The organism is Bradyrhizobium sp. F1.4.3 (assembly GCF_040548375.1).
In the GTDB taxonomy this organism is placed as follows: Bacteria; Pseudomonadota; Alphaproteobacteria; order Rhizobiales; family Xanthobacteraceae; genus Bradyrhizobium.
The window spans coordinates 225776-269775 of sequence record NZ_JBEPRN010000008.1 but is presented as its reverse complement, the minus strand read 5'-3'; the positions used below and the strand labels follow the sequence as shown (position 1 = coordinate 269775).

The window sequence follows — 44000 nt, the reverse complement described above, 5'->3', positions numbered from 1 at the left end:
ACGGATTCGACGATGCGCAGGCTCACGTCGTAATCCTGCGCGATCTTGATCAGCGCCTTGGTGTCCTTCGGGAAGCACGAGCCGCCGAAGCCGGGGCCGGCGTGCAGGAACTTGGTGCCGATGCGATTGTCCAGGCCGATGCCGCGCGCGACCTCCTGCACGTTGGCGCCGACTTTTTCCGAGAGATCGGCGATCTCGTTGATGAAGGTGATCTTGGTCGCGAGGAACGCGTTCGCGGCGTATTTGATCATCTCGGCGGTGCGGCGCTCCGTGAACATCAAGGGCGCCTGGTTCAGCGACAGCGGACGGTAGATATCGCCCATCACCTTGCGGCCGCGCTCGTCGGAGGTGCCGACCACGACGCGATCGGGGAACTTGAAGTCGCGGATCGCCGCGCCCTCGCGCAGGAACTCGGGATTGGAGGCGACCACGACGTCGGCTGACGGATTGGTCTCGCGGATGATGCGCTCGACCTCGTCGCCGGTGCCGACCGGCACGGTCGATTTCGTCACCACGACGGTGAAGCCGGACAGCGACTGCGCGATCTCGCGCGCCGCGGCGTAGACGTAGGAGAGATCGGCATGACCGTCACCGCGGCGCGACGGCGTGCCGACCGCGATGAACACGGCATCCGCATCCGCGACCGGCTTGGACAGGTCGGTGGTGAAATCGAGCCGCTTGGCCTTGACGTTGGTCGCGACCAGCTCGTCCAGCCCGGGCTCGTAGATCGGAATCTCGCCGCGATGAAGGCTAGCAATCTTCTTCTCGTCCTTGTCGACGCAGGTGACGTCGTGACCGAAATCCGCAAAGCAGGCCCCGGACACCAGTCCCACATACCCCGTGCCGATCATCGCGATGCGCATGAAAAACCCTGTTTTGGCTTGGTTAACGAAACCCCAATGCGGGGCGGTTTAGCATTTTCCCGATGGTCGGGAACAGTCCGCACGCAAAAACCGGCACACGAATTGTACCGGTAAAGAAATCGTAAGCCGCAAGGCGCCACACTGCCCCAGGCCCAGACAGAGCCGGGCGGAACACGCTTCGAACAGGGACACCATGACACCATCAGGCACAATCGCCGCGAGCGGGAGCTCCAACGCCCCGGCTACCGCGCGTGTCGACTGGGTCGATTACGCCAAGGGCATCTGCATTGTCATGGTGGTGATGATGCATTCCGTGCTGGGGGTCGAGCTCGCCGCCGGCGAGACCGGTTTCATGCATGTGCTGGTGGCCTTCGCAAAGCCGTTCCGGATGCCGGACTTCTTCCTGATTTCGGGCCTGTTCCTGCCCCTGGTGATCGATCGGGACTGGCGAACCTATCTCGACCGCAAGGTGGTGCATTTCGCTTATTTTTATGTCGTCTGGGTGACAATCCAGTTCGGCTTCAAGGCGCCCGCCTTCGCCGCCGAAACCGGCTGGCACGACGTTGGCCTCTTGTATCTCGAATCCTTCATCGAGCCGTTCGGCACGCTCTGGTTCATCTATCTCCTGCCGGTGTTCTTCGTCGTCACAAAACTGACACGGCGAATCCCCCCGCTCGCAATCTTGATCGTGGCCACCGCGCTGGAGACGGCGCGCATCACGACCGGCTGGACCGCGATCGACGAGTTCTGCGCGCGCGTCGTCTATTTCTATTCGGGCTATCTGTTTGCGCCTTACGTGTTCGCGCTGTCGGACCGCGCCCGCAAGCATCCCGGACTCGCGCTCGCGGCGCTCGCGGCCTGGGCACTGGTCAATGCAAGCGTGGTCGCGTTCGGCGCGAGCGAATGGAAGATCGTGTCGCTCGTGCTCGGCTTTGCCGGTGCCTGCGCCATCATCACGTCAGGCACGCTGCTCGCGCGCGCGCATTGGCTGAACGCCTTGCGCTTCTGCGGCGAGAATTCGATCGTGATCTACCTCGCCTTCTTCCTGCCGATGGCGGCGACGCGGACACTGCTGCTGCGCACCGGCATCATTCCCGACATCGGCATGGTGTCGCTGATCGTCACCATTGTGGGCGTGATTGGAGCACTCGCGATCTGGCAGGCCGTGCTGCGGCTCGGTGGCCATTTCCTGTTCGAGCGGCCGAATGTATTCTGGATCGCGCCGAAGAAGGCGGGCGCGGTGTTGCAGGCGGCGGAGTAATCCGTTCGCTGTCGTCGCCCGGCTTGACCGGACCCAGTATTCCAGAGACGGCGATTATCGACCGATAGGCCGCGGCGTACTGGATTCCCCCAGTCAAGCCGGGGAATGACAGTGGGGATAGCTGCGCCAGCAACCCGAAAATCGCCCATCCAAGGCTGTCAAAGCCCGCAAAAATTCATACATTGCGGCCATGCCCAAAACATCCCCGAAGACCGCCGCCAAAGCCGACACCAAGCCCGCTGCTGACAAGCCTGCTGCCAAACCGGTCGCAGCCAAAGCGGCCGGCAAGGGCGACCACATCTTCCTGGTCGACGGTTCCGGCTACATCTTCCGCGCCTATCACGCGCTGCCGCCGCTGAACCGCAAGTCCGATGGTCTTCAGGTCAATGCCGTGCTCGGCTTCTGCAACATGCTGTGGAAGCTGCTCCGCGACATGCCCGCCGACAACCGGCCGACGCATCTGGCGATCGTGTTCGACAAGTCGGAAGTCACCTTCCGCAACAAGATCTATCCCGAATACAAGGCGCATCGGCCGCCGGCGCCGGACGATCTGATCCCGCAATTCGCGCTGATCCGCGAGGCCGTGCGCGCCTTCGACCTGCCCTGCCTGGAACAGGGCGGCTTCGAGGCCGACGATCTGATCGCGACCTATGCGCGTGAGGCCGGCGAGCGCGGCGCGACGACGACGATCGTCTCGTCAGACAAGGATCTAATGCAGCTCGTCACCGACAAGGTCGTCATGTACGACACCATGAAGGATCGCCGCATCGGCATCCCCGAGGTGATCGAGAAGTTCGGCGTGCCGCCGGAGAAGGTGGTCGAAGTGCAGGCGCTGGCCGGCGATTCCACCGACAACGTGCCGGGCGTGCCCGGCATCGGCATCAAGACCGCGGCGCAACTGATCGTCGAATATGGCGATCTTGAGCAACTCCTGTTCCGCGCCACCGAGATCAAGCAGCCGAAGCGGCGCGAGGCGCTGATCGAGAATGCCGAAAAGGCGCGGATCTCACGGAAACTCGTGTTGCTCGACGACAAGGTCGAGCTGGAGGTGCCGCTCGACGACCTCGCCGTCCACGAGCCCGACGCGCGCAAGCTGGTCGCCTTCCTGAAGGCGATGGAGTTTTCCACGCTGACGCGCCGCGTCGCCGACTATTCGCAGATCGATCCCGCCAATGTCGATGCCGATGTGGCGAACAGCAGCGAGGCACGCGGTGGCGACGGCGCGGCCAAGACAATTTCGTCCGAGACGTCCGGCGATCTCTTCGCCAGCCCTGCCGCAACGGCCAGGGGTGGCGACAAGGGTGACAAGGGCACCAGCCTCAAGGGCGCGCCGATCTCACTTGCCGCCGCGCGCGAGGAGGCTTTGCGAAAGCTCCCCGTCGATCGCGGCAAATATCAGACGATCAAAAATCTCGTCGAGCTCGACGCCTTTGTTGCGCGCATCCATGATGCCGGCCACGTCGCGGTCGAGATCCGCGCCAACTCCATCGATCCGATGCAGGCCAACCTCTGCGGCATCGCGCTGGCGCTGGCGCCGAACGAGGCCTGCTATGTGCCGCTCGCGCACAAACAGTCCGGCGGCGGCGCGGGCCTGTTCGATGCGGGTCTCGCACCGGACCAGGTCAAGCATGCCGATGCGATCGAGGCGCTCCGGCCTGTGCTGGAATCCGCCGGCATCCTCAAGATCGGCTTCGACGTCAAATTCACCGCCGTCATGCTGGCACAGCACGGCATCACCTTGCGCAACACCGATGACGCGCAACTGATCTCCTATGTGCTCGACGCCGGCCGCGGCTCGCATGGACTCGAAGCGCTCGCCGAGCGCTGGTTCGGTCACGCCATGCTGAAGGAGAGTGAGCTGCTCGGCAGCGGCAAGGGCAAGATCACCTTCGACCAGGTGCCGATCGAGAAAGCCACGCCGCTGTCGGCCGAGGGCGCCGATATGATCTTGCGCGCGTGGCGCGTGCTGAAGCCGCGCCTCGTCGCCGAGCACATGACCGCGGTCTATGAGACCCTGGAGCGGCCGCTGGTCGCGGTGCTCGCGCGGATGGAGCGGCGCGGCATCTCGATCGACCGCCAGGTGCTGTCGCGTCTCTCCGGCGACTTCGCCCAGACTGCGGCGCGGGTCGAGGCCGAGATCCAGGAGATCGCCGGCGAGCCGGTCAATGTCGGCAGCCCCAAGCAGATTGGCGACATCCTGTTCGGCAAGATGGGGCTGTCCGGCGGCACCAAGACCAAGACCGGCGCATGGTCGACCACCGCGCAGGTGCTCGACGAGCTCGCCGAGCAGGGCCACGATTTCCCGAAGAAGATTCTGGAGTGGCGCCAGGTCTCCAAGCTGAAATCGACCTACACCGATGCGCTGCCGACCTACGTCAATCCGCAGACCCATCGCGTCCACACGACCTACGCGCTGGCCGCGACCACGACGGGCCGGCTGTCGTCGAACGAACCGAATTTGCAGAACATCCCGGTGCGCACCGAGGACGGCCGCAAAATTCGGCGCGCCTTCATCGCGACGCCCGGGCACAAGCTCGTCTCCGCCGACTATTCGCAGATCGAGCTGCGGCTGCTCGCCGAGATCGCCGACATTCCCGTGCTGAAGCAGGCGTTCAAGGACGGACTCGACATTCACGCCATGACCGCGTCGGAGATGTTCGGCGTGCCGATCAAGGGCATGCCGAGCGAAATCCGCCGCCGTGCGAAAGCGATCAATTTCGGCATCATCTACGGCATCTCGGCGTTTGGTCTCGCCAATCAGCTCGGCATCGCGCGCGAAGAGGCCTCGGCCTATATCAAGAAGTATTTCGAGCGCTTCCCCGGCATCCGCGCCTATATGGACGAGACCCGCGATTTCTGCCGGAGCCACGGCTATGTCACCACGCTGTTTGGCCGCAAGTGCCACTATCCCGACATCAAGGCGTCGAATGCCTCGGTGCGCGCCTTCAACGAGCGTGCCGCGATCAACGCGCGGCTTCAGGGCACCGCCGCCGACATCATCCGTCGCGCCATGACGCGGGTGGAGGACGCACTCGCGGAGAGGAAGCTCTCGGCGCAGATGCTGCTTCAGGTGCATGACGAACTGATCTTCGAGGTGCCGGACGCGGAGGTCGAAGCGACGCTGCCGGTCGTGCAGCACGTCATGCAGGACGCGCCGTTCCCCGCCGTGCTGCTCTCGGTGCCGCTGCATGTGGATGCCCGCGCGGCGACGAACTGGGACGAGGCGCATTGAACTTCTCTTACCCCTCCCCGCTTGCGACTGAGGCCACACACACGGTGTCGTCCCGGCGAAGGCCGGGACCCATAACCACAGGATAGAGTTAGGCGAAGATTGCCCACTACGATCTCGCATCACAACTTCTCGCTGGGGTATGAGTCCCGGCCTTCGCCGGGACGACGTTGGGGGTAAGACGCGGGAATCGAATTGTCCTCCGAGCAATTGCGCGGTGGCTCCGTCGTCCCCCGCATATTAGAACCACCGCATCTCCCGCACCGGTTCACCCATGCCCCACACCTCCGCCTTGCTCGGCTTCGCTCTCGTCTGCCTTGGTCTCGTGCTCACGCCCGGACCGAACATGATCTATCTGATCTCGCGCTCGATCACGCAGGGACCGGCCGCGGGCATCGTCTCGCTCGGCGGTGTGGCGCTCGGCTTCGTGGTCTACATGCTGGCCGCGGCGTTTGGCATCACGGCGCTGCTGCTCGCCATTCCCTTCGCCTATGACGCGTTGCGCTTTGCGGGTGCCGGTTATCTGCTGTGGCTGGCCTGGCAGGCGGTGAAGCCCGGCGGACGCTCGCCGTTCCAGGTCAAGCAGCTTTCGATCGACAGCCCGCGCAAATTGTTCGCGATGGGGCTCGTCACCAATTTGCTCAATCCGAAGATCGCGATGCTCTATCTCGCGCTGCTGCCGCAGTTCATCGATCCGACCGCCGGCAGCGTGCTGATGCAGTCAGTGGTGCTGGGCGCGATCCAGATCGCGCTCAGCGTCAGCGTCAACGCCATGATCGCGCTCGCCGCCGGATCAATCGCGCTGTTCCTGACGAGTCGGCCAAGCTGGATGCTGGTGCAGCGCTGGCTGATGGGTACGGTTCTGGCCGGGCTCGCGGTGCGGATGGCGGTGGAGGCCAAGAAGGTGTGAGCTTTCTTACCCTCCCCTGGAGGGAGGGTAAGAGAAAGATCAATCCAGCTTCGCGTCCATCCCGCGCTTCACCGCCGGGCGCGCCATCAGGGCTTCGTACCAGCGCTTGACGTTGGGAAAATCGGCCAGCTCAACCTTGTGGCGAGGATGGCGCCAGGCCCAGCCCAGGATGGCAAAGTCGGCGACCGAGAGGTCGCCAGCGACGAAATCGCGGCCGTCGAGGCGGCGGTCCAGCACGCCATAGAGCCGGCGCGTCTCCGCCATGTAGCGCTTCAGGCCATAGGCGCGGTCCTGCTCGTTCTCGAGGGCAATGAAATGGTGCACCTGGCCCGGCATCGGCCCGAAGCCGCCCATCTGCCACATCAGCCATTCATAGACGGGGATCCGGCCCGAAAGTGATTTCGGCAGGAATTTGCCGGTCTTTTCGCCCAGATAGAGCAGGATCGCGCCGGACTCGAAGATGCTGACCGGTTTGCCGTCCGGCCCCTCGGGATCGACGATTGCGGGGATCTTGTTGTTCGGGGAGAGCTTGAGGAACCCAGGCGCCATCTGCTCGCCCTTGCTGATGTTCACCGGGATTACCTTGTAGGGCAGCCCCATTTCCTCCAGCGCGACCGAGATTTTGCGGCCGTTCGGCGTGTTCCAGGTGTGCAGCTCGATGGTCATGCCCAGTTTCCTTGCCCTGTTTCCGTCCCCGAGATATCGGGCATCCAACTACTCCAGAAAGTTGCAGCCCTACAACCGGCAGACCGAGATGGCCGATCCCTGTTGACGGGACCCGCCCCCTCTGGAATGTCACCGCCGTGGCGGATAAATTCCGCTTCCGCCAAAAACGCTCCCGAGGGACCGCAGTGTCGAAATCAGCCTCCCGCGCCCGCCTGTTCGAAATCATCCGCCGGCGCTCCTTCGGCCGCGGCGAGGTGACGCTCGCGTCGGGCCGCAAGAGCGATTTCTACTTCAACCTCAAGCCGACCATGCTGGACCCGGAGGGCGCGACGCTGCTTGCCGAGCTCACCTACGAGACGCTGAAGGACGACCAGCTCGATTTCATCGGCGGTCTCGAGATGGGCGCGGTGCCGCTGGCCGGCGCGCTCGCGCAGATCTCCTGGATCAAGGGGCATCCGATCGCAGCATTCTTCGTGCGCAAGAAGCCGAAGGAGCACGGCGCGAAGCTCGCGATCGAGGGCCTCCCCAGGGGCGAGACGCTCGAGGGCAAGCGCGTCGTGATCGTCGAGGACGTCACCACCACGGGCGGCTCGGCCATGAAGGCGGTGGAATCCGTGCGCGAGACCGGCGCCGAGGTGGTGCTGGTGCTGACCATGGTCGACCGCGAGGAAGGCGCCGACGACACCTTCGGCGCGGCAGGCCTGCCGTTCCGCTCGCTGTACAAGGCATCGGAATTCTTGAAGGCCTAAGGCGATGCGGCGACATTCTCCGTCGTCATCGTGGGCGTGACATGGAAGCAACGCCGTCCGTCAAAGCTGTAGCCGGCCTTAAAGAGGTCACTGCCTCGTCTTGAAACCGCCTCGCGGCAACTGCTCATTTACCATCGCGCATTATGGTGAATCGTGTGCCGAGATCTCGAATGGTCCTGGCCGGTTCAGTAGCGTCGGGTGGAGTGAGCATTGCGTACAGAGTTGTCCCATGCGCGGCGGCAGCGTCGTGCGGTGCTTGTAGTCGCCATCCTTGCGGGCCCCATGCTCGCGGCCCCGGCCCCCGTTTCGGCCGAAGGCCTGTTCGACTTCTTCTTCGGCGGAATGCAGCGACCGCAGCCGCAGCAGGGGAACTCCTCGACCGACCCCTTCACCGGCCAGCAAAATCCGGCGAACCAGCAATACGTGCCGCCAACACGCGCGGCGAGCGGCTCAGGCCCGGCCTTTTGCGTGCGCAGTTGCGACGGCAAATATTTTCCGCTGATGCGCGGCACCGCCTCGCCGGCGCAGATGTGTCAGGCCTTCTGTCCTGCCACCGCCACAAAGATCTTCTTCGGCTCCAGTATCGACGGCGCCACTGCCCAGACCGGCGAGCGCTACGCCGACAGCGAGAACGCATTCGCCTATCGCAAGGCGCTGCGCGCGGACTGCACCTGCAATGGCCGCGAGCCGGTCGGGCTTGCCCCGGTCGATCTCGCGCTCGACAGCTCGCTGAAAGCAGGCGACGTCATCGCCACCACCGACGGCCTCGTCGCCTATACCGGCATTCGCCTCGGCAACGACCAGACCGCGGAGTTCATCCCGGTCGCCTCCTTTCCTGGCCTCACCGCGCAGGTCCGCGCGCGTCTCGGCGAGATGAAGGTCGCTCCGGTGCGGGCAGAGACGGTGGCGGCGGATGCGCCGGCATCGGCAGAAACCGTCCGTGAAACATTGCCTGATGTGACCGGGCCGAAGACACAGGCGCAGAAGCCGGCGAAGCGCGCGGGGCTAGATTAATTCGCTCTCGTGTCCCGGACGCGGTGCAGCGCGTAGCGCTGCTCCGCAGAGCCGGGACCCAGTGTCCCACGCGCATGGGCCCCGGCTCTGCAGCGCACCGCCGAAGAAGCGCTGCGCTGCGTCCGGGGCACGAGATCACCGCCCGATAATCACTCCGATCACATTCGGCGCGGCCAGGTATTTCTCCTCGATGGCCGCGCGGGCGGCGGCGCGATTGTCCGCCGTGAGGAGGCCACGCTTCTCGGCCAAGATCATCCAGCAAAAACCCCACCAGTCGGTCAGCATGCCCGCCTCGTCGACGAGGTCGTAGCCCTGTTCGGCCGCGAAGATGCGCGCATGCGCTTCGTCCAGCGTGTCGAGGAACAGATGGTCCTCGGCCGCGAACAGATCGTCGCTGACGTCATCGATGGTGTAGCCCCAGATCGACTGGCACACCGCATTGAACTCGCGGTCGAACTGGTCGTCATCGACAGCGTAACGCCGCGCCGCCTGATGCAGCCGCGACAGCGAGCGCGCGAAATCCGCGATCCGGGTGAGGGCAAATTGATCGAAGGCAATGGTGGACATGTAGTCCTCGCGACGTCTGGCAGACCCCAGATATTGTGTCGGCAACGCACCGAATCACAATGATATATCAAAGACTTGCTAAAGTGTTCTTAATTTGTTCTATTACTGCAAGCGATTGTTTGAAGACGTCGTCCTGGCGAAAGCCAGGACCCATTAGCCCGGTCAGCGTTGCTCTTGCGAGAGCTTGAGCCACCCATGAGCGCAGGCAGCTACTACGTCTATATCCTCGCAAGCCGCCATCACGGGACGCTGTACATCGGCGTCACGAACGACATCCGCGCGCGGCTTGAGTTACACCGGTCGGGTCGAGGCTCCAGGTTCGTGCACAGGTACAAAATCTTCCGCCTCGTGCATGTCGAAACACTCGCGACACCGCAGGAAGCGATCGCGCGCGAGAAGCAATTGAAGTTCTGGAAGCGCGACTGGAAAATCAAGCTGATCGAAGAGGAAAATCCCGACTGGAATGACCGGTCGAGGCTTCTCTGACAGTCGGGGTAATGGGTCCTGGCTTTCGCCAGGACGACACTTTCTTTGTAGCGCGACTTTCCCCTCAATTCGCCGCCGACATCAACCTATCCCCGCACGCATTCGCATAAAACTTGCCGCCGCATTGACGCTTGATGGCGGCGCAGCGGGCGGCGGGGGACGCATTTTGCGGAACGGTAAAGCCGCAGCTCAGCCCATCGGCGCTGCGGCCGGACCTACCGGCGGCGAATGCGGCGCTGGAGGCGGCGATGCAGACGACGAGCAGGACAGAAATGGCGATCTCGATCATCAGTCGCATCAGCAGTTTCATGGGGCATCTCCTCCACACTGATGGCTGAATTGGCGGCCATTCTAGCAGCAAATCCGCGCTTTTCCGTGCTCGTCCGGGTTCCCAAACCGGCCCGTTCCTTGCATAATTTTACGCCAGCGCAGTGCACGGCCGCGCCAGCGATGGTTCCGGTGCAGGAGCAAGACGCGTAGGGTGAGTGGTGTTCTCGCGACCAGGAAGTGACGGCCTTGCAAGATCAATCGTTCCAGCCAAATTTCGCCGCCCTCGACCAACCCATCGATGAACTTGCGCTGGCTGAGATCAAAGGCGCGATCCTGGCGAAGCTGCGCCTTGCCATCGGCAAGGACGCGGGCATGGCGACCAAGCACGACTGGTATCAGGCCGCGGCGCTTACGTTGCGCGACCGCATCGTGCATCGCTGGCTCTCGGCCGAGAAGCGCAGCTACGATGCGGGGCGCAAGCGCGTCTATTATCTCTCGCTCGAATTCCTGATCGGCCGCCTCTTCACCGACGCACTCAACAACATGGGGCTGCTCAAGATCTTCGAGGTCGCGCTCGGCGATCTCGGCGTGTCGCTGCCTGAGTTGCGCAAATGCGAACCGGATGCGGCACTCGGCAATGGCGGTCTCGGGCGCCTCGCCGCCTGCTTCATGGAGAGCATGGCGACGTTGTCGATCCCCGCGATCGGCTACGGCATCCGCTACGATTACGGCCTGTTCCGCCAGATCATCAATCAGGGCTGGCAGCAGGAATATCCCGATGAGTGGCTCGGCTTCGGCAACCCCTGGGAATTGCAGCGGCCCGAGGTGATCTATCACGTCCATTTCGGCGGCGGCGTCGAACATGTCGACGACAAGGGCCGCGACCGCGCGATCTGGCATCCGGGCGAGACCGTGCAGGCGATCGCCTATGACACGCCGATCGTCGGCTGGCGCGGCCAGCACGTCAATGCGCTCCGCCTGTGGTCGGCGCGCTCGCCCGATCCGTTGAAGCTCGACGCCTTCAACAAGGGCGACTATGTCAGCGCCAGCGCCGAGCAGTCGCGCGCGGAAGCGATCTGCAAATTCCTCTATCCGAACGACGAGAGCCCGGCGGGCCGCGAGCTGCGGCTGCGCCAGGAGTATTTCTTCGTCTCCGCTTCGCTTCAGGACCTGGTCAATCGCCACCTTACCTCCGACGGGCAGCTTCGCAGCCTCGCGATGAAGGTCGCAGTGCAGCTCAACGACACCCATCCGAGCCTCGCCGTCACCGAGCTGATGCGCATCCTCGTCGACTTGCACAATTTCCGCTGGGACGAGGCGTGGAAGATCACGGTCGCGACGCTCTCCTACACCAATCACACGCTGCTGCCCGAGGCGCTCGAGACCTGGCCGGTCGAGCTGTTCGAGCGGCTGCTGCCGCGCCATCTCGAGATCATCTACCGCATCAACGTCCAGCATCTCGCGCTGGCCGAAGCGCGGGCGCCCGGCGACATCGACTTCCGCGCATCGGTCTCGCTGATCGACGAGAGGAGCGGCCGCCGCGTGCGCATGGGCCAGCTCGCCTTCGTCGGCTCGCACCGCATCAACGGCGTCTCGGCGATGCATTCCGACCTGATGCGCGAGACCGTGTTCCACGACCTCAACCATCTCTATCCCGGCCGCATCACCAACAAGACCAATGGCATCACCTTTCGCCGCTGGCTGATGCTGGCGAACCCGAAACTCACCGACCTGTTGCGCGAGACCTGCGGCGAGGCCGTGCTCGACGATCCGACCCAGCTCAGCCTGATCGAAGCCCGCGCCAGCGACGTCGAATTCCAGCGCAAATTCCGCGCCGTCAAGCTCCACAACAAGACGGCGCTGGCGCGCCTGATCGGCGAACGGCTCGGCATCAAGGTCGATCCGAACGCGCTGTTCGACGTGCAAATCAAGCGCATCCATGAATACAAGCGCCAGCTCCTGAACGTCATCGAGACGGTCGCGCTGTACCAGTCGATCAAGGACGACCCCAACGGCAACTGGGTGCCGCGGGTGAAGATTTTTGCGGGCAAGGCCGCGGCGAGCTACCGCTACGCCAAGCTGATCATCAAGCTGATCAATGATGTCGCCGAGGTCGTCAACAATGATGCCGCGATCGGCGGCAAGCTGAAAGTCGTCTTCCTACCCGACTACAATGTCAGCCTTGCGGAGGTCATCATTCCCGCGGCCGACCTGTCCGAGCAGATCTCGACCGCCGGCATGGAAGCCTCCGGCACCGGCAACATGAAGCTGGCGCTGAACGGCGCCATCACCATCGGCACGCTCGACGGCGCCAATATCGAAATCCGCGACCATGTCGGCGTGGAGAATATCGCGATCTTCGGCATGGAGGCCGGCGACGTGATGATCCGTCGCAAGCAGGGGCTGGATGCCTCGGACGTGATCCGCAAATCGCCAAAGCTCCAGCGCGCCATCAATTCGATCGGCGCCGGCGAGTTCTCGCCCGGCGATCCCGGACGGTTCGAATCCATCGCGCACGCTTTGCGCTATCTCGACCACTACATGGTCAGCGCAGACTTCGATTCCTATTTCGAGGCACAGCGCAGCATTGACGCGCGCTGGCAGGTGGCACCGGCCTGGACCCGCGCCTCCATCCTCAACGTAGCGCGCATGGCGTGGTTCTCGTCCGATCGCACCATCCGCGAATATGCCGAGGAGATCTGGAACGTGCCGGTCAATCCGATCACGCCGCCGTTCCAGGAGGCAGAAGACCTGCGCGACGCGGCGAGCTGATTTTCCGCAGCGTGAAATCGGCGTTACCTGCGAGGTTATTGCGTCCGGTGCGGACGATCATGATATGATCGTCATCATTCCCAGGAGACGACGCCGGTGAGGCCGACGTCGAAACCTCAAACACCGTCATTCCGAGCGCGGCGAAACAATCCAGACTGTCCCCGCGGAAAGACTCTGGATTGCTTCGCTACGCGCGCAATGACGATGGGCCGGCATCGAGGACCAATAATGCACGCCAAGCTTCCGCACCCGTTCGACGACGCCACCCGCATCACCGCCGGTGACAGCAGTTGGCAGGGGCACACCAGCGACGATTACTGGGCCTTTGTCGGGCCGTTCGGCGGCGCCACCGCCGCGACCATCCTGCGCGCGCTGATCGATCATCCGCAGCGCGCCGGCGATCCGCTGGCGGTGACCGTCAACTACTGCGCACCGATCGCCAAGGGTCCGTTTGACCTGGACGTGCGGCTGGTGAAGGCCAATCGCTCCAGCCAGCATTGGAGCGTCGAACTGTCGCAGGGCGGCGGCGAGGTCGCAACGCTCGTCACCGCCGTGTTTGCCGAACGCCGGCCGTCCTGGGAGCACAGGGTGGCGAAATATCCGGACGCCACGGCATTCGAGCAGACGCTGCCGTTTCCAAAGATCTCGGCATCCTGGGCCAATCAGTATGAATTCCGTTTCGTCGAGGGCGAGATGCGGATCGGCCCGCCGCAGGCCGAGTTCGCCAGCACCTATTCGAAGGTCTGGATCGGCGACCGCGAGCCGCGCAAGCTCGACATGCTGTCGCTGATGTCGATGTCGGACGCCTTCTTCGGCCGCATCTTCCATGCGCGGCGCGAGCTGGTGCCGTTCGGCACGGTATCGCTGACAACCTATTTCCACACCGACGCGGACGAGCTTGCGGCCGAAGACATCACCCGCGTGCTCGCCACCGCCGATTCAAAGATCATGCACAGGAGCTACGCCGACCAGAACGCCGAGCTGTGGTCACCGAACGGGAGACTGCTCGCGACCACGACGCAGATCGCGTATTTCAAGGCGTAAACTTCTCCTCTCCCTCTCCCCGCTCTTCGCGGGGAGAGGCGAAGATCAAAACATCAGATTGTCCTTCACCAGCACCCAGCGGCCGGCCTTGACCTGCTGGACCTGGGTGACGGTGTTGGCGAGGTGGTCGGTCTTGGAAAACTTCGTCGGCGGCGAGTTGAAGATGTCGAGGAACTTGTCGCCTGCCTCAAGCGAGTCCAGCATCTTCTGCCCGGTCAGGTCCTTGCCTGCCTTGTTCGCGTAAAAGGCGAATGTCATGACCGCGTTGTAGCCGATGATCGCCTGCGTGTTGGCGTCGGTGTTGAACATCTTCTTGTAGTTGATAAGCCAGTCGTGGACCTTGCCCTTGGCGGTGTCCTCATAGGGAATTTCGAAGCCCGACGCCGCATAAAGCCCCTCGACGGCCTCCTTGCCGAGCGTCGGCACTTCCAGCACGTTGGTCGGCGTGGCGCCGAGGAAGGTGACGTCCCAGCCGAGCTTCCTGGCTTCCGTCATCGCGCCGATAGTCTCGCGGATCACGGTGCCGAGCACGACGAGGTCGCAGCCATCGGACTTCATCTTTGCGACCTGCGCGCTGAAGTCGGAGGCGCCGCGCTTGTAGCTTGTCACCGAGGCTGCCTGCACCTTCATCGCAGCAAGCTGCTGGTTGAAGCCGTCGAGCACGTTCTTCCCGTACTCGTCATCCTGGTGCATGATGCAGGGCTTCTGGAAACCCTTCCACTCCATCATGTATTTCAGCGCCGCCCGCGTGCTCTCGACGTAGGGCAGCAGGTTGTTGAACTTCAGCCGCTCCTGCGGCTTGGCCGGATCGAACTTGAAGGTGAACTCGGCGGCCGTCAGCGGAAACAGCTGGAGCACACCGGCGTCGAACAGGATGTCCTGCGCGGCGAGCACCGTCGGCGAGCCCATCGGGCCGATCATTGCAAAGATCTTGTCGCGCTCGACCATCTTCTGCGAGGCGAGCACGGCCTTCTTCGGATCGTAGCCGTTGTCCTCCAGGATCATCTTGATCTTGCGCCCCTGGATGCCGCCGGCCGCATTGATCTCCTCGACCGCCATCTTCATGCCGTTGGAGACCGGCACACCCCACACCTTGATCGGGCCCGACAGATCCTGATGGGTGCCGATGACGATCTCGTTGGCCGAGATGCCTTCATTGGTGACCTTGGTTTGCGCTACGGCCGGCAGACAGGTGAGCGCCACCGCACCCACAGCAAGGCCGAACGCTCTCAACGATCTCGACATTGACGTCTCCTCTCCATAAAGGCCCGTGTTGCGCGAAGGGCGGGGCCACGGCTCCTTCGCTTTCTCAAATTGGCAGGCCCGTCACGCCACCGCGCGCTGGCGATACATCGCATCGATTTCCGCGGCGTACCGCTTGTTCACAAAATTGCGCTTCAGCTTCATGGTCGGCGTCAGCTCCTCGTCCTCCGGCGTGAGCTGGCGTTCGATCAGGTAAAACTTCTTGATGGTCTCGACGCGGGCGAAATTGCCGTTGACCTGTTCGATCTCGCGCCAGATCAGGTCCTGGATCTCGGTCGCCCGGCACAGGCTGGCGTAATTGGTGAAGGGGATGTCGTGGTCCTGGGCGAACTTCTCGACGTTCTCCTGGTCGATCATGACGAGGCAGGTGAGATAGGCCCGCTGGTCGCCGATCACGACGGCGTCCGAAATGTAGGGCGAGAACTTGAGCTGGTTCTCGATCTCCGACGGCGTGATGTTCTTGCCGCCGGAGGTGATGATGATGTCCTTCATCCGGTCAGTGATTTTGACGAAGCCTTCGTTGTCGATCGTGCCGACGTCGCCGGTCCGCAGCCAGCCACGCGGGTCGATGGTCTCCGCAGTCTTCTCCGGCTGGTTGAGATAGCCCATGAACAGGAAGTCGCCCTTGATCAGGATCTCGCCCTCGGGCGAGAGCGCGACCTCGCCCCAGGACACGGCCTTGCCGACCGAGCCGAGCTTGATGCGCTCCGCCGGCATCATGGTGGCGACGCCGCAATTCTCGGTCTGGCCGTAGACCTCGTGGATGTCGATGCCGAGCGCAAGATACCAACGAATCAAATCCGGCGCGATCGGCGCTGCACCCGTGAACGCGATGCGGCAGCGGTCGAGCCCGATCATGCGGCGGATGTTGCGGAACGCGAGCCGGTAGGCGAGGCGGTTGGCCAAACGAAGTGAAAGCGGCGGCGTCTTGCCCTCGATCCGGCATTCGACCATGCGGTAGCCGATGCCGATGGCGCGGCGGTAGACCCATTGCTGGAACGGCGTCGCGTCCTTCAGCGCGATAGTGATGGCGGAATAGAATTTTTCCCAGATGCGCGGCACCGCGAGGAACACCGTCGGCTGCACCTCGCGCAGATTGTCCGGCACGGTTTCGGGGCTCTCGGCAAAATTCATCACCGAACCGAGCGCGACCGAGATGTAGTAGCCGCCGATGCGTTCGGCGACGTGGCAGAGCGGCAGGAAGATCAGCCGGTCTTCGTCCTCCCACGCCGGAATGAAATCGTTGGCATGCCGCATCTGGTGCGTGACGCTGCGGTTGGCGTGCATGGCGCCCTTGGGCGGGCCGGTCGTGCCCGACGTATAGACAAGAACGGCAAGATCGCCGGCGCTGCGGCCGTTGATCATGTCCTGCCACAGCGCCTCGCGGCCGACCATGTGGTTGCGGCCGAGCGCGCGGAACTCGTCGAGCGACATCACCATGTCGTCGGAAAAGCCGCTGAGGCCCTCCATGTCGAACACGATGATCCTTCGTAGGCTGGGACAGCGCACGCGGCAGGCGAGGATCTTGTCGAGCTGCTCCTCGTCCTCGGCGAAGATCACACTGGTCCGGGAATCATTGAGGAGATATTCGACCTGGGCCGCGGCATCGGTCGGATAGATTCCGGAGGAGACGCCGCCGGCGCATAATATGCCCATGTCGGCATAGACCCACTCGGGCACGGCGTTGGCGATGATGGAAGCGACGTCGCCCGGCATGAAGCCGGTCGCGTGAAGCGCGTAGGCGATCTCCTTCGAGATCGCCAGCCATTCGCGCCAGCTGGTCGGTTGCCAGATGCCGAATGTCTTCTCGCGGATGGCCGGCCTGTCGCCGCGCGTCTCCGCTGCGCGCAAAAAGCTCCTCGCGATCGTATCGGCGACCGTCAGCACCGCCGGTCGGGCCATGCGCGTCTCCTCCTTGTCGCTTTCCCCTCCGCTGCCTGCCTTACCGGCGGTCTATATTGACGGATGGGCCGGTTCATTTAACGCCAAGTTTTGCTCTAACGCCAAGTTTTCTTCTTTTTCCAGCGCCGCTCGCCTCGCGCGCCCTGTTCCTTGGCGCCAAGGTAGAATTCCTGGATGTCCTGGGAATGCATCAAGCGGTCGCAGCTGTCGTTCATCACGATACGACCGATCTCCAGCACGTAACCGTAGTGCGCCGTCTCCAGCGCCACCCTGGCGTTCTGTTCGACCAGCAGGATCGACATGCCTTGCTCCTCGTTGACGCGGCGGATGATGGTGAAGATCTCCCTCACCAGGATCGGCGACAGGCCGAGCGAGGGCTCGTCGAGCAGTAAGAGCGCCGGCCGGTTCATCAGCGCGCGTCCGATCGCGAGCATCTGCTGCTCGCCACCGGAGAGCTGGCCGGCCGGCTGGTTGATCCGCTCCTTGAGCCGCGGGAAATAACCGTAGACGCGCTCGAGATCCTCCGCGACACCGTCGCGATCGCGGCGCGGATAGGCGCCCATCATCAGGTTCTCGCGTACGGAGAGGAACGGGAACACCTCGCGGCCTTCCGGCACATGGCTGAGGCCCAGCCGTACGATCCTGTCGGCCTCCATGCGCTGGATCGGCTTGCCCATGAATTCGATCGATCCTTTTTGCGGATCGAGAATGCCCGAGATGGTCTTCAGCACCGTGGTCTTGCCGGCGCCGTTGGCGCCCAACAGCGTGACGATGCGGCCGCGCGGCACCTCCAGCGAGATGCCGCGGATCGCCATGATCGGTCCGTAATAGCTCTCGATGTTGGAGAGCTTCAGGATGATGTCTGATGTCGCCGCGGCATCCATCGCATCAGGCTCCCAGATACGCAGCGACGACGTCGGGATGCTGCTGTACATCAGTGGGCGAGCCCATCGCCAGCACGCGGCCGTAGTTCAGCGCGATGACGCGATCGGAGACCCGGTTGACCAGCGACATGTCGTGCTCGACCATCAGCACGGTGACGCCGAGCTCGCTCTTCATGTCGCGGATCCAGAACGACATGTCGTCGGTCTCCTCGACGTTGAGCCCGGAGGATGGCTCGTCGAGCAGGATCAGCTTCGGCTCCGAGCACAGCGCGCGCGCGAGCTCGATCACCTTGCGCACGCCGTAAGGTAGGCCTGAGATCAGCTTGTCGCGGTAGGGCTCGAGATCGAGGAATTCGATAACCTGCTCCACCCGGCGGCGATGCAGCTTCTCGTTGGCCCGCACGCTCGGCAGGAACAAGATCTCCTGCCAGAGCTGCGTGGTCGAATGCCGGTGGCGTCCGACCAGCAAATTCGAGAGCACAGTCGCATTCTCGAACAGCTCGATGTTCTGGAAGGTGCGGGCGATGCCGAGCCTGGCGATATCGTAGGGCGGCTGCTCCGTGATGTCCTGGTCCTCGAAGAAGATACGGCCCGAGGTCGGCCGGTAGATCCGCGAGATCAGGTTGAAGATCGAGCTCTTGCCGGCGCCGTTCGGACCGATGATCGACAGGATTTCGCCCTTCTCCACCGCGAACGACACCGCATCGACGGCCTTGAGGCCTCCGAAATGCAGCGACAGGTTCTCGGCGCGGAAATAGCTCATCGGTTCCGCTCCGACTTCACATAGATCTTCTGCCGCTTGAAGGTGGCGCGCTTGTAGAGCGGAAAGAGCTGGAAGAAGAGTTTTATCTTCAGCCAGCGGCCGTAGAGCCCGAGCGGCTCGAACAGCACGAACAGCACGATGATGATGCCGTAGATCGCGCCCTTCAGCCCGTTGAGCGAGGCGAAAGCCGCGACCTTCGACTGGACGTTGGCGGCACCCTGCGTGCCGGCGCCAAATGTCGCGGCAACGCCGGCGATGATGCCGGGCATGTCGTCCTTCAGGTACGTCAGGAACGGATCGATCATCACGATGAAGATCGCGCCCAGCACGGCGCCGTGCAGGCTGAACGTGCCGCCGATCAGGATCACGATGATGAACTCGATCGAGAGCTGGAGCGTGAACATCTCCGGCGAGATGAAGGAGAGCTTGTGAGCGAACAGCACGCCGGCAAAGCCGGTGATCGCCGCCGAGATCGCAAAGGACTTTACCTTGTAGAGCGCCACATTGACGCCCATGCTGCGTGCCGCCGTCTCACTGTCGCGGATCGCAACGAAGGCGCGCCCGGTCGGCGAGCGCAACAGATTGAGCGTGCCGACGATGGTCAGCACCAGCACGGCGAGGCAGAGGAAATAGAAGGTCGGACTGTCGCGCGAGACTGTAACCCCGAGCAGCGACAGCGCCTTGATCCGCATGCCCTCATTGCCATTGGTGACGCTTTCCCAGCGCGCCAGGATCTCCTCGACGATGAAGGCGAAGGAGATGGTGGCGATGACGAGATAGATGCCCTGGAGCCGCAGCGCTGGAAAGCCGACCAGCGCGCCAATCAGGCCGGTCAGGGCGCCTGCGGCGAGGAAATAGACCGGGAACGGCACACCATATTTCTGGAGGTAGGCTCCCGTGTAGGCCCCGATCGCAAGGAACGCGGCGTGCCCGAGTGAGGCCTGCCCGGTGAAACCGGTCAGGATCAGCAGCGCCACGCCGACGGTCGCATAGATGCAGACGAACACGAGCTGGCTCATCAGATAGCTGGAAAGCACGTAGGGTGCGATCAGCAGCACCGCGAGCAGCAAGCCATAGGAGACGACGTAGCCTGAGTGGGGAAACAGCCTGATGTCGTCCTCATAATCGGTCTTGAACAGGAAGCGCATGGCGTTCAGACCTTCTTGCGGACGTGAAGGCCGAACAGGCCTTCGGGCTTGAGCAGGAGCACGGCTAGCAGCACGACATAGGGCGCGACGTCCTTCCAGCCCTCGGGCAGATAGAAGCCGGCCATGCTCTCGATCACGCCGATCAGCACGCCGCCGACGACCGCGCCGGGAATCGAACCGAAACCGCCGAGCACGGCGGCCGGAAACGCCTTCAGCCCGAGCACGAGGCCGACATTGGAATGGATGAAGGTGATCGGCGCCAGCAGCACGGCGGCGCAGGTCGCGACCGCCGCGCTGATCGCCCAGACGATCGACACCACACGCTTGACCGGGATGCCCATGTAATAGGCCGCCAGCATGTTCTCGGAGCTGGCGCGCATCGCGGTGCCGAGCGTGGTCTTGTTGAAGAAGAGATAGAGCAGCGCGCACAGGATGACGGTCGCCGCGATCACCGACAACTTGTCATGGGCGAGCACCAGCGAGCCGATGCGCAGCACGCCCTGGCTGAAGGGCGTGTCGATCTTGAAATCGTCGGTGCCCCAGATCATGCCGGCAACCGAGCGCAGGAAGTAGCCGAGCCCGATCGTCGCCATGATGATGGAGAATTGCGGATAGCCGAGGATCGGTCGCACCACGATGCGTTCCGCCAGCATGCCGAACAGCGCCATCGCGGCCACCGCACCGGCAAATCCGACCCAGTAGTTCAGGCCCATCATGCCAATGAAGGTGAAGGCGAAGAAGCCGCCCAGCATCATCAGGTCGCCCTGGGCGAAATTGACGACCTCGGTAGCCTTGTAGACGAGCACGAAGCCGAGCGCGATCAGGCCGTAGACGCAGCCGAGCGCAACACCGCTGACCAGCTGCTGAACGAAATCCAGCATCGCCGCGCTTCCTCCCGATGCAACCAGCGGTTCTTGACGACCGCCTTGCCGCATCTTGTGTCCAGCCGCTACGCAGTCGTTTCGCCGCGTTAGCGCCATTTGTCCCGGCGCCAATTCAGCCTGAACCGCCTAGCGCTGTCAACAAACGGTGACTTGCCTTTAGTCCAAGGCGGATGCCGGAATTTGCGGCAGCGCGATTCACCGTGCCGAAACATCTTCGGGTCATGGTCGCGAGCAATGCAAAACCGGATGGTGTGGCCGTCATGAAGCCCGACAGCTCGGCGCTCGAAGTCTTGGGGTTAACGAAGCGTTTTGACCGTTTGGCGGTCGATAGCCTCGATCTCACCATTCACGCTGGTGAATTCTACGCCCTCGTCGGCCCCAACGGCGCCGGCAAGACCACCACCCTGCGCATGGTCGCGGGCCTGCTGCGGCCCGATGCCGGCGGCGTCTCGATCTTCGGCATCGACGCGCTCGAAAATCCCGTCGCCGCCAAGCAGGTGATGGCGTGGGTCTCCGACGAGCCGATGATCTACGACAAGCTGACGCCGCTCGAATATCTCGAATTCGTTGCAGGGCTCTGGGGCATCGCGCCGTCCGTCTCGGAACCGGTCGCGCAGGAGCTGCTGAGCTCGCTCGGGCTCGAACCGCACCGCCACGAGCGCTGCGACGGCTTTTCCAAGGGCATGCGCCAGAAGGTGGCACTCGCCGGCGCGCTGGTGCACGATCCCCGCCTCATCATCCTCGACGAGCCGCTGACCGGGCTCGATGCCGTGTCCGCCCGCCATGTGAAGGGGCTGCTCGCCGAGCGCGTCCGCGCCGGTTGCACCGTCATCATGACCACGCATATTCTGGAGGTCGCCGAGCGCATGGCCGACCGCATCGGCGTAATCGCATCGGGCCGTCTTGTCGCCGAAGGCACGCTCACCGAGCTGCGCCAGCAGAATGGACATGCCGACACCAGTCTGGAAGATCTCTTCATCGCGCTGGTGACGCTCCAGGCCGCCGCATGAGCTCGGCGACTGCGCTCTCCTGGTTTGCCCGCCACGAGCTCCGGCTCGCCTGGCGCGAATGGTTTGCCATGATGACCGGCGGCCGGCGCCGGCGAACGCGCGTCGCCGTGATCGGCCTGCTCTTCTTCGCAGCGCTCCTGCACGTGCCGGCCTGGGCGGTGATAGGCCGCTTCGCCAATCTGCAACTTCCGCTCGACAAATCCTCGCTAATCGTGATCTCGGCGACGATTTTCCTGGCCTGGACGCTGATGCTCTCGCAGGCGATCGAATCGGTGACGCGGGTGTTTTACGCCCGTGCCGATCTCGATCTGATCATGTCCTCGCCGGCGACGCTGGCCAATCTGTTCTCGGTCCGCATCGCCGCAATCGCGCTCACCGTCACGACGATGGCGCTGTTGTTCTCGACGCCTTTCATCGACGTGCTGGTGATCGGCGGCGGCGCGCGGTGGCTCGCCGCCATCGGCGTCGTCGTCGCGATGGGCCTGTCGGCCGCGGCCGTCGCGATTGCCGTCACCATCCTCCTGTTCCGCGTGATCGGCCCGGCACGGACGCGCTTCGTCGCCCAGATCCTGGCCGCAATCATCGGTGCGGGTTTTGTCATCGCGCTCCAGGTCGCGGCGATCATCTCCTATGGCACGCTGTCGCGCTTCACCATCCTGACCTCCGGCACCGTGGCCGCCTACGCACCTGATGCCGACAGCATCTGGTGGTGGCCCGCGCGCGCAACCATGGGTGACAGCGAGGCGCTGCTGCTTCTGTTGGCGCTTGGGCTAGTGCTGCTTGGAAGCGTGATGGCGATGTTCTCGGGCCGCTTCGCCGATACCGCGATCGAAGCCGCCGCCTACGGCGCGTCCGGCCGCCGACGCGCGAAGGAGCGTCCGTTCCGCGGCGGATCGCGGCAGCAGGCGCTGCGGCGCAAGGAATTCATACTCCTATGGCGCGATCCCTGGCTGATCTCGCAGACCCTGATGCAGCTGCTCTATCTGGTGCCGCCGGCACTGCTGCTCTGGCGTAGCTTTGCCGACAGCTCCGCGGCGCTGACGCTGATCACGCCTGTCATCGTGATGGCGGCAGGACAGCTCGCAGGCGGACTCGCCTGGCTGACGATCTCGGGTGAGGATGCGCCCGATCTGGTTGCGACTGCGCCACTGACGCCGTCCAGCGTCATCCGCGCCAAGATCGAGGTGGTGCTGATCGCGATCGCCGTCATCTTCAGCCCGCTGGTCGCGGCGCTGGCCTTCGCCTCGCCGTTCCAGACCGCGATCACCGCAGCCGCAATCATCATCAGCGCGGCTTCCGCCACCGCGATCCAGCTCTGGTTTCGGATTCAGGCCCGGCGCAGCCAATTCCGCCGCCGCCAGACCTCGTCGCGACTTGCGACCTTTGCCGAGGCCTTCTCCTCGATCGGCTGGGCCGCCACCGCCGCGCTGCTGCTCGCGCTCCCGATCGCCGGCCTCATCAGCGGCCTGATCACCGCGGGCCTTATTGCGGTCACCTGGAAGTTCAGCCCAAGGCGCGAATAAAAGGCGGGAGTGAGGGGTGCAACACTGACGCGCTGTTGATCGCGTCCTGTTGGCCACGCGCCGCATTGCACGCTAGACTTTCCCCTGAAGTCATCGGGGACGGATATGTGGCGACTTGTTTCGGCGGCTCTGGCGCTGTTCGGCGCAACTCTCTCGCCTGCCCTCGCCCAGCAGCCGCCGCGCAGCGAATGCCTGGCAATGGCCAATGCTGCGCCCCGCGCCATGCCGGTCGCGTTCCGGCAAGTGGCGGCAACGGCCGAAGTCGAGATCACCTACGCCGGCCATTCCACCTATTTCATCGACACGCCGGGCGGCCTGCGCATCGCGACCGATTATAGCGGCGCCTATCAGGTCGGCCGGCTGCCCGATGTCGTCACCATGAACCGGGCTCACAGCACGCATTACACCTTATTTCCCGACAAGCGGATTCCTCATGTGCTGCATGGCTGGGGCGAGGACGGTAAGCCGGCGGTGGTCTCGGAACGGATCGGCGACACCTTCATCCGCAACGTCACCACCGACATCCGCCGCTATTTCGGCGACGATTCCGGCGCCGACATGATCCGTGACGGCAATTCGATCTTCATCTTCGAGGTCGCGGGGCTCTGCATCGGCCATCTCGGCCATCTCCACCACAAGCTCGACGACAGCCATTTCGCCGAGATCGGCCGGCTCGATATCGTGATGGTGCCGATCGACGGCACCTACACCATGTCGCTCGACGGCGTCTCGGAGATCACCAAGCGGCTGCGCGCCTCGGTGGTGCTGCCGATGCACCGCTTCGCCACCCCGCTCGACGATTTCATGCGCCGGATCGGTCAGCAGTTCGAGATCGACCGGCGCACCGAGCGTTCCTTGCGGATATCACGGGACACGTTGCCGTCGACGCCGACTGTGATCATCCTCGAGGGGGTGTGACCCGGGGCGAGACCGGAACCCACGAGCCTCCGGAGACTTGGTTGCTTCGATTGTCGTTTGGATCGAAGCAATCATGAGCAGAAGGTTCCTGGTCATTGGCTCGTTCGCGGCCATTTACCTGCTGTGGGGTTCCACCTACCTCGCAATCGCATTGGGCCTGAAATCCATTCCGCCATTTGTCCTAATGGCGCTTCGCTCTTTGTGCGGCGGCATCGTCTTGCTCGCCTTCAGCGGGCGAGAGATCGCGAGCGTCTCCTTCCAGACATGGTTGCAGGCGAGCCTGTGCGGATTGTTATTCTTCGTTGGCTGCCATGGCGTGCTCGCCTTTGCCCAGCAATCGGTTCCTTCGGGCGTGGCGGCCATCGTCCTGGCCACCATCCCGTTCTGGATCCTGCTGATCGATCTCATGTTCCCGACCGTCCGGCGCCCGACGTCCATTGCGTTAGTCGCGCTCGTGCCAGGCTTCTTCGGTGTCGGCCTGGTCGCGTGGCAAAACATCAAGCACGCCGGCATCAGCATTCTTCCTGTCATCTGGCTGCTCGCTTCGGCCCTGTCATGGTCGATCGGCACGGTGCTGTCGCGGCGGATGTCGAGCCAGGCGCCGGCGACGCTGCTTTCCGGCATGCAGCTGTCGATCGGCGGCGCCGTATTGTTCACGATCAGTTGGCTGATGGGTGAGTTCGATAGCTTCAGGCCCAACGATGCCTCGATGATTTCGATTGCAGCCGCGCTATGGCTGATCATCTCCGGCAGCGTGATCGGATTCACGGCCTATAACTGGCTGCTGGAGAACGTTTCAACATCGCTGGTGTCGACCTATACTTTCGTCAATCCGGTCATTGCGGTGATGCTCGGCACCGTCCTGCTCGGTGAGTCGTTTTCACGCGCCAGCCTGCTCGGCGCGGGCCTGGTCATCGTATCCGTCATCGCTATTTGGAGAGCCGAACAATCGAGCAGCCCTCGCGCACCCGAGGCAACAGACCGAGGCATGAGGCATTTGTCGTTGCACAAAACCTGACGGCAAGTGATGGCAATTTTTTCCAAGTCGGCAGTCGTTCAGTCGTGCTGATCTCCCTGCAACAGGAGATCGACATGACCGACTTTGAGAGATTGTTGCACGCTGATGGACCGAACCCCGAGCACGCGGCGGCGCTCCAGCTCTATGGCCGCTTCGTCGGCGATTGGGACGCCGAGATCACGGCCCATGGGGCTGACGGGACCAGGCACAGCGCGCCCGGCGAGATTCACTTCGGCTGGGTGCTGGAGGGCCGCGCCGTCCAGGACGTCTGGATCATTCCCCGCCCATTGGCCGGCCCGGCCTTTCCGATCGCCGGCAACTGGTACGGCACGACGGTGCGGGTCTACGATCCCTCCATTTCCGCTTGGCGGATCTCCTGGTTCGATCCCGGTCGCAGCATGTTCCGCCAGCAGATCGGCCGCCCACACGGCGAGGACATCGTGCAGGAAGGCACGACCGAATCCGGCGACCTGACGCGCTGGAGTTTTACCGAGATCACAGATGATTCCTTCCACTGGCTCGGCGAGGTCAAGCCGGCCGATGTGCCGGATTGGCGTCTGATGGTCGACGTGAGAGCGAAGCGGCGCAAGGGCTGACGACAGCGCCCGCTGTGCTCGCGATAGAGGGTGCGGTTGCGTAGCGCGCGCTGCTGCATGTGAGGACGAGGTGCTAGGCTCCCAGCACAAAAACCCAGAGGGAGCGAACGCCAATGGCTGCAAGCGGTCTGCCTGCCAACACGAGCGGGCTATTCGTGGAGCCGCGCGAGAATTGGCTCGCGCTGCGTCAAGAGGAGATCATCGATCCCTTGCGGCCGATCGTCGACCCCCATCATCATCTCTGGAATCGCGGCCATCGCTATCTCATCGAGGAGATAGCGGCCGACATCGCCTCCGGCCACAACATCATCGCTACCGTCTATGTCGACTGCCGCTCGATGTATCGCGCGCATGGGCCCGAGGCGTTCCGGCCGGTCGGCGAGGTCGAGTTCGCCAACGGCGTCGCAGCGATGAGCGCAAGCGGCGGCTACGGCAAGGCCGCGATCTGCGCCGGCATCGTCAGCCACGCAAATCTCCTGCTGGGCGATGCGGCTAAGCCGGTGCTGGAAGCCGAGATCGCCGCCGGAGGCGGCCGCTTCCGCGGCATCCGCCATTCCTCGGCCTGGGACGAGGATCCGGTCGTCGCCGGCATGTATGCAACCCGGCCGAAGGGGTTGTTGCAGGATCCAACCTTCCGTAAAGGCTTTGCCTGCCTGGCGCCGCTGAACCTCAGCTTCGACGCGTGGCTGTTTCATCCGCAGATCGGCGAGCTGACCGAGCTCGCGCGCGCCTTCCCCGACACCAAAATCGTGCTCGATCATTGCGGCGGGCCGGCCGGCGTCGGCCGGTTCGCAGGCCGGCGCGAAGAGGTGTTTCCGCAGTGGCGGGCCTCGATCCAGGAGATCGCGAAATGCGAGAACGTCGTGGTCAAGCTCGGCGGGCTCGCGATGTGCCTGCTCGGCTATGATTTCCATCTGCGCGCGAGGCCGCCATCATCCGAGGAGCTTGCCGCCGCATGGCGACCCTATATCGAGACCTGTATCGAGGCGTTCGGGCCGAAGCGCGCGATGTTCGAGAGTAATTTTCCGCCGGACAAGGGCCAGTGCAGCTATCAGGTGATCTTCAACGCCTTCAAGCGTATCGCCGCGCCGATGAGCGAGCCTGAGAAGACCGCGCTGTTCTCGCAGACCGCGACCGATGTCTACCGGCTCGAACTCGCCACATGACGCGAAAGAGGGGCCGGGATGTTGGTCCCGGCCCCTCTTCCGTCGTAGCCGCTGGGAAGCGTCCTTTGAAAAGACTAGCCGGCACCCATCAGGGTCGCAGGGCGGCGTTCGCCGGGCGAGAGGAAGATCCGCTTGAGCTTGTTGACAACGCGGACCATGAAGCCGATCAGCGCCGGGTTGGTCTTGCGGCAGAAGGCGATCTTCTTGACGTGGCCCTCGACATGCCATTTGGCGTGCGCGCCGTCGCGGAAGAAGATCACGTCGCCGACGCCATAGCGCTTCGGCGCCATGCCGTCGCTCTCGAGCACGATCGATCCTTCCAGGATCATGATGGTCTCGTCGAAATCATAATACCAGTTGAAGCGGCCTTCGGTGCAGGACCAGATGATGGTCGACGAGGTGCCGTCCGAGCTGGTCGACAGAATGTGCGAGCGGGACACCGGGTTACCCTCGATGATCCAGGCCGGCTCAATCGGCCGCAGCTCCAGGTCCACATCACAACTACCGGTTTCAATCAACGCGCGCGACATCTGGCTCCCCGGGGATAGAATTAAGTATGGCCGGGCCGGACCCGGATTGCTTCAAAAGGTGTTGGGAACGCTAGTGGCCGGTTTTTAATTCTTTGTTACGCAGGCCCCGACAATCAGCCGCAAGTTGCATCTGCGAGGCGGTTAACGTGGCGATTTGCCTGCAAATTCGCGCATATGAACCCATCTTTCCCGGGGTGCGACAAAATGCGCGACGTAACCAGGAAGGAGCTACGCCGATGCTGTCGCGCGGATGTCCACCTCGCCCAAGCGGGGAGAGGTGGAGCGCGTTCCTCGGCCCGCACCGACTCAATCAAGACTCATCGTAGCCAGTCGCAAGCGCTACTTCGCCCACTCGCCCTTGCGGAACACCGGCACCTTGTTGCCGTCGGCCAGAATGCCGTCGATGTCGGTCTCGGCCGAGCCGATCATCCAGTCGATATGGATCAGGCTCTGGTTGCCGCCTTGCGCGGCGATCTGCTGCGGCGTGAGCTGCGCGCCGTTGACGAAGCACTTCGAATAGCACTGGCCGAGCGCGATGTGCGAGGCCGCGTTCTCGTCGAACAGCGTGTTGTAGAACAACAGCCCGCTCTGCGAGATCGGCGAAGAATGCGGCACCAGCGCCACTTCGCCGAGACGCCGCGCGCCCTCGTCGGTGTCGAGTACCTTGTTCAGCACCTCCGCGCCGCGCGAGGCCTTTGCGTCGACGATCCTGCCGTCCTCGAAGCGCACCGCGATGTTGTCGATCAGCGTGCCCTGGTAGGACAGCGGCTTCGAGCTCACGACATGGCCATAAACGCGCCGGCAATGCGGCGTGGTGAAGACCTCTTCGGTCGGGATGTTGGCGTTGCAGCTGATGCCATTCTTGGACAGCGAGGCACCGCCTTCCCATTCGTGGCCGTCAGCGAGCCCGATGGTGAGGTCGATGCCCGGCCCATTGTATTGTAACGCGCGGAAACGCTGGCCGTTGAGCCAGTTGGTGCGCTCGCGCAGCACCGCATTGTGGCTCGCCCAGTTGCCCATCGCGTCGTCGCGGTCGACGCGGGACGCGGCGAAAATCGCATCCGCGAGCTTGCCGATCGCAACATCCTCGGGATCGTTGGGGAACACCTGCTTGGCCCAGGACAGGCTCGGATAGGCGATGATGTTCCAGTTGGTGTCGAAATTGACGATTTTTTCCAGCGCCGGCTGATAGGCCATCGAATTCGCCTTGCTGGCACGCGCGACCCTGGAAGGATCTTCACCCGACAACAGCATCGGATTGTCGCCGACGATGGCAAGCCGCGCGGTGTTGTCCGAGAACGCCTTCGCCATGCCCTCGTAGAGCCAGCCGGCGGCGCGATCAAAACTGTTGTCGTGGCCGTGGCGGTAGCGCGCCAGTGTCATCTCCTCGTCCGAAAGGATCGGTGTCACGATGCCGGCGCCGGCCTTGTAGGCGTGCACGGCGATTCGCCGCACCAGCGGCAGTGCGATCGCGGGCGCCGTCAAAAGAAGGTCCTGTCCCGGCCGCAAACCCAAACCCACCTTCACCGCCACCTCGGCCAGCCGGTCGAGCTTCACGGGATCGATGGAAGTGGCGGAATTGCGTTGCTCGGTCATGCCGGGTCCTCTGTCGAAAATCTCTCGTTCAATCTAAGTCTAGCATCGCGAGACACAAGTGTGCGAGCGTCTTGGAGCTTACGAAACATACGCAATTTCACGCATCTTGGTTTTCAACGCGTTGCCGATTTCAGCACCCGGTCGACCATGGCGGGCGCAAGGCCGAGGTAATTTTTCGGTGAAGTCAGCGCCTCGATCGTGGCACGGTCAATCCGGGTTGAGACGCGGGAATCGGACGAGAGCGCGTCGGCCAGCGTAAGGCCTTTCTCGTTGGCTATCCGGCAGGCGTCGTAGACCACATCATGCGCCTCCTGCCGGCCGATCTGCGGCGCGAGCCCCATCATAACCGCTTCGGCCACAATCAGACCACGACTAAGGGCGAGGTTGTCGTTCATCTTTTTCTCATCGACAATGAGGCCGGCGAGCGCGAACTTCGCCTGATGCAGCGCACCGGCGCTCAGCACGAAGCTTTCGGGGATCGCCATCCATTCGGCGTGCCAGGGACCGGTGGCGCGTTCGAAATCCTGCACCATCGCATCGAGCATCAGACCGGCGTGCTGGCGCACCGCCTTCGACGCCGCCAGCATCAGCTCCGAGGAGATCGGGTTGCGCTTCTGCGGCATGGTCGAGGAGGCGCCGCGGCCCTTGACGAAGGGCTCGTAGACCTCGGCGAATTCGGTCGAGGCCATGATCATGATGTCGAGCGCGATCTTGCCAAGCGAGCCGGTGACGAGCGCCAGGAAGTTAACGGCCTCCGCAAAACCGTCGCGTGCGACGTGCCAGGTCGAGACGGGAACGCCGAGCTTCAGCTCGGCACAGAGCGCTTCCTGCACCTCAAATCCCTTGTCGCCGAGCGAGGCCAGCGTGCCAGCCGCGCCGGCGAACTGGCCGACCAGCACGCGCGGCTTCAATTGCTTAAGCCGCTCGGCGTGGCGATCGAACATCGCGAGCCAGATCGCGGTCTTGTAGCCGAACGTCACCGGCAGCGCCTGCTGGAGATGGGTGCGGCCCGCCATCGGCGTGTCGCGATGGCGCTTGGAGAGATCGGCGAGGACTTTGCGCAGCTCGGCGATGTCGCGTTCGATGATCTCGAAGCCTGCGCGCAGTTGCAGCACCACGGCGGTGTCCATGATGTCCTGCGTGGTCGCGCCCCAATGCACGTAGCGGCCGGCGTCGCCGCATTGCTTCACCATCTGATGCACCAGCGGCAGGATCGGATAGCCGACGATGTCGGTCTCCTGCCGCAACAGGTCGAAATCGAACGCCGTCACGTCAGTCCGCGCCGCAATCTGATTGGCAGCCTGCTGCGGGATGACGCCGCATCTCGCCTCCGCCTTCGCCAGCGCCACCTCGACCTCGGCATAGCGCGCGACCTGCGCGACGTCGGAAAACACCTCCCGCATCTGCGGCGTGCCGAAGGCATCGCGGAACAGCATGGAGTCGAGCACGGTGGTGGCGGCGGGAAAGGCGGGCATGGAGCGTTTCTTCGGGGTTGGCGTTTTGTATAGTGACAGCTTACGCGGGCTACGCTGTTCGGCAATGGACATTCACAGTTCGTCACACATTCGATGGCGTACAAAAACTGCCTGTGCCGTCATTGCGGGGCGCGCCACTTGGCGCGAGCCCGGAATCCATTTCTCGGCATCACGCGCTGCACGATGGATTCCGGGCTCGCGCTTCGCGCGCCCCGGAACGACGAGCTGCGATGAGAACAACGAAAGTCCGCAGTCACGTTCCTGTCCAAATTTTAATTCAGCGCGCTTCTCGAGTTGCACTATCACTCGTCATGCGGCGCGAGAACCGCCGCATGACGAGGAGACCACAATGTTGAAATCGTTTCGCTTCGTTGCTCGAGCTTGTCTGCTTGCGGGACTATCGGCGACGACATTGACCGCAGCATCGGCCGCGCCGATCGGCCAGCCGCTCGCGATGACGCGGGCTGCGTCCGGCCAGATCGAACAGGTGCGCTGGTACGGGCATCGCGGCTGGGGCTGGGGCGGCGGCGCGTTCGTCGGCGGGCTCGCAGCCGGCGCACTGATCGGCGGCGCCGTCGCGGCGCCCTACTACTACGGCTCACCCTATTATTATGGGCCGGGCTATCCGCCGCCGCCGGTCGCCTATGGACCGCCGCCCGAAGGCGACGTTCAGTACTGCATGCAGCGCTACAAATCCTACAATCCGAACACGGGCACCTACCTCGGCAACGACGGCAGGCGCCATCCCTGCCCGTGATGAGCTGCCGCGGCATCGGCATGTGGCAGGCGGATGCCGCGACAATCTGACCGAAATCGCCACATTCTAATTCAGGTTGTATTCCTCCCCGCAAAGGGCATGGCAGCCATCCCGTGATTGCGATGAACCGGGCAGGCCTCCCGGCGGACTCACAGACTTCAGTCGAAATCCATTTTGATTTCATCATTGCCTGATGTCGTTGTGAGGTCTGAGTTTTCGACGTGCAGTTTCTGTTCCGGGATCACCTTCTTGATACCGACCGGCGCGAGCTGAGCCGCGAGCAGGTTCCCGTTGCCGTGGAACCGCAGGTCTTCGACCTCGTCGTCCACCTCATGGAAAACCGCGACCGCGTGGTCAGCAAGGACGAGCTGATCGACAAGATCTGGCACGGACGCAGCGTCTCCGAATCGACCCTGACCAGCCGGATCAATGCCGCCCGCAAGGCGGTCGGCGACAATGGCGCGAGCCAGGCCGTAATCCGGACCATCGCGCGCAAGGGCTTTCGCTTCGTCGGCGACGTCCAGACGCAGCTGCGCGCGGTCGCGCCAGAGCCCGGCCGTTTCGTCCAGACGCAGGCTGCGCTCGCGCTGCCCGACCGGCCCGCGATCGCCGTGCTGCCCTTCACCAATATGAGCGGCGACCGCGAACAGGATTATTTCTCGGACGGCATCAGCGAAGACATCATCACCGCGTTGTCGAAGCTGCGCTGGTTCTTCGTCGTCGCGCGCAACTCCTCCTTCGTCTACAAGGGCCGCGCCGTGCATATGCACGAGGTCGCGCGCGAGCTCGGCGTGCGCTACGTAGTCGAAGGCAGCGTGCGGCGGAGCGGTGAGCGCCTGCGCATCTCGGCGCAGCTCGACGACGTCGCGACCGGAAGCCATCTCTGGGCCGAGCGCTACGACCGCGACCTCGCCGACGTCTTCGCCGTGCAGGACGAGATCACCGAGGCGATCGTCGCCGCGATCGAGCCGCAGCTCTATGCCGCCGAGAGTTTTCGCGCGCAGCAGAAGCCGCCGGGCAGCTTGGACGCCTGGGATTTCCTGATGCGCGCGCTGTCGCATTACTGGCGTATCACGCGCGAGGACAATGCGGCAGCGCAAGCGCTGCTGGAAAAGGCGATCGCGATCGATCCCGCCTATGGCAAGGCACTGGGCCTGCTCGCGACCAGCCACATCTTCGGCGCGCATATGGGCTGGGCCGATATGACCGCGACCGTGCCGGTCGCCGAACGCGCAGCGCTTGCAGCGGTGGAGGCCGATCGCGAGGATGCCTGGGCCCATAACGGCCTCGGCTATAGCTACCTGTTCCGCCGCCGCTTCGACGATGCGCTGGCGGAGTTCGAGCTGGCGCTGAAACTCAATCCGAATTTCGCGATGGCGCACGCCTTCCTCGGCGTGACGTTGTGCTACGCGGGGCGATGGCAGGAGGGCGATGCGGCCGCCCGCCACGCGCTGCGGCTGAGCCCGCGCGACCCGCTCGCGGCGATCTACTGCGGCGTTGCGGGCTACGCCCAGTTCATCGGACACAATTACGAGGACGCCGTGCAAATGGCGCGCGAATCGATGCGGCAGCGCGGCGATTTCGTCGGGGCGCACCGCGTTCTGACGGCCGCCGCCGGCATGCTCGGCGATCCCGCCCTCGCCGCTTCCGCGCTGGAAGGCTTGCGCCGCACCCAGCCCGACATCTCGCTCGCCTGGATCACAAACGAACTGCCGATGTCACGGGACGAGGATCGCGAGCATTATCTGGAAGGATTCCGACGCGCGGGGATGAGGTGAGGAAGTTCGCCTCTCCCCGCAGGCGGAGAGAGGCGAAGAATTCCTACTCCTGCATCATCTCGCCGCTGCCACCGAACTCGGCGGGAAAATCCTTCAGCTTGGGCAGGCCGTCGCGCATCGGCAGCACCGTCTCGGCGTAGTTGACGTGGACGCCGGGCGCGAACGCGAGCGTGGGGATGGTGGCGGTGAAGACGTCGATCAGGTCGAGCGGCGGATGATTGGTCATGAGATGACCGCCGCACTTTTTGCAAAATTTGCGCTGGCTGAGCGGCGTCTTGGCAAAGGTCTCGACGTGCTGGGCGCCTTCGGTGATGCGCACGGCTTCCGGCTTCCACAGGCTGAAAGCGTTCACCGGTCCACCCGACCATGAGCGGCACGAGCGGCAATGGCAGTAGCCCATCGCCTCCGGCGCGCCCGTTACCTCGATCGTGACGGCGCCGCAGAAGCAGTTTCCGACGTGTTTCATTTGGGTTTCTCCTAAGATGGAAAGAAATCTGATGACAGTTGGCTACACGCGCTGGCGCCTGCGCGCATCCTCCTTTCGGGGGACGCGCGCGGGAGACGCGAAGCTTATACCGACCTGCGCCAGGGAATAAGCATCGACACGCGTTGCTTGTACTGCCGGTATTCGTCGCCGAAGAGATCGACGAGGTCGCGCTCCTCCAGCGCTATGCCGACGAGGATGTAGAGCGTGGTCACGGCCGCGAACAGCAGATGGCCTGCGGTCATGGTCGGCGCCGCCCAGAAGGCGATGATGAAGCCGAGATAGATCGGATGCCGGACGAATTTGTAGAGCAGCGGCGTCTTGAAGCGCGGCGGCGACGCTTCCTTGCCGGCGAGGTGATTGGTCACCTGGTCCAATCCGAACAGCTCGAAATGATTGATGATGAAAGTCGAGGTGAACACCAGCACCCAGCCCGCGAACGACAGCGTGACCAGCGTCACGGCAAGATCCGGGTTCGCGACGTCCCATATGATCGCGGGCAGCGGACGCCACTGCCAAAACAGAAGGAGCAGCGACAGGCTTGCCAGCAGCACATAGGTGGAGCGCTCGACCGGCTTGGGGACGAATTGCGTCCACCACGCCTTGAAGCGCTGGCGCGCCATCACGCTGTGTTGAACGGCGAACAGCGCCATCAGGAGGAGATTGACGATGACGGCCTCAGCCGTCGGCGTGTCGGTTCCGGTGTCGATGGTCTTCGGCACCACCAGCCCCATCACGAAGCCGATAGCGTAGAGAATGGTGACGAAAAACACGAGATATGCCGCAATTCCGTACAGAAAGGCGATGAACTTGAAAGCTTTCGAGCCCGAGACGTCGGGGCCCAGGGACTGAACCTGATGATCAATTTGGGTCATAAACAGCTCCGTTGTGCCAAAACGCCGGCACTTCATTGGTCGCTGCACCATGCTGCATCGGACGTCCCCTGACTTTCGCGGACGGTTGATTTTCGCCTGAGACGACTTTGATTTTTGCTTGAGACGACAGAAACGTGCGATTTCTCTTTGAAAACAATGTGCTCGACGGCGATCTGCGCGAGCTGACATGCGACGGCGCGGCTGTTCCGCTGCAGCCGCAGGTGTTCGATCTGCTGCTTTATCTCGTCGCGCAGCGCGCCCGCGTGGTCAGCAAGGATGACCTGATCAGCGAGATCTGGAGCGACCGCATCATCTCGGACTCTGCGCTGAACAGCCGGATCAATGCCGTGCGAAAGGCACTGGGCGACGACGGCACGACGCAGCGGCTGATCAAGACGATCCCGCGCAAGGGCTTTCGTTTCGTCGGCGAAGTCCAGGAAGACGCGGCATCCTCGCCTGCACCGGCCGAGACCTCACACGCCCCCGCGCGCGTCGTGACGGACCGACCGGGAATCGCAGTGCTCGCCTTCCAGAACATGAGCGGCGATCCCGCCCAGGAATATTTCGGCGACGGCATCAGCGAGGACATCCTCACTGCGCTGTCGAAGCAGCGCTGGTTCATGGTGATCGCCCGCAACTCGTCCTTCACCTACAAGGGACGCGCGGTCCATATCAAGCAGATCGCCGAGGAGCTCGGCGTCCGCTACATCGTCGAGGGCAGCGTGCGCAAGGCGGACAACCGCGTGCGCATCACGGCGCAGCTCAACGACGCCACCACCGGCAGCCATCTCTGGGCGGAGCGCTACGACCGCGAGCTGGTCGACGTCTTCGCCGTGCAGGACGAGATCACCGAGCGGATCGTCGCGGCGATCGAGCCGCAGATCCATGCCGCTGAGAATTTTCGCGCCCATCGCAAGCCGCCATCGAGCCTGGATGCCTGGGACTTGCTGATGCGGGCGCTGTCGCATTACTGGCGGGTGACGCCGCAAGACCACGCTGCGGCGCAGACGCTGCTCGAGCGCGCGATCGCGATCGATCCGGATTACGGCCAGGCGCTGTCGGTGCTGGCGGCGAGCCACATGTTCGGCGTGCATCTCGGCTGGGCCGAACTGGCCGCGACGGCACCGATCGCGGAGACCGCCGCGCTCGCCGCGGTACGCTGCGACCACGAGGACGCCTGGGCCCATGCCGCACTCGGCAGCGTCTGCTTCTCGACGCGGCGGCTTGCGGACGCTCTGTCCGAGTTCGAGCAGGCGCTCGCGCTCAATCCGAACTTCTCGCTGGCGCAGGGCTATTACGCGCTGGCGCTATCCTATGCCGGACGACCGAACGACTCGTTCGAGGCGGCGCAAAAGGCGATAAGGCTCTCGCCGCGCGATCCGTCGCTGGCGATCTATTACGGTATCGCCGGCTATGCACGCTTCACCGCGCAGCGCTATGACGAGGCCATCGCGCTCGCGCGCGAGGCGATCCGCCATCGCGGCGACCTCACCGGCGCCTATCGCGTGCTCGCGGTGTCCGCCGGCATGACCGGCGACAGCGCGCTTGCGGAGATGGCGCTACAGGAACTCCGCCGCACCCAGCCCGGCATCTCGCCACACTGGATCGCGACGCAACTGCCATGGGCGAACGACGCGGACCGCGAGCATTATCTGGAGGGATTCCGGCGGGCGGGGTTGCGATGATCGGCGCGACTGACGCGTCGCTATTTCGCTTTGGCTTCCGTCTTCACTTCCGTCTTAACTTGGATCGGCTTCGGCGCCGGGACCTGCGCCCATTCCTTGTCGGCGCGGGGACCATTGAGATCGCCGGTGAGGCCGACGAGCTGGCCAGGCTGGGCGTCGAGGGTCTGCTGCCAGGTCTGGGTCTGGCACAACAGCTTGATCAGGCAACCCTTGAGCTTGAGCCGGTCGCCGGATTCGCGCCACAGCGAGACCGAATAGAATTTGCCGTCCTCGGCATTGTAGATGTCGCCGGCGAAGCGGCCTTCGGGCGTCGCCTGCAGGCCCATGATGAGCTGGTGGCCGAGCAGCGTGCGGGCTCGCTTGTCGGGGTCGGGATTTTCCTTGTCGCGGTAGGGCTGGCCGCGCTTGTCGGCCGGCTCCTTCATCCAGACGATGAAGCCGCAGATGCGGTCGCGCGACGGTCCGCAGCGCTCGAGACGGACGCGGGCGCGGCCGTCTTCGACGAGCCATGTGCCGCTGGGATCATTTGGCGCGACGGCGCCGGCGCGGCCGCCGAGCACCATCATCACGACGGTGATGGCGACGCGCAGCACGAAGCGAAGGACAATGTTCATCAGCGGCACCTTTCGTTGGCTGGTTGGAGGCGTCAGTTCAGTTGCGCCATCAGCGCGTCGGCGCCCTTGTCGACGCCGGCGTTGGCGGCCGCGAGCGAGCCGACGCTGGCCTTGATGTCGTAGGCGCCGGGATATTGCTTGGTGACGTAGGCGGTGAGCAGGCGCGAGGTGGCAGCGTCAAAAATCTCGACGCCATAGATGACCGAGCCGGTCATCATCCCCTCGCCGTCGCGCGCGGCCTGCACGCCGTTGTAGACGGCGCCGGCGAGATCGAAGCGGGAGAGCGTGCCGAGCACCGGCGTGTTGGTGACGGCGCCGGTGAGCGTCAGCCGGATCCGCAGCGTGTTCGGCGCGCGGTCGCGTACCAGCATGAAGCGGCCGCGCAGCCGCTCGGCGAACCGGGTCTGCATGTAGGCGGCAAGCGTCGCCTTGTCCTTGTCGGACATGTCGCCGAACTGGTGATCCTTGCCGCGGTAGACCACCACGGGTTCGAGGATCACCTTGTTATAGGCGCGCCAGTCGACCTGGGTGGAATAGCGGTAGGGTACGCGGCCGGAGGCGTCCGACTTGTCGGGAGCCATGTAGGCCGAGGATGCCATCTCCGAATAGGGCACGGGCGCGACGGAGGCGCAGCCGGCTACGGCCGCGCCAAGCACCAGCGTTCCCAGACCGCGCAGGGCGATCGAGCGATCCATTCCAGACTCCTCTCGTGACTTTGCGAAAGCCAATGGCGACCGCAGCCGCGTACGGGACCAGACGCGGCTGCGGTCTTCACCATTGCCAGCCCAAGGCTTCGTCCGGGGCCATGTCGGAAGCCTTGGGCCGCCTCAGTGTTTCCATTTATAAAACCGACCAGTTGGTTTGTAAAGTGCGGAACTACGGTCCGGCGCATTTGGCCGCAGGCGCAGCTTTGGGCAGCGGCCGGTTGGACTTTGTTAACGATGAATCAGGCGCGCTTGCGCGGGGTTGCGGCCTTTGCCGCCAGTGCTGCGCCGGATTTTGCGGAGCGCGTCCCGGACGGCTGTTCGAGACCGGTCCACTGCTTATCGTCCAGCAGACGCGCGAACAGGCGATCATGCTCCGCCTTGCTCAGCGGAGACATGCCGAACAGGCCGCTCAGCAGCAGTCCTCGCGCCGCCGCCCAGCGCAGCAGCGCCAGATCCGGATCGGCGGCTTCGGCCTTGATGGCCGCGACCCGCTTCATCTCGCGATCGCGCGGAAGAGTCATCAGGCCGGGATTCTCGACCATGGCAGCGACCAGCGCGAGCGCCGCTGAATTCGGCGCGCTGGCGGCTTCGCGTACGGTCGCAAGCTGGGTCGCGAGCTCGGGGTTCTCCGATGTGCCGCTCACCTTCGCCTGATAACGGTTCGAAAACTCCTCGAAATGCGCCATCTGGCGCTCGAGCAGCGCCTTCAGCACCGCTTCCTTGGTGCGGAACTGGTGCATTACGCCGCCCTTGCTCAGCCCGCTCTCGCGCGCAATCGCATCGAGCGTCAGACGGCCGGGCCCGTCGCGCGCGATGATCGCGATCGCCGCCTCGAGAGCGGCGTTGCGGGACCGTTCGGAGCGTGTGGCATTGTCCATGGCCGACTTGTCTCCGCGACAGGACAATGAATCAAGTGAAAACAGGACGCGCTGTACATTTTTTGTGCGAACACTGTCGAGACTTTCATCTTGCGGCGCCGAATGAGACTATGTGAGCCTCGATACCGGATGGGGACTGGGATGGGCCGGCCGTAGCTTTGCGCGCGACGACGTCGCGAAGCGTTTACGGCCGGCCTCGCTTGAGAAAGATACGATATGTCGAAACGAGTGTTGCTTGGTCTCGTCCTGGCGTGCGGCCTCACCGCCTCGGCGCTGGCGCAAGAGCCGAAAATGGGGGGCGTGATCAATGCCGTGATCCAGCCCGAGCCGCCCGGCCTGATGCTTGCTATGATCCAGAACGGCCCGACCCAGATGGTCTCGGGCAACATCTTCGAGGGCCTGTTGCGCTACGGCCCCAAGCTCGAACTGCAGCCGGAACTGGCCGAGAGCTGGAGCGTCAGCGAAGACGCCAAGACCTACACCTTCAAGCTGAAGAAGGGCGTGACCTGGCATGACGGCAAGCCCTTCACCGCCGCCGACGTGCTGTTCTCGATCGAGATGCTGAAGCAGACCCACGCACGCGCCCGCAACAACCTCACGCAGGTCGAAAAGGTCGAGGCGCCCGACGACTACACGGTGGTGTTCACGCTGAAACAGCCGTTCGGTCCGTTCCTCGGCATCTTCGAGGTCGGCTCGATGCCAATGGTGCCGAAGCATCTTTATGAAGGCACCGACTGGAAGACCAACCCCTACAACAACGCGCCGGTCGGCACCGGCCCCTTCATGTTCAAGGAGTGGCAGAAGGGCTCGTTCATCCGCCTGGTCAAGAATCCGAACTACCACGAGAAGGGCAAACCCTATCTCGACGAGATTTACTGGCAGATCATTCCGGACGCCGCCGCGCGCTCGGTCGCATACGAGACCGGCAAGGTCGACGTGCTGCCCGGCGGCTCGGTCGAAAACTTCGACGTGCCGCGGCTGTCCAAGCTGAAGGACACATGCGTCACTGGCGCCGGCTGGGAATTCTTCTCGCCGCTCGCCTGGCTGTGGCTGAACAACCGCCAGGGTCCGCTTGCCGACAAGCGGGTGCGGCAGGCGATCATGTACGCGATCGACCGCGATTTCGCCAAGGACGTGATCTGGAACGGGCTCGGCAAGGTCGCCACCGGTCCGTCGGCCTCGACCATCAAGTTCTACACCGACGACGTGCCGAAATATCCCTACGATCCGGCCAAGGCCAAGGCGCTCCTGAAGGAAGCCGGCTACAAGGGCGAGAAGATCCGCATGCTGCCGCTCGCCTATGGCGAGACCTGGCAGCGCTGGGGCGAAGCCGTGAAGCAGAACCTCCAGGACGTCGGCATGAACATCGAGACGATCGCCACCGACGTCGCCGGTGGCAACCAGAAGATCGGTGACTGGGACTACGATATCGCCTTCACCTATCTCTACCAGTATGGCGATCCCGCGCTCGGGGTGGGCCGCAACTACGTCTCCAGCGCGATCGCCAAGGGCCAGATCTTCAACAACGTCGAAGGCTACTCCAACCCGGAGATCGACAAGCTGTTCGCCGACGGCGCCGTCGCAACCCCGGATTCCAAGCGCAAGGAGATCTACGAGAAGGCGCAGAAGATCCTGGTCGAGGACGTGCCGGTAGCCTGGATGCTCGAGCTGCAATTCCCGACCATCACGCGCTGCAAGGTCAAGAACCTGATTACCACCGGGATCGGGGTCAATGACGGCTTCAAGGACGCATGGCTCGATAAGTGAAGAGCCGAATCTTCACCTCGCCCCGCTTGCGGGGAGAGGTCGACGCGCTATGGTCCAAGCGGCATGACTTCTGATCGAGCCTCAAACTCGCTGCACCTCTCCCGCTTGCAGGGGAGGTCGACGCGCTCGGCAGCGCACTTGCGCGCCAGAGCGCGGCGGGTGGGGGCTCTCTCCACTCGAAGACCCCCTCTGCGGAAGCACCCCCACCCCACCCCTCCCCCGCAAGCGGGAGAGGAGGCGCACCATCGCCGCGGTAGCAATCAAGTCAAACAAGCGTCGCTCTAAATATGCTCTCCTTCGTCGCTCAGCGTGTCGTGAAGGGCGTGATCGTCCTGCTCGCGATCGTCGTCCTCAATTTCTTCCTTATCCGGCTTGCGCCCGGTGACCCCGCAGTCGTGATGGCGGGCGAGGCCGGGGCCAGCGACCAGGTCTTCGTCCAGCAGCTGCGGGAAAAGTTCGGCCTCGACAAGCCGCTGCCCGAGCAACTCTTCATCTACGTCAAGGGCATCGCGACCCTCGATCTCGGCTTCTCGTTCCGCCAGCAGGCGCCAGTGTCGAAGCTGATCCTGGAGCGGCTGCCGGCGACTCTGCTGCTGACGCTCACCGCGTTCGCGATATCGCTCGTGCTCGGCGTGCTCTTCGGCACCTTCGCCGCGCGTTTTGCCGGAACCTTCCTCGACACCGCCATCACCGTGTTCGCGCTGATCTTTTACGCCATGCCGATCTTCTGGGTGGCGCTGATGGGAATCCTGTTGTTCTCGGTCACGGTCGATTGGCTGCCGAGCTTCGGCTATGAAACGGTCGGCGCCAACTATTCCGGGCTTGCCCATATGTTCGATGTCGGCGCGCATCTGATCATGCCGGCCATGACGCTCGGCCTGTTCTTCATGGCAACCTACACCCGCATGACGCGCGCCTCGATGCTGGAGGTGAAGCGGCTCGACTTCGTCAAGACCGCGCGCGCCAAGGGCCTCAGCGATGCCGTGATCCAGCGCCGCCACGTGCTGCGCAACGCACTGCTGCCGGTGGTGACGCTCGCCGGGGTGCATGCCGGCACGCTAATCGGCGGCGCCGTCATCACCGAGACCGTGTTCGCCTGGCCCGGCATCGGGCGGCTGATGTACGACGCGCTGCTGCAGCGCGACTACAACCTCCTGCTCGGCGTTTTCGTGACCTGCTCGGTCATGGTCCTGATCTTCAATCTCATCACCGACCTGGTCTACCGCCTGGTCGATCCGCGCATCGAATACGCCACATGAAACAGTTCTGGAAATCGATGCTGCGCAGCCCGAGCGGTGTCATCGGGCTCATCATCCTGCTGCTCGCGATTGCGGTCGCGGTGTTCGGCCCGCTGCTGTTCCCGAATTCGCCCTGGCGCATGGTGCAGCGGCCGTTCCTGCCGCCCTTCACGCTCTCGACCGTGCCGCTCGGCACCGACGCGCTCGGCCGCGACGTGTTCGCCGGAATGATCTTTGGCGCACGCGTGTCGCTGCTCGTCGGCCTCGTCTCCACCCTCGTCGCGCTGATCGTCGGCATGCCGATCGGCGCCATGGCCGGCTATTTTGGCGGCAAGGTCGACGACGCCTTGATGCGCTTCACCGAATTCTTCCAGACCATTCCGAGCTTCGCGCTCGCGATCGTGCTGGTCGCGATCCTACAGCCCTCGATCTATTCGATCGTGGCCTCGATTGCTGTGGTGAGCTGGCCGCCGGTCGCCCGCCTCGTGCGCGGCGAGGTGCTGTCGCTGCGCACCCGCGAATATGTCCAGGCCGCTATCGTCACCGGCCAAAGCAACACCTGGATCATTTTGCGCGAGATTTTGCCCAATGCGCTGTCGCCGGTGATCGTGCTGGCCTCGCTGATGGTCGCAACCGCGATCCTGCTGGAATCCTCGCTGTCGTTCCTCGGCCTCGGCGATCCCAATCTGATCTCCTGGGGCTACATGGTCGGCGCCGGCCGGACCGTGATCCGCCAGGCCTGGTGGATCACCGTGTTTCCCGGCGTCGCGATCCTGATCTCGGTGCTCGGCCTGAACCTGATCGGCGAAGGTCTCAACGACGCGCTCAATCCGCGGCTGTCGCGGGAGGGACGCTGATGATGACCGCCCCGCCCGCCGTCTCCATCAAGAACTTGCGGATCGCGCTGCCCAAGGGCGCCGAGCGTCCCTTCGCGGTCGACGGCCTCTCGCTGGATTTGCGGCCCGGCAAGATCGTCTGCGTCGTCGGCGAATCCGGCTCCGGCAAGTCGATGTGCGCGCATGCGCTGATGGGCCTGTTGCCGGACACAGTGAACGTCACTTCCGGCGAGATCCAGTTCGAAGGCCGCGACCTGCTCAAGCTCGATGATGACGGCTGGCGCGATTTGCGCGGCCGCAGGCTCGCGATGATCTTTCAGGAGCCGATGACCGCGCTCAATCCGTTGATGCGGATCGGCGACCAGATGGCGGAGATGTTCGAGGCGCATGGCCTGCTCTCCCCGAAGGAGCGGCGTGCGAAGGCGCTGTCGCTGGCGCGCGAGGTCGGCCTGCCCGACCCCGAGCGCATCGTGCGCGCCTACCCGCACCAGCTCTCGGGCGGCCAGCGCCAGCGCGCCATGATCGCGATGGCGCTCGCGCTCGAGCCCGCGGTGCTGGTGGCGGATGAGCCGACCACCGCGCTCGACGTCACCACGCAGGCGCAAATCCTGAAGCTGATCCGCAACCTCCAGCGCAACCGCAACATGGCGGTGATGTTCATCACCCATGATTTCGGTGTGGTCGCAGACATCGCCGACCAGGTCGTGGTGCTCAGGCATGGCAAGGTGGTGGAGGAAGGCCCTGCCGCGACCGTCTTCAACGCGCCGCAGCACGACTATACCAAGGCGCTGCTCGCCGCCGTGCCGACGATGGACCCGCCGGCGCGCGCACCGCTCGACGATCAGGCCAAAGCCGTCGAGGTCATCGGGCTCGACAAGACCTATGTCACGCCAGGCGGCTGGTTCCGCGAGGACCGCCGCGTCGACGCCGCGCGCGAAGTCAACTTCACGATCCTGAAAGGCGAGACGCTCGGCCTTGTCGGCGAATCCGGCTCCGGCAAGTCGTCGGTGGCCCGCCTCGTGATGCGGCTGATTGAAGCCGACCGCGGCACCGTGCGGATCGGGGAGACCGATCTCACCTCGCTCTCAGGCCAGGCGCTGCGCGCCGAGCGCCATCGCATCCAGATGATCTTTCAGGATCCGTTCGCCTCCCTCAATCCGCGCCGCAAGATCGGCCACATCATCGCCGACGGTCCGATCGCGGCCGGCACCGATCCCAAGGTGGCATTCGACCGCGCCCGCGATCTCCTCAGGATGGTCGGCCTCGATGCCGGCGCGCTCGACCGCTACCCGCACGAATTCTCCGGCGGGCAGCGGCAGCGTGTCGGCATCGCCCGCGCCCTCGCGCTCGAACCCGAGATCATCGTCGCCGACGAGGCCGTCTCCGCGCTCGACGTCTCCGTGCAGGCGCAGGTGCTCAAGCTGCTGGAGGATTTGAAGGCGCGCCTCGGCCTGTCGATGCTGTTCATCACCCACGATCTGCGCGTCGCAGCCCAAATCTGCGACCGGATCGCGGTGATGCAGCGCGGCGCCATCGTCGAGCTGAAGCCGACGGCGCAGCTCTTCGCCGCGCCCGAGCATGCCTATACGCGCGAGCTGCTGGCGGCGGTGCCGGGGCAGAAGGAGCGTATGCCGGCGGCATAGGCGACCGGCCCGCGTCCTTGCTTCGCATCTGCGTCGTTATGATCGCGAGGGAAGAACGACACCCAGGCAATCGAGCGCGGCTTTATGCCGTACTTTGCCGATACGAAGTTTGAGAGTTGTCAGCATGGCTATGAAGTCGGATCTCTCCGCCGCTGTGAAGTCCATGAAGATGAACTCTTCGAGGGTCGTTTGTTGTCCGATAAGATTTGCCAGCTGCCGACGAGTCTTTTC

40 protein-coding genes (1 of these 40 cut by a window edge) are annotated in these 44000 nt (G+C 63.8%); 21 read left to right on the top strand and 19 right to left on the bottom strand.

The genetic code is table 11. From position 1 onward, the window contains the following. Positions 1-863: UDP-glucose dehydrogenase family protein (locus tag ABIB73_RS22370; RefSeq protein WP_354227369.1), on the bottom strand; the 863-nt coding region annotated here is incomplete at its 3' end. A gap of 193 nt (positions 864-1056) precedes the next feature. Here ABIB73_RS22370 and ABIB73_RS22365 point away from each other — a divergent pair. The 3 genes from ABIB73_RS22365 to ABIB73_RS22355 all read left to right on the top strand — a co-directional run bounded on the left by ABIB73_RS22365 (position 1057) and on the right by ABIB73_RS22355 (position 6263). Continuing rightward, entirely contained in the window at positions 1057-2124 is a 1068-nt protein-coding gene (locus ABIB73_RS22365; protein ID WP_354227367.1) for an acyltransferase family protein, read from the top strand. Between the two features lie 190 nt (positions 2125-2314). Further along, complete coding sequence (gene polA, locus ABIB73_RS22360; RefSeq protein WP_354227364.1) at positions 2315-5356, top strand: DNA polymerase I; 3042 nt, start codon at positions 2315-2317, stop codon at positions 5354-5356. 271 nt (positions 5357-5627) lie between these two features. Continuing rightward, positions 5628-6263 (top strand): LysE family translocator, encoded by a 636-nt coding sequence (locus ABIB73_RS22355; RefSeq protein WP_354227362.1) that lies wholly within the window; start codon positions 5628-5630, stop codon positions 6261-6263. A 39-nt stretch (positions 6264-6302) separates the two neighbouring features. Here the strand turns inward: ABIB73_RS22355 and ABIB73_RS22350 are convergent, their stop codons facing one another. After that, complete coding sequence (locus ABIB73_RS22350) at positions 6303-6929, bottom strand: glutathione S-transferase family protein (protein WP_354227360.1); 627 nt, start codon at positions 6927-6929, stop codon at positions 6303-6305. 185 nt (positions 6930-7114) lie between these two features. Here ABIB73_RS22350 and pyrE point away from each other — a divergent pair, with 185 nt between their 5' ends. Beyond that, positions 7115-7678 (top strand): orotate phosphoribosyltransferase, encoded by a 564-nt coding sequence (gene pyrE / locus ABIB73_RS22345; protein ID WP_354227358.1) that lies wholly within the window; start codon positions 7115-7117, stop codon positions 7676-7678. Between the two features lie 252 nt (positions 7679-7930). Further along, positions 7931-8692 carry a DUF2865 domain-containing protein gene (locus ABIB73_RS22340; RefSeq protein WP_354227397.1) on the top strand — a complete coding sequence of 254 codons (762 nt, stop codon included), beginning with the start codon at positions 7931-7933 and terminating at the stop codon, positions 8690-8692. 135 nt (positions 8693-8827) lie between these two features. On the opposite strand, the gene ABIB73_RS22335 is transcribed toward ABIB73_RS22340, so the two are convergent. Next, complete coding sequence (locus ABIB73_RS22335; RefSeq protein WP_354227356.1) at positions 8828-9259, bottom strand: hypothetical protein; 432 nt, start codon at positions 9257-9259, stop codon at positions 8828-8830. A 195-nt stretch (positions 9260-9454) separates the two neighbouring features. Here ABIB73_RS22335 and ABIB73_RS22330 point away from each other — a divergent pair, with 195 nt between their 5' ends. Then, positions 9455-9745, top strand: coding sequence for a GIY-YIG nuclease family protein (locus ABIB73_RS22330; RefSeq protein ID WP_354227355.1), 291 nt, complete (start codon positions 9455-9457; stop codon positions 9743-9745). A gap of 64 nt (positions 9746-9809) precedes the next feature. Here the strand turns inward: ABIB73_RS22330 and ABIB73_RS22325 are convergent, their stop codons facing one another. Then, a complete protein-coding gene (locus tag ABIB73_RS22325; protein ID WP_354227353.1) occupies positions 9810-10055 on the bottom strand; it encodes a hypothetical protein in 246 nt (81 codons plus the stop codon). Positions 10056-10261: 206 nt separating this feature from the next. On the opposite strand from ABIB73_RS22325, the gene ABIB73_RS22320 reads away from it, so the two are divergent. After that, entirely contained in the window at positions 10262-12787 is a 2526-nt protein-coding gene (locus ABIB73_RS22320) for a glycogen/starch/alpha-glucan phosphorylase (RefSeq protein ID WP_354227351.1), read from the top strand. Positions 12788-13015: 228 nt separating this feature from the next. After that, complete coding sequence (locus ABIB73_RS22315; protein ID WP_354227349.1) at positions 13016-13831, top strand: acyl-CoA thioesterase; 816 nt, start codon at positions 13016-13018, stop codon at positions 13829-13831. Between the two features lie 45 nt (positions 13832-13876). Here the strand turns inward: ABIB73_RS22315 and ABIB73_RS22310 are convergent, their stop codons facing one another. The 6 genes from ABIB73_RS22310 to ABIB73_RS22285 all read right to left on the bottom strand — a co-directional run bounded on the left by ABIB73_RS22310 (position 13877) and on the right by ABIB73_RS22285 (position 20672). After that, positions 13877-15076 carry an ABC transporter substrate-binding protein gene (locus ABIB73_RS22310; protein ID WP_354227347.1) on the bottom strand — a complete coding sequence of 400 codons (1200 nt, stop codon included), beginning with the start codon at positions 15074-15076 and terminating at the stop codon, positions 13877-13879. Between the two features lie 81 nt (positions 15077-15157). After that, entirely contained in the window at positions 15158-16996 is a 1839-nt protein-coding gene (locus ABIB73_RS22305; protein WP_354227345.1) for an AMP-dependent synthetase/ligase, read from the bottom strand. Between the two features lie 95 nt (positions 16997-17091). Continuing rightward, positions 17092-17931: an ABC transporter ATP-binding protein gene (locus ABIB73_RS22300; RefSeq protein ID WP_502918450.1), complete on the bottom strand. Its 840-nt coding sequence runs from the start codon at positions 17929-17931 to the stop codon at positions 17092-17094. Further along, positions 17885-18643 carry an ABC transporter ATP-binding protein gene (locus ABIB73_RS22295; protein ID WP_354227343.1) on the bottom strand — a complete coding sequence of 253 codons (759 nt, stop codon included), beginning with the start codon at positions 18641-18643 and terminating at the stop codon, positions 17885-17887. Before ABIB73_RS22295 ends, ABIB73_RS22300 begins: the two co-directional genes overlap by 47 nt. Then, positions 18640-19791 (bottom strand): branched-chain amino acid ABC transporter permease, encoded by a 1152-nt coding sequence (locus ABIB73_RS22290; RefSeq protein ID WP_354227341.1) that lies wholly within the window; start codon positions 19789-19791, stop codon positions 18640-18642. The genes ABIB73_RS22295 and ABIB73_RS22290 overlap by 4 nt, the downstream gene beginning before the upstream one ends. A 5-nt stretch (positions 19792-19796) precedes the next feature. Then, positions 19797-20672, bottom strand: a complete 876-nt coding sequence (locus tag ABIB73_RS22285) for a branched-chain amino acid ABC transporter permease (protein ID WP_354227339.1) — start codon at positions 20670-20672, stop codon at positions 19797-19799. 263 nt (positions 20673-20935) lie between these two features. On the opposite strand from ABIB73_RS22285, the gene ABIB73_RS22280 reads away from it, so the two are divergent. The 6 genes from ABIB73_RS22280 (at position 20936) to ABIB73_RS22255 (ending at position 26906) form a co-directional block, all read left to right on the top strand. Then, on the top strand, positions 20936-21685 hold the full coding sequence (locus tag ABIB73_RS22280; RefSeq protein WP_354227393.1) for an ABC transporter ATP-binding protein: 750 nt from the start codon (positions 20936-20938) through the stop codon (positions 21683-21685). Then, on the top strand, positions 21682-23208 hold the full coding sequence (locus ABIB73_RS22275; RefSeq protein WP_354227337.1) for a permease: 1527 nt from the start codon (positions 21682-21684) through the stop codon (positions 23206-23208). The genes ABIB73_RS22280 and ABIB73_RS22275 overlap by 4 nt, the downstream gene beginning before the upstream one ends. 105 nt (positions 23209-23313) lie before the next feature. Next, positions 23314-24126: an MBL fold metallo-hydrolase gene (locus tag ABIB73_RS22270; RefSeq protein ID WP_354227335.1), complete on the top strand. Its 813-nt coding sequence runs from the start codon at positions 23314-23316 to the stop codon at positions 24124-24126. 73 nt (positions 24127-24199) lie between these two features. After that, positions 24200-25144, top strand: coding sequence for an EamA family transporter (locus ABIB73_RS22265; protein ID WP_354227334.1), 945 nt, complete (start codon positions 24200-24202; stop codon positions 25142-25144). A gap of 74 nt (positions 25145-25218) precedes the next feature. Further along, positions 25219-25740 (top strand): hypothetical protein, encoded by a 522-nt coding sequence (locus tag ABIB73_RS22260; protein ID WP_354227332.1) that lies wholly within the window; start codon positions 25219-25221, stop codon positions 25738-25740. Positions 25741-25853: 113 nt separating this feature from the next. Next, positions 25854-26906 (top strand): amidohydrolase family protein, encoded by a 1053-nt coding sequence (locus ABIB73_RS22255; RefSeq protein ID WP_354227330.1) that lies wholly within the window; start codon positions 25854-25856, stop codon positions 26904-26906. Positions 26907-26980: 74 nt separating this feature from the next. On the opposite strand, the gene ABIB73_RS22250 is transcribed toward ABIB73_RS22255, so the two are convergent. The 3 genes from ABIB73_RS22250 to pcaB form a co-directional block, all read right to left on the bottom strand. Next, on the bottom strand, positions 26981-27436 hold the full coding sequence (locus ABIB73_RS22250) for a cupin domain-containing protein (RefSeq protein WP_354227328.1): 456 nt from the start codon (positions 27434-27436) through the stop codon (positions 26981-26983). Positions 27437-27775: 339 nt separating this feature from the next. After that, positions 27776-29032, bottom strand: a complete 1257-nt coding sequence (locus ABIB73_RS22245; RefSeq protein ID WP_354227326.1) for an aminopeptidase — start codon at positions 29030-29032, stop codon at positions 27776-27778. Between the two features lie 113 nt (positions 29033-29145). Then, complete coding sequence (gene pcaB, locus ABIB73_RS22240) at positions 29146-30507, bottom strand: 3-carboxy-cis,cis-muconate cycloisomerase (RefSeq protein ID WP_354227324.1); 1362 nt, start codon at positions 30505-30507, stop codon at positions 29146-29148. 349 nt (positions 30508-30856) lie between these two features. On the opposite strand from pcaB, the gene ABIB73_RS22235 reads away from it, so the two are divergent. Beyond that, entirely contained in the window at positions 30857-31264 is a 408-nt protein-coding gene (locus ABIB73_RS22235; protein ID WP_354227322.1) for a BA14K family protein, read from the top strand. 221 nt (positions 31265-31485) lie between these two features. After that, positions 31486-33042 carry a winged helix-turn-helix domain-containing tetratricopeptide repeat protein gene (locus ABIB73_RS22230; protein ID WP_354227320.1) on the top strand — a complete coding sequence of 519 codons (1557 nt, stop codon included), beginning with the start codon at positions 31486-31488 and terminating at the stop codon, positions 33040-33042. 43 nt (positions 33043-33085) lie between these two features. On the opposite strand, the gene ABIB73_RS22225 is transcribed toward ABIB73_RS22230, so the two are convergent. After that, on the bottom strand, positions 33086-33508 hold the full coding sequence (locus ABIB73_RS22225) for a GFA family protein (RefSeq protein ID WP_354227318.1): 423 nt from the start codon (positions 33506-33508) through the stop codon (positions 33086-33088). 104 nt (positions 33509-33612) lie between these two features. Next, on the bottom strand, positions 33613-34401 hold the full coding sequence (mddA, locus tag ABIB73_RS22220) for a methanethiol S-methyltransferase (RefSeq protein WP_354227316.1): 789 nt from the start codon (positions 34399-34401) through the stop codon (positions 33613-33615). 134 nt (positions 34402-34535) lie between these two features. On the opposite strand from mddA, the gene ABIB73_RS22215 reads away from it, so the two are divergent. Next, positions 34536-36086, top strand: coding sequence for a winged helix-turn-helix domain-containing protein (locus tag ABIB73_RS22215; protein ID WP_354227314.1), 1551 nt, complete (start codon positions 34536-34538; stop codon positions 36084-36086). Between the two features lie 20 nt (positions 36087-36106). Here the strand turns inward: ABIB73_RS22215 and ABIB73_RS22210 are convergent, their stop codons facing one another. The 3 genes from ABIB73_RS22210 to ABIB73_RS22200 form a co-directional block, all read right to left on the bottom strand. Further along, on the bottom strand, positions 36107-36700 hold the full coding sequence (locus tag ABIB73_RS22210; RefSeq protein WP_354227312.1) for a DUF2147 domain-containing protein: 594 nt from the start codon (positions 36698-36700) through the stop codon (positions 36107-36109). 32 nt (positions 36701-36732) lie between these two features. Continuing rightward, positions 36733-37395, bottom strand: coding sequence for a DUF3313 domain-containing protein (locus ABIB73_RS22205; RefSeq protein WP_354227310.1), 663 nt, complete (start codon positions 37393-37395; stop codon positions 36733-36735). A gap of 251 nt (positions 37396-37646) precedes the next feature. Beyond that, on the bottom strand, positions 37647-38285 hold the full coding sequence (locus tag ABIB73_RS22200) for a TetR/AcrR family transcriptional regulator (protein WP_354227308.1): 639 nt from the start codon (positions 38283-38285) through the stop codon (positions 37647-37649). 216 nt (positions 38286-38501) lie between these two features. On the opposite strand from ABIB73_RS22200, the gene ABIB73_RS22195 reads away from it, so the two are divergent. From ABIB73_RS22195 to ABIB73_RS22180, 4 genes are all read left to right on the top strand, one after another. Then, positions 38502-40052: an ABC transporter substrate-binding protein gene (locus ABIB73_RS22195; RefSeq protein ID WP_354227306.1), complete on the top strand. Its 1551-nt coding sequence runs from the start codon at positions 38502-38504 to the stop codon at positions 40050-40052. 287 nt (positions 40053-40339) lie between these two features. After that, the gene (locus tag ABIB73_RS22190; protein ID WP_354227304.1) at positions 40340-41311 is read left to right on the top strand and encodes an ABC transporter permease; all 972 of its coding nucleotides are present in this window, start codon (positions 40340-40342) and stop codon (positions 41309-41311) included. After that, positions 41308-42147, top strand: coding sequence for an ABC transporter permease (locus ABIB73_RS22185; protein WP_354227302.1), 840 nt, complete (start codon positions 41308-41310; stop codon positions 42145-42147). The genes ABIB73_RS22190 and ABIB73_RS22185 overlap by 4 nt, the downstream gene beginning before the upstream one ends. A 2-nt stretch (positions 42148-42149) precedes the next feature. Continuing rightward, positions 42150-43769 carry an ABC transporter ATP-binding protein gene (locus ABIB73_RS22180; RefSeq protein ID WP_354227391.1) on the top strand — a complete coding sequence of 540 codons (1620 nt, stop codon included), beginning with the start codon at positions 42150-42152 and terminating at the stop codon, positions 43767-43769. 36 nt (positions 43770-43805) lie between these two features. On the opposite strand, the gene ABIB73_RS22175 is transcribed toward ABIB73_RS22180, so the two are convergent. Further along, a protein-coding gene (locus ABIB73_RS22175) for a MarR family winged helix-turn-helix transcriptional regulator (protein ID WP_354227300.1) crosses the window boundary here: on the bottom strand, positions 43806-44000 show its 3' end. It continues 384 nt past the right edge of the window; 195 of the gene's 579 nt are visible here — the last part of the coding sequence; its start codon lies beyond the right edge, outside the window; it ends in the stop codon at positions 43806-43808.

What these genes read in the sequence shown, in the direction of transcription:
- ABIB73_RS22365 (WP_354227367.1), top strand. Translation starts at nt 1,057, where the DNA reads ATGACACCATCAGGCACAATCGCCGCGAGCGGGAGCTCCAACGCCCCG.
- polA (WP_354227364.1), top strand. Translation starts at nt 2,315, where the DNA reads ATGCCCAAAACATCCCCGAAGACCGCCGCCAAAGCCGACACCAAGCCC.
- ABIB73_RS22355 (WP_354227362.1), top strand. Translation starts at nt 5,628, where the DNA reads ATGCCCCACACCTCCGCCTTGCTCGGCTTCGCTCTCGTCTGCCTTGGT.
- ABIB73_RS22350 (WP_354227360.1), bottom strand. Translation starts at nt 6,929, where the DNA reads ATGACCATCGAGCTGCACACCTGGAACACGCCGAACGGCCGCAAAATC.
- ABIB73_RS22335 (WP_354227356.1), bottom strand. Translation starts at nt 9,259, where the DNA reads ATGTCCACCATTGCCTTCGATCAATTTGCCCTCACCCGGATCGCGGAT.
- ABIB73_RS22330 (WP_354227355.1), top strand. Translation starts at nt 9,455, where the DNA reads ATGAGCGCAGGCAGCTACTACGTCTATATCCTCGCAAGCCGCCATCAC.
- ABIB73_RS22325 (WP_354227353.1), bottom strand. Translation starts at nt 10,055, where the DNA reads ATGAAACTGCTGATGCGACTGATGATCGAGATCGCCATTTCTGTCCTG.
- ABIB73_RS22315 (WP_354227349.1), top strand. Translation starts at nt 13,016, where the DNA reads ATGCACGCCAAGCTTCCGCACCCGTTCGACGACGCCACCCGCATCACC.
- ABIB73_RS22310 (WP_354227347.1), bottom strand. Translation starts at nt 15,076, where the DNA reads ATGTCGAGATCGTTGAGAGCGTTCGGCCTTGCTGTGGGTGCGGTGGCG.
- ABIB73_RS22305 (WP_354227345.1), bottom strand. Translation starts at nt 16,996, where the DNA reads ATGGCCCGACCGGCGGTGCTGACGGTCGCCGATACGATCGCGAGGAGC.
- ABIB73_RS22300 (WP_502918450.1), bottom strand. Translation starts at nt 17,931, where the DNA reads ATGTACAGCAGCATCCCGACGTCGTCGCTGCGTATCTGGGAGCCTGAT.
- ABIB73_RS22295 (WP_354227343.1), bottom strand. Translation starts at nt 18,643, where the DNA reads ATGAGCTATTTCCGCGCCGAGAACCTGTCGCTGCATTTCGGAGGCCTC.
- ABIB73_RS22290 (WP_354227341.1), bottom strand. Translation starts at nt 19,791, where the DNA reads ATGCGCTTCCTGTTCAAGACCGATTATGAGGACGACATCAGGCTGTTT.
- ABIB73_RS22285 (WP_354227339.1), bottom strand. Translation starts at nt 20,672, where the DNA reads ATGCTGGATTTCGTTCAGCAGCTGGTCAGCGGTGTTGCGCTCGGCTGC.
- ABIB73_RS22280 (WP_354227393.1), top strand. Translation starts at nt 20,936, where the DNA reads ATGAAGCCCGACAGCTCGGCGCTCGAAGTCTTGGGGTTAACGAAGCGT.
- ABIB73_RS22275 (WP_354227337.1), top strand. Translation starts at nt 21,682, where the DNA reads ATGAGCTCGGCGACTGCGCTCTCCTGGTTTGCCCGCCACGAGCTCCGG.
- ABIB73_RS22270 (WP_354227335.1), top strand. Translation starts at nt 23,314, where the DNA reads ATGTGGCGACTTGTTTCGGCGGCTCTGGCGCTGTTCGGCGCAACTCTC.
- ABIB73_RS22265 (WP_354227334.1), top strand. Translation starts at nt 24,200, where the DNA reads ATGAGCAGAAGGTTCCTGGTCATTGGCTCGTTCGCGGCCATTTACCTG.
- ABIB73_RS22260 (WP_354227332.1), top strand. Translation starts at nt 25,219, where the DNA reads ATGACCGACTTTGAGAGATTGTTGCACGCTGATGGACCGAACCCCGAG.
- ABIB73_RS22255 (WP_354227330.1), top strand. Translation starts at nt 25,854, where the DNA reads ATGGCTGCAAGCGGTCTGCCTGCCAACACGAGCGGGCTATTCGTGGAG.
- ABIB73_RS22250 (WP_354227328.1), bottom strand. Translation starts at nt 27,436, where the DNA reads ATGTCGCGCGCGTTGATTGAAACCGGTAGTTGTGATGTGGACCTGGAG.
- ABIB73_RS22245 (WP_354227326.1), bottom strand. Translation starts at nt 29,032, where the DNA reads ATGACCGAGCAACGCAATTCCGCCACTTCCATCGATCCCGTGAAGCTC.
- pcaB (WP_354227324.1), bottom strand. Translation starts at nt 30,507, where the DNA reads ATGCCCGCCTTTCCCGCCGCCACCACCGTGCTCGACTCCATGCTGTTC.
- ABIB73_RS22235 (WP_354227322.1), top strand. Translation starts at nt 30,857, where the DNA reads ATGTTGAAATCGTTTCGCTTCGTTGCTCGAGCTTGTCTGCTTGCGGGA.
- ABIB73_RS22225 (WP_354227318.1), bottom strand. Translation starts at nt 33,508, where the DNA reads ATGAAACACGTCGGAAACTGCTTCTGCGGCGCCGTCACGATCGAGGTA.
- mddA (WP_354227316.1), bottom strand. Translation starts at nt 34,401, where the DNA reads ATGACCCAAATTGATCATCAGGTTCAGTCCCTGGGCCCCGACGTCTCG.
- ABIB73_RS22210 (WP_354227312.1), bottom strand. Translation starts at nt 36,700, where the DNA reads ATGAACATTGTCCTTCGCTTCGTGCTGCGCGTCGCCATCACCGTCGTG.
- ABIB73_RS22205 (WP_354227310.1), bottom strand. Translation starts at nt 37,395, where the DNA reads ATGGATCGCTCGATCGCCCTGCGCGGTCTGGGAACGCTGGTGCTTGGC.
- ABIB73_RS22200 (WP_354227308.1), bottom strand. Translation starts at nt 38,285, where the DNA reads ATGGACAATGCCACACGCTCCGAACGGTCCCGCAACGCCGCTCTCGAG.
- ABIB73_RS22195 (WP_354227306.1), top strand. Translation starts at nt 38,502, where the DNA reads ATGTCGAAACGAGTGTTGCTTGGTCTCGTCCTGGCGTGCGGCCTCACC.
- ABIB73_RS22190 (WP_354227304.1), top strand. Translation starts at nt 40,340, where the DNA reads ATGCTCTCCTTCGTCGCTCAGCGTGTCGTGAAGGGCGTGATCGTCCTG.
- ABIB73_RS22185 (WP_354227302.1), top strand. Translation starts at nt 41,308, where the DNA reads ATGAAACAGTTCTGGAAATCGATGCTGCGCAGCCCGAGCGGTGTCATC.
- ABIB73_RS22180 (WP_354227391.1), top strand. Translation starts at nt 42,150, where the DNA reads ATGACCGCCCCGCCCGCCGTCTCCATCAAGAACTTGCGGATCGCGCTG.